Raw genomic sequence first — 55,263 nt, 5'->3', positions numbered from 1 at the left:
CACGTCCGCGGTGGAGCTGGTCTGCTCGGCGGAGCGGACGATCAGGGGCAGCGTGGTGCCGTCCGCGGAGAAGCGGCGCAACTGGCCGGCGACCGCCTCCGGGATGCCGGGCAGCGCGAGCAGGTAGTCGCGGGCCGTCTCGAACGGGATGCCCGACGAGTACGCCTTCGGCGCCGCGGCCCGGCCGACCAGCATCGCCGGGGCGCCCCGGGCCTCCCGCCACACCTGCGCGAGGCCGGGGCCGGCGGTGAGCCGGAACTTCGTGCCCTCCAGCCCGGCGGGCGGGGGAGGCAGTGGTTTGCCGGCGGCCTGCGCGGTCTGCCGGGCCTTGGCGGTGGAGAAGGTGAAGACGGCGACGGCCTGGTCACCGGCGTAGTAGGCAGGGTCGCCGGTCACCCCGTGCGGCAGTGCGGCGACCTCGGGCACGGCGAGGCCGGTGACCTGTTTCGCCGCGGCGGCGCCGGTGACCTGGCGTACCCGCGGGGCCTGCTCGATCACCACGGTGCCGTAGGCGGACAGGTCGGGCAGTTGCACCAGCTCGGCCGGGTCGACGGTGATCGGTGCGACCTTGTCGGCGCGGAACACCTGGAACCAGTCGGTGGCCGCCGCGGCGGTCGCCCCGGCCAGCAGGGTGACGGCGGCGAGCGCGGCTACCAGGGGGCGGCTGATCGTCGTACGGAAACCGGATCTGATGGGTTGTCCGGCGGGAGATGCCGGAACCGCGGCGGAAAGCCGGTGCCAGGCGGCCTCGACGTCGGCGTCGTCGACCTTGCCGATCTCGAAGGACAGCGACGCGGCGGCGGAGGCGGCGTCGCGCTCGGCGCCGGCCATCGCGGACCGGCAGGCCGGGCAGGCGGCGACGTGATCGCGGTCGGTGTCCGCGACGCCGTCCGGCTCGTCCAGGAGCCGGCGCAGCGTGCCGTCACTCGGGTGACGCATGGTTCAACTCCTTCCGGAGGGCGGATTCGGCGCGCCGGACCGTGGTGCCGACGCTGCCGGGCGAGAGATCGAGGGCGGCGGCGACCTCGGCGTAGCTGAGACCGCTGTGCCGCAGGACCAGGGCGACCGCCTGTTTCCGGGGAAGCCGGCGCAGAGCCTGCCGGACCCGGCGGCGTTCGTCGTTGGTGACCACCGCGTCGGCGACGTCGGGGCTCACCGTCTCCGGCCGGACGTCCTCCTCCCGCCGGGCGCGGCGGCGGCCGGACCGCAGATGGTTCAGGGCGGTGTGCGCGGCGGCGACACAGAGCCAGCCGATCGCCTCGCCGGCCGGCACTGCGGAACGGCCGAAGGTGAGGAAGACCTCCTGGGCCACGTCCTCCGCCTCGTGCCGGTCGCCGAGTACGCGGGCGGCGACTGCGACCACCCGGGGATAGGCGGTGCGGAACACCTCCTCCAGGTCGGCGCGCACCGCAGGATGTGTTCTCGCCACTGGCACCTTCCGTCCGACCGGCAGTGCGAGGGCCGGTGCTCTTCCGATCAGGTTCACATCACTGGAGCACCGCCGGGCCGCGCAATGTGACATCCCCATGCCACGACCGACCCGGCACCGCCTTCAGCTCAGGACGGATCTCCTGCTGGAGTTCCAACCTCCTTGACCGCCCTCTCAGGGGTTCGGGACCGGTTCCTGGTTTGCGGTGGGGCGGGGGAGGACTCCGTTCAGGATCAGGTCTACCGTTCCGGTCATTTCTTCGGTCAGGTCGAAGGGGGCGGGCTCCTCGCCGGCCCATGCGGTCAGGATGACGTAGTACGACGAGGCCAGGATCACGCCGACTCGGTCGGCGTTGACTGTTGAATCGATCTCGCCTCTGCGCTGGGCCTCGGCGAAGATGCCGGCGAACTCGACAGCGAGCGGTGACCGCTGCCAGGTGTCGGCCAGACCCGCCGAGCCGAGAATCACCGCGACGCTCTCGGGGCGGGATGCGTCACTGAGCGATCCCAACTCGGTGAAGAAGCGCACGAGGATCTCCCGCAACGACGACTCGGGGCCGCCTGCGTACGCGGCCTTGATCGCTTTCTCCCGGCGCCGCGTGGCCCACTCCCGCAAGAAGGACGCCTTGCGGGGGAAGTGGTTGAAGACCGTGGCCCGTGCGACATCGGCACGATCGGCGATGTCCTCCATCGTCGTTCCTTCATACGTCCTCTCGACGAACAACTGGATCGCGACGTCGTAGAGATCCGCACGACGTCGCTCCCGTTGACGGACACGACGGTCCGACGATGGCCGTTCGGGGTCGCCAGGGCTCGATGTGCGAGCTGTCACCGAATGCTCCCTTCCCTTACAGAGGTCGCCTGTGCTGTACTGCCCTTGTTGGACTCGAGTACAAAAAAATACTTCGGTCTGTTGTTGAACTTGAGGACACTCTACAACGGCAGGCCGTCGCACCCCGTCAGGAGAAGACCTTGAGCCAGTTCGCACCCCATGACGCGGCACCTGACACCACGTCGCCGCCCGCCACGTCCTACCTGACCGTCGGGGACGGCCGGATCGCCTACGAGGCAGCCGGCCAGGGGCCACTGGTCGTTCTGGCGCACGGGATGGGGCACAGCCGTCAGGCGTACCGATTCATCGCGCCGCGCCTGATCGCCGGCGGATACCGGGTCGTGTCAACGGACCTGCGCGGTTGTGGCGAGTCGACCGCGGCATGGCCGTCCTACACGCGCACCGACATCGCCGGTGATCTGCTCGCACTGATCCGTCACCTGGGTCATCCCGCCACCCTGGTCGGGCACTCCATCTCCGGGGGCGCCGCCACCATCGCGGCCTCCCAGGCGCCTGACCTGATCACCGGCATCGTCGAGATCGCGCCGTTCACCCGCGCGCAGGCCATGCGACTCGGTGACTTCCGGCTGAAGTCGTATCGCCGGGGCGCGTACCGGATGGCCGGCACGATGATGGGCAGCGTGCCGCAGTGGCTCGGTTACCTGGACCACGCCTACCCGGGGGCCAAACCCGCCGACTGGGCTGCCCGGCAGGCCGCTATCGCAGCCGATCTGCGTGAGCCCGGTCGGATGAAGGCACTCCAGGCAATGCTCAAGACCTCACCGGCCGACGCCGGGTCACACCTGGCCGGTGTGCGGTGCCCGGCCCTGATCATCGAGGGCTCGCTCGACCCGGACTGGGCCGACCCGCGCGCCGAAGGCGAGGCGATTGTCGCCGCGCTGCCGGCAGGCCTCGGCGAACTGGCCATGATCGATGGCGCCGGGCACTATCCCCACGACCAGTATCCCGACCGGACCGCGACGCTGATCCTCTCGTTCCTGCGAGCGAACGCCGATGTCTGAGTCGTCGAACGCCCCGGCCCTCACCGGCGCCCCGTCCCTCACCGCCTCGCACACCGATTCGCACGGCGACCCGGCCACCGGTGGGGCGGAGTTCTCCGGCGTGGTCACCGGCAGGCCCGCGATCTGGCTGCGTGTCGAAGCCCTCGCCATCGCGGCAACCGCACTCGTCGTCTTCGCGGCCACCGGAGAACCGTGGTGGCTGATCCCGGCGCTGTTCCTCGCCCCCGACCTGTCCTGGTTCGCCTATCTGGCAGGCCCGAAGGCAGGTGCCTGGGTCTACAACCTCACGCACAGCGCGCCGCTGCCGCTGGCTCTCCTGGTCGCGGGACACTTCTGGGATCACCACGCACTGATCGTCGCGGGTGTCATCGGACTGTTTCACCTCGGCGTCGATCGCGTCGTGAAATACGGCCTCAAGTACGACCACAGCTTCATCGTCACCCACCTCGGCGTGCACGGCCCTCACAAGCACCGATGACCACGCGGGCCTGCCCGGAGAGTTCCCGGTGTCGAGGCCCGCATCGGCGCGACCGGTGAGCGGAGCACGCTCAGCCCGGGATGATCCGGTCGCGCATCTCCTCGAGGGCGTCGGCCAGCTGGTGCACGCCGGGGGCCTCGACCGGATAGTGGCCCGCGTTCTGCAGCAGCACCAGTTCCTTCGGCGCGGCGATCCGGTCGAAGAAGCGGATGCTCAGCTCCGGCGGCGTCCACCGGTCGGCAGCCGGATGGGTGAGCAGGAACGGGCACGCGGTGAAGTCCTCAGGTTCGACGCTCGGCGTCGCCTGCAGGAAGCTGCGCAGGAAGCCGAGCGGAACCCGGCCGCCGCCACCGAGGCGGTCGGCCACCACGACCCGGACCAGCCCGGGATCGTTGGCGATGGCCCGCATGTCGGCCAGGAACCGGATCGGCACCCGCAGGTTGTCCGCGACCGGGGCGACCGTCCGCAGGGCGGGCCGGGCCACCGCGCCGAGCCAGCGGAACCGGGCGGCGTGCCGGCGTACGGCGGGGTCGCGGGTGTCGAGCAGGCAGGTGGCGCCGGCGGCTGTCACCACGCCGGAGCGGGCGGCCACCTCGTACGCGATCATCCCGCCCATGCTCGTCCCGAAGACGACCAGCGGACGCGGGTCGGCCGCGGCCTCGGCCCGGGCCAGGTCCACCGCGAAGGCCACCCAGTCGTCGTAGCGGACCCGGCCGGGCCGGCCCACGCGGGTACGGCCGTAGCCCGGCATGTCCGGGACCACCACCTCGACGCCGCGGGTGGCGATGGCGCCGGCCAGGGGCCACAGGGCCGCCGCGTGCGTGCCGGCTCCGTGGATCAGCAGCACCCGCAGCGGCGACTCGGGACGGCGTACGCGCTCGATGTGGGCCTCGACGTCCCGCCGGCGCCACCAGGTCGACTCGGGGCGCAGCGCCTGGTCCGGGCGCAGGTCGGCGGGCAGGAACGACGCGTACTGATCGCGCGGGTCGGTCATCTGCGGCCCCCTCGGGATCAGGTCACCCTAGGCGGCACCGCGCGGCCGGAGCAAGACGGTCGTCGATCAGTCTTGACGGCTGCCGGTATGGTCCGACGCTATGGGCGCGATCAAGCCGTGGCATTTGTTCTTCTGTCTCCTCGTGGTGCTGACGATCGTCGGAGTGGCGGTGGCCGTGGTCCGTGCGGGCCGGCGGAAGTAACGGCCCTCCAACGGAGTAACGGCAGGTCAACGCCCCAGTAGTTGCTGCCGGAGCACCGCGTTCAGCCAGGCCTCGGATCTGTCCAGCGGCCAGCCGAGGTCATCGGTACGGATGAAGTAGGCCGCGTTGCACAGGTGCAGCCAGAGAAGGTCGGCCGCCTGAGCCGCGTCCAGGCCGTGACCCAGCGCTCCCATGGCGGCCAGACGGTCCGCGGTCAGCCGCAGGCCGCCGCGCAGGCCGTCATGGGCGATCTCCATGCTCTCGCGGACGGCCGGTTCCTGCGGCGCGGCCGCGACCACCTGGCGCATCAGCGGCGACCATTGCTCGAACTTGGCTCGCGAGGCGGCGACGATGAGCCCGATCAGGCGCTCGGGATCGGTGGCGGCGTCGATGTCGGCGAGCAGCCGGGCGTTCTCCTGCGAATTCACGGCCGACACGATGAGCGTACGCAGCAGGCCGCTCTTGCCTCCGCCGACGGCGTAGACCGTGGCGGGAGCGACCCGCGCCGTGCCGGCGATCTGTTCCACCTTCGTCGCGAAGTAGCCCTGCTCGGTGAAGAGTGCCCGGGCGGCCTCGAGGATCGCCTGGCGCGTCAGCTCCGCGTACTCGGCTCGGCGGTTGGTCGGACGCGGGGCTGTGGTCATGCGGCCGATCTTAGAGGAACAGTCATCTGACTCACACCTTCTCATCAGAGTCCACTCTGATGATCATGCTACGGTCGGGTCTCACTCGATCCGAGGAGATCTCATGCACTACGTCTTCGTTCCCGGCGCCTGGCACGGTGGATGGTCGTGGCACCCCGTCGGCCACCGGGTGCGTGCCTCCGGTCACGGCGCCACCGCGCTGACGATGCCCGGCCTGAGCCTGGGAGACGATCCGGCCGGGCTGCGGCTGGCCGATGCCGTCGACCACATCGTGGCCGCCGTGGAAAGCCGCGATCTGCGCGACGTCGTTCTGGCCGGGCACAGCTGGGCCGGCATCCCGATCACCGGCGCCGCCCACCGGCTCGGCGACCGCCTCGCCGGCATCGCCTACTTCAGCGCCTTCATCCCGCGCCCGGGCGAGTCCATGGCTGCCGCGATGGGCCCGATGGAAGGCTTCATCCGGGACACGATCGCGGCCGCGCCGGACGGCACCATCGGCCTGGACTTCGACACCTTCACCCAGCGACTGATGCCCGGCGAACCGGAGTCGCTGCAGCGGCTCGTCTTCGACCAGCTGATGCCGCAGCCCGGCGGCTACCTGGTGGACGCGCTGGACCTGCCCGGGGTGGAAACGCTCGGTGTGCCGATCACCTACGTACTCGCTGAGGACGACATCTCGCTGGCCGCGCCCGGCCCGGAGCTGGCCGCCAGGGTCGGCGTGCAACCGGTGCTGGTCCCCGGTGGGCACGAGGCGCTGCTGACCCGGCCGGACGAGGTGGCCAAAGCCCTGATGGCACAGGTTCACGCCGGCGCCGGGCCGCTGACGTGATGCAGCCGCCCGAGCGCAACGGCCGGTCGACGTCGGTCCTCCAACCGACGGGCGACCAGGTGACCCACCCCTGATGCGGTCAATAGAGCATTGACCGTACTCGATGAATTTGTATAAGGTGTGACGTCTTATGTGATGCTGACGACCGCTCGGGGCAGATGGGAGAAGCGTGTGTTCGGCTCGGTCCGGTCCTTCGCCGGGAACCTTCTCGGCGCCCGAAAACCGTTGGGGCTGCTGACTTCGGCGGCCGTTGTCTGCGTCGGTTCGGTGGCCGTGGTCACCGCGCACGCGCCGGCCGCGCACGCCGTCGCGCCGGGAGCTTCGGTGACGCCGCATCGACCCGGCGCCGTCGTCGAGCCGGCCGCGGCCGATGGCGTCTCCGCCGGCAGTGCCGCGCTCACTTCCGTCGATCTTGCCGGAACGTGGAGCTTCACCCCGGCGGGCCGGGCGGCGACGTCGATCAGCGTGCCCGGTGGCGGCTGGTACAAGCAAGGATTCACGGACGTGAACGAGGCGGTGTACTCGCGCAGCATCACCGTGCCGGACTCGGGGCAGCCGCAGTCGACCTGGATCGAGTTCGGCGCCGTCAATCACCAGGCGACACTGTCGGTCGACGGCCGCGTGGTCGCCACCCAGACGACGGCGTTCACCCCGTCGAACTTCGACATCAGCGCGTACGCGGCCCCCGGCACCACCCACACGATCACGGTGAACGTGAAGGGCCGCGGCGCGTTGAAGGCCTCCAACGGCCGGTACCTGGTGCCCGACGCCGCCACGTGGTCCGAGGCGATACCGCAGGGGATCTTCGGGTCCGCGTTCCTGCGGGTGTACCCGGCCGTGTACTTCAGCGACACCTTCGTGCGTACGTCGGTGGAGAACAAGACGTTGAGCTACGACGTGTCGGTGCGTAACACGTCGGGCAGTTCCCGGTCGGTGACGGTGACCGGGTCGCTGTCGTCCACCAGCGGAACGGCTTTCAGCTACCCGGACCTGCCCAGCCGTACGGTCACCGTGGCGGCCCGCTCGACCGCGACAGTGACCGTCGGACCGGTCGCGTGGAACCTCGGCAGCACCTCGTACTGGTGGCCCAACGTGCCGTACCGGCCGGGGTACCGGGCGCAGCTGCACGGGCTCGCGGTGCATGCCGTCACCGATGACGGGCACACCAGCGATGCGACGTACCGGTTCGGGTTCCGGGAGGCCACCCAGAACGGTGACTACTACCACCTCAACGGCGTGCGCGTGAACTTCCGCGGCGACAACCTCCAGGGCGCCGACTACGACCGGATCAACAACGGCGGCAAGGGCGACGCGTACCACACCCTGCCCGGCTTCCTGCCCCCGTCGCCCGGCAACGGTGGCTGGCCGCAGGCGGTGGACAACTACCAGCGGCTGAACTACAACGTGGTGCGCATCCACCAGGAGCCCGCGAGCCCGTACATGCTGGATGTCGCCGACGAGATGGGCCTGATGATCATCGACGAGGTCGCGATTCGCGGCTCCCAGTCCTCGCAGGAGTGGACGGACTCCGTCGGGCGCACCAACATGGTCAACCACGCCCGGGCGCTGGTCCTGCGCGACCGCAACCACCCCGCGGTCATCCGCTGGAGTCAGAACAACGAGCCGAACCAGAGCGGCCAGGATTCCGAACAGTTCGAGAAGGACCTGTACGCGGCGATGAACGGCGCCGACGGCACCCGGCCGATCATTGTCGAGGTGGGCGTCGGCAACAACGTCAGCCTGTATCCCGGGATGACGTACGCCAACTTCGCGGTGATCCCGCACTACGTCGACGGCTTCGGCCGGTACGGGGAGGGTCTGGTCAGCGTGAATGGGCGGCCCGACGGTGAGGGCGAGTTCATCTGGCCGGCATGCAACAACAAGCAGGGCTTCGAGTGGTTCGCCACGGCAACCATGGCCAAGCGCGGCAAGGGCGCCACCGACCTGCGCCCGTACACGCTGCTGTCCGCCTGGGCCGGCGTCGTGCCCGGCGTGCGGTCCACCGACTTCACCCCGGAGGAGGGCGGCCACCCCATCTACGGAGCGGACAACCTGCCCGACCCGTGGAGCAACCCGCAGATCCAGCGCGTGCAGGCGGCGTTCAACCCGGTGGCCGCGGTCGACCTGCCGTACTGGTCCGCCTCCGGCGCCTCGGACTCCAACGGCACCTTCCCGCTGCCGCAGGCGGTCCCCACCTACGCCCGCAACGCCACGGTGACCCGCAACATCACCGTGTTCAACGACGACTTCACCGACACCTCGGTGGGCTTCACCTGGACCGCCCGGCTCGACAGCCCGACCGGCGCGGTCGTCGCGTCCGGCAGCACCACGCTGACCATCCCGCTCGGCTCACGGGTCACCCAGCCGGTGTCCTTCACCGCCCCCGCCACCGGCAGCCGCGTGTACCTGCAGCTGTCGACCGCGAAGTCCGGCAGCACCGTCTTCACCGACGCGGTCGAGTACCTCAATCTCGGTGGCAGCGGCGGAACCGGGCCCGCACCGGGCACCTACCGCATCGTCAACCGCAACAGCGGCAAGCCCCTCGCCATCGTCGGCAACTCCACCGCCGACGGTGCCAAGGCGGTCCAGCAGAGCGGCACCCCCACGTGGACGATCAGCACCACGCAGGACGCCTACACCGTGCGCTACACCGCCTCCGGGAAGGTGCTCGACGTCAACGGCGGCAGCAGCACGCAAGGCCTGCAACTGCAGCAGTGGTCGGCCAACGGCGGAACCAACCAGATGTGGTACCTGCGGCCCACCGGTGACGGCTACTACACCATCGTCAGCCGCACCAGCGGACTGGCAGCCGACGTCAGCGGCGCGGCGACCGGTGACGGGGCGCAGGTCGTGCAGTGGACCACCAACGGCGGGACCAACCAGCAGTGGCAGTTCGTACCCGCCTGAGCTTGTCGTTCAACCGGTTCGGCCGGGCTCGGTGCCGTTCGTCCAGGACTACCGGCACCGGGCCCGCTGAGCGCGGCCGTCGCGGGCCCCGACCGGCTGGTGGCGGCGCCGGACGGCGGCCGAGCGGAGCACGGTGGAAGTTGCGCCCGGCGGAGCGCCGATGGTAGCTGAGAGTTGCGATTCAATTACTCCAGTGATTGCGCATCGCGGTCGGCTTTGCGAAACTGCCTGTGGCGGGCGGTGAGAACGGTTGCCCGAGGCTGTCCGTACGGCTCGTGACAGCACCTGGTCGTCGATGATTCTCCCTCACCTGCCGTTTTCCCCGTCTGTCCACAGTGGACTCAATCGTCCGTGCTCCGCACGGTGGCTGCCGAGCCGGCACAGCCGTCTGCTTTCCAGAATCGGAGATTCGATGCGCGTCGCCCTGCTCACCACAACCCAGCACGGTCACCTGAACCCCTACGTCCCGGCGGTCAATGCGCTCCGGGCCGCCGGCAGCGAGGTCGAGCTGCTGCTGTTGTCCGCCGACGGCGGCGCGCTCGACGAGCGGCGGCGCCAGGCCCTGGGCGAGGTGCGGGTGCACGCGGTCGGGCAGGTCGAGATGGCGCCGTGGAGCGGCGACCCGGCGAAGATCGGCCCGATGCTCCGGTCGTCACCGGTGGCGGACCGGACGGCCGAGGTGATCCGGGCGACGGCGCCGGACTTCGTGCTCGTCGACTCGCTGCCGGTCACGGCGTCGGCCATGGCCGGCACGCAGGCGTCCGGCGTGCCGTACGGGATGATCTGGGCCAACCTCGGTGGGGTGTGCCCGAGCGAGCACCGGCGCGGCCGCTGGGCGTACGACGAGCAGGTCGGCGACTACCTGACCGAGCACGGTGTCCTGTGGTCGAAGCGGACGCATTCGGCGCGTTCGCCGATCCTCAACCTGATGCCGACGATCGCCGCCCTCGTCGGGGACGATGCGGTCACCGACGACGGGGTGGAGCTGGTCGGGCTGCCCGGCGCGCCGGGAACCCGCGGCGACGAGGTCGCCTTCCCCGCCCTGGACCGGCTCGACCCCGGCCGCCCGGTCGTGTACGTCTCCTTCGGCACGATCTTCCACCGGCGGCCGGACCTGCTGCGCACGGTCATCACCGGGGCGGCGGAGACCGGTGCGCAGGTGATCGCCTCGGTGGGCGACCTCGCCGGGGAACTCGCGCTGCCCGACACGGTGATCACCGCCCCGTACCTCCCGCAACGTGAGGTGCTGGAGCGCGCCGACGTGTTCGTCACCCACGGCGGCTACAACTCCGTGGCGGAGTCGATCCGGGCCGGCACACCGATGCTGGTGATCCCGCTGGCCGTGGATCAGCCCGTCCAGGCGTACTTCGTGGGCCGCGCGGGCTTCGGGACAGCGCTGGAGCCGGCCGACGTCACCGGCCAGGCGGTGACCGACGCCGTCGCCGACCTGCTCGATCCCGCCCGGGACTACCGGGCCCGGCTGCGCGCCGCGCAGCCGCAGTGCGGCGATTCCGCCGCGCGCACGGCCGAGCTGGTCATCGGCGCGATCGAGACACTACAGCGAAAGGTGGAGCAGTGACGATCGAACTGCAGCGGCCGGTGGGCGACCGGATCGTGATCGACGACCTCGAACGCCTCTCGTTCCGGGTCGATCGCCGCGCCTACACCGACGAGGACCTCGCCGCGCAGGAGATGACCAGGATCTTCGACCGCTGCTGGCTGTACGTCGGGCACGAGTCGGAGGTGCCCGGACCGGGCTCCTACGTGGCCCGGGACGTCGGCGGGCGCCCGGTGGTCATGGCGCGCGGGTCCGACGGGGTGGTCCGGGTGTTCGCGAACAGCTGCACCCACCGTGGGGCGCTGATCTGCTCGCAGCCGTCCGGGCAGGCCAGGTCGTTCCGGTGCCCGTACCACGACTGGACGTTCTCCAACCAGGGCGACCTGGTCGGGGTCCCGATCCCGGACGGGTACGGGCCGGGCTTCCGGAGGGCGGACTTCGGCCTGGCGCAGCACCGCAGCGAGAGCTACCGCGGTTTCGTGTTCGCCACCTTCGACCCGGAGCAGCCGCGCACCCTGCCGGAGTACCTGGCGGGTGCGACGGAATACCTCGACCTGATCGACGACCAGTCCGAGGTCGGGATGGAGGTGATCCAGGGCGCGCAACTGCACGGTGCCCGGGCGAACTGGAAGCTCATGATGGAGAACAGCGTCGACATCTACCACTTCCGGGCCCTGCACAAGCGGTACGTCGGCTACATGGAGTCGCTGGGGTCGGTGCCACCACGGCGACGGGGCGGCTTCGGCTGCGCCCTCGGGCTGGGGCACGGTGCCAACGAGCTGCCACCGGCGGCGGCCCGCCCGCTCGCGTACTGGACGCCGATGTTCGGCGCCGAGGTCCGGCCGCGGATCGAGGCGACCGCCGCACGGTTCGTCGACCGGTTCGGCCCCGAACGCGCCGAACGGATCACCGGCACCAACCGGGCGGTGCTCATCTTCCCCAACCTGATGATCATCGACGCGATCGCGATCACCATCCGCAAGATCGACCCGGTCGGCGCCGGTCAGATGGCCATCACCTCGGTCGCCCTCGCTCCCAGGGACGAGGACCCGGACATCCGGGAACTGCGCAAGAGCCACTACCTGACGTTCCTCGGCCCGGCCGGCTTCGCCACCCCCGACGACATCGAGATCATCGAGTCGTGCCAGCGGGGCTATCTCAACCGCACGGTGCGCTACTCGGATCTGTCCCGCGGTATGAACAAGGAGATCCCGGAGACGACCGACGAACTTCCCGCCCGCGAGTTCTGGCGGCAGTGGGACCGGCTGATGCACGACGACGACGCTCATCCCGATCTCGCTCGCCGGGCCGGGATGCCGGGGGAGGAACCGCGATGACCATCGAGCTGACGGTCGACGACGCGGCCCGCGTACGGCTGTGGCACCGGGTGAGCCAGTTCCTGTTCCGTGAGGCGCGGCTGCTCGACGAGTGGCGCCTGGTCGAGTGGTACGACGAGATGCTGACCGGCGACATCCGCTACTCGGTGCCGGCCACCGACGTGCGCGGCGAGCCGGCCGGTGCGCTCGGGCTCATCGACGACGATGCCGCCCGGCTGCGCCAGCGGGTCGAGCAACTCCTCAACGGCGAGGTGTGGTGCGAGAACCCCAGGTCGCGGACGAACCGGATGATCAGCAACGTGGAGATCCTGACCGATCGGGGCAGCCACCTCGACGTGGCGGCGAACATGGTCGTGTACCGGTTCGGGCACGGGCGCTCCGATGCGTACGTCGGGAAGTGCCGGTTCGAGCTGGTCGTCGAGGGCGAGTCCTTCCGGATCCGCCGCCGCGTCGTCGTGCTCGACCACGAGACGTTGTACGAGCACGGGAAGCTCAGCATCATCCTGTGACCCGACAGTGACGGCGGCCGGCGCCACCCGTTGCCACAGCCCTGCCGAGCCTGCCTCGATGTGCAGCGGGGCCGCACTGCCGGGCGTCTCCTTCCCGGCGTCGCGGACGCCGGCAACTGTTGCTCAAGAGGGAGTTGATCGATGAATCAGCCGTCCGCCCGGCACGAGCGGGGTGAGGCCATGTTCCAGCAGGTCTTCGGCCGCGAACCGCGTCCGGGCTCCTACCCGGAGTTCCTGGAGCTCACCGTCGACCACCTGTTCGGTGAGATCTGGACCCGCCCGCACCTGAGCGTCGAGGAACGCGAACTGATCGCGCTGAGCGCGGTCGCGCTGGCGCGGACCGATTGGGAACTGCGCGGGCACATCGGTGCCTCACTGCACCTCGGGATGTCCCGGGAGAAGATCATCGAAGTCATCATCCAGCTCGCCTACTACGGTGGCTGGCCGGTCGCCAACAACGGATTGCGGATCGCCCAGGAGGTCTTCGCCGAGCTGGACCGCGCCGCAGGGAAGGACGCCGGCCATGACCGGTGAACCTTCCCCCCTCGACCCGGCCGAGAAGGCCGACCTGTGGCGGCAGCGGTTCTTCGAGGCCCAGGCGGCCGCGGAGGAGTTCATCCTGGGGCAGCACGGCGAGGAGGGCCTGGCCGCGTGGATCCAGGCGAACTCCCGGATCACCGCGGCGCTGTTGCAGAAGCAGCGGCCCGACGGCGTGTCGGCCACCGATCACTTCATGACCAGATTGCAGAGCCAACTGCTGCTGTACGACTCGGCAGTGACCACCGAGCCCCAGCCCTCGGGCACGGTGCTGCGCAACGCCGACTGCGGGATCCTGCGGTACCGCAAGCGGGCCGCCCGCGTCGGCGTCGTCCTGACGTTCACGTCGCCGTGCCCGTACTGCCAGGAACTCAACACCGCCATCGCCACCCGCTACGTGGAACCGGACGTCACGGTGTCGTGCGTCCAGGCGGGCGACGGGTGCACCTGGCGCGCGGAAGCCCCTCACGCCCCCGGGGAGGAGGCGGCCGGTTCGCCGCACCGGGGGCGGGCCGGCGACTGAACCAACGGCAGGACCGTGCGGTCGGTGGCCGGCGACCGGCCGGCCTGCAAGGTCATGCCGAGTTGCCGGCCCACCGCCAGGCACATGTCGGGCGCCGCGGTGCGGATCAGGTCCTGATGATCGTTCTGGGTGACGCACGCCGACGCCACGTTCTTGTTCCGCAGCCGCAGGTACCACGGGAACAGCGCGGCCAGTGCGGGCTCGGTCAGCATCGTGCGCGAGTGCACGATGGTGCCCACCAGCAGGTTGCCGAACGGTCGTTGCCCTGCGTTCATGAAGCTCTTCAGGCGTTCCTGGAAGATCTTCAGCACCGCCGGTACGTTCCCCGCGTACACCGGCATGGCGAGCAGCATCGCCTGCGCGCCCTCGGCCAGCCGGACGACGTGCTGGAAGTCGTCCTCGATCGTGCACCGACCCACCTCGGGGTCCAGGCAGGTGTCCTCGCCCTCGCACATCGCGATGCGGTGGTCGATCAACCGGATCCGCTGGATCTGCGCGTCACCGACCTCACGGACGACGCCGTCGACCGCCGCGTCGAGCAGCGCGTCGGTGAGCGACGGAAGACGTTTCTGGGTGCAGGACAACGCCACGATCTTCATCCGGAGGCCTCCCCAGGTCCGCTGCGCACGACCCGGGGCCGGCCACCCGGCGAAGCCCCCCGTGGCCGCACACCGATGAGATTCAATCTAGTCGATCGGCTTCAGTGGCGCGCCGCCATCGAAGGTCGCTCTCGCGGGATTTGCGCCGAACACCTGACGCCCCCGGGAGCGGCGAGCAGCATGGCGCCGATGCCATCCGCAGCGCTGACCGGCACCGTCCGGCCGACCAGCGCCGCAGGCCGCACTCACGTCTCAGACGGTCACGACAATCTTGCCGAGGGGGTGACGGCGGGCGTAGTCGGTCGCCGCTTCGACACCGTCGGCGAGCGCATATCGGCGGGCGATCGGCGTGGACAGCCGGCCCGCGAGCGCGGCTTCGGCCACGGCCCGGGCGCCGGTGGACTCGTCGCCCATGTGCATCACGTATCCGAGCTCGACGTCGTCGCGTCCGAGCTGCGAAGGATCCGGCGGCGGGAAGACGATCGAGATCAGCCGGCCGCCCGGGCGCAGACTCCGAGCCGCCGACGGCAGGCCGTCGGCGGAGAGCGCCAGATTGAGGACGACGTCGACGTCCTCGGGATAGTCGTCATAACGGGCCGTCCGGCCGGCGCCGAGGCTGCTCAGCAGGTCGGCAGCCTCGGCGGTGCGGGCGGTCGCGACGATCTCGGCGCCGGCCGCCGCCAGCGCCGGGATCAGGGTCAGGCCGACAGCGCCGGTGGCGCCGATGACCAAGACCGTTTCGCCGGGACGGATCTTCGCGGTGTCCATGATGGCCAGCGTGGTGCCACCCGCGATCGGCAGTGCCACCGCCCGCTCCGGGTCCAGAGCGGCCGGGCGGTGGGCCACCGCGGGCGTGTCCGCCTCGAAGACCGCGAACTCGGCCAGCGCTCCGGTGCTCAGCGACGGACGCACGGGGTCGGCCGCGAGGCGCAGCTGACGGGGCAGGGCCAGGCCGAAGACCTCGTCTCCCACGCCGTACTGGCTGACGCCCGGCCCCGCCTCGACGACGGTGCCCGCGAACTCGTTGCCGAGGGTGTAGGGAAACTCCAGATCGACCAGATCGCGGTAGCCGCCGGTGACGACGCGTAGATCAGTGGGGTTGATCGTCGAGGCCGCGATCTTCACCAGTATCTGGCCGGGTCCGGGGCGCGGGACGTCAAGCTCGGCGATCGTGAGTTGCTCGGGTTCCCCGTACCCGGTCGCAACGAGCGCCCGCATGGTGTCGGTTGTCATGCATTCACGCTAGGGAAAGTGGGTGCGGCAGTCGATGCCAGATCAGCTCATATTCTTGTTCAACTGCCTCATCTAGGATGGCTGCGTGGATCTGGTCGCAGACGTGCTCGAGATATCCGGCGTGCGGGGCACCATCGGGGCACGGATCGAGGCGGGCGAGAACTGGTCGGTCCCGGTCGTCGGCTGCACCGCGGCAGTTCTGTACGTGGTCGCCGCGGGCGGCGCCTGGCTCACTCTCCGCGATCGGCCGACGTCGTCGCTGGAACTCGCGACGGGAGACGTGGTGCTGATGCCGGCCGGCCCGCCGCACGTACTCAGCAGCTCGCCCCGGACAGACACCCCGTTCACTGATCCGGCGGCGGCCGCGCGGGCGTACGAGGCCGGGGAAGTGATCCATCTCGGGTCGCCGCCCACCCGGACTCGCATCCTGACCATCAGCTACGAGTGCGACCACACCGTGCGCACCCAGGTCATCGACGCGTTGCCCGAAGTCGTGCACGTGAGGGCGGATCAGGGCGAGACCGGCTTCGACGACACCGTCCGGATGCTCGGGCGGGAACTGAGCCATCCCCGGCTGGCCGGAAGGGCAGTGTTGAACAGTCTGGTCGACATCCTGCTCGTCCAGGTCATGCGGGCCTGGTTGCCCACCCGGCCGGGTCATCAGGGCACCTGGCTCGGCGTGCTCGGCGATCCGCTCGTGCACAGCGCGGTGGAACGTCTGCACGCCGAGCCCGCCCGGCCGTGGACCACGGCGACGCTGGCGTCCACCCTTGCGGTTTCCCGGGCGACCCTGTCCCGTCGCTTTCCGGCGGCCGTCGGGCAGAGCCCCGGCGCCTACCTGACGCAGTGGCGCATGGACCTGGCCGCAGTCCGGCTGCGCAAGACCCAGGACCCGATCGAATCCATCGCCACAGCCGTCGGCTATCAGTCGGTTCCGGCCTTCAGCCGAGCATTCGCCCGCTCTCACGGCACGACACCCGGCCGATTCCGCACCACGGTGAAACGCCACGAGGGCCGCCAGGAGATCTGGCGGCCCTCGTCAAGTGGTTGAGTCAGCTGATCAGGAAGCCGATCAGGGCCCGGTTGACCATGGCCGAGTGGCCGGCGTTGATGCCGTGCTCTGTCGGCGACGAAGGAACCGTCGTGGCCCTCTCTTGCGATCGCGGGACTCACTGCCGCGTGGTTGGTGGGTATCACCGCAGGTGTGGCGTGGATCTTCGGGCTCGGTCTGCAGAGCTGGGCCGATGACCAGGACAACAACGGAGCGCACCAGGCCGGGTTCGAACATGACATGCACCTGGCGACGCACCTGCTGGAGGCGGCGGTCAGGAGGCCGGGGCACGGCGGCGGGCGGCGCGCTCGCGTTGGGCCTGCTCGATGAGGCCGTCGAGGCTGTCCCGGGTCGCTGCCAGTTCCCGCATCTGGCTGTCGATGCGGTCCCGTGCGCCGACCAGCCGCTGCAGTGTCGCGTCGAGGTCGAGGCCGGACGGCCCGCACGGCGGCAGGCCGAGGATCGCGCTGCTGCTCAGGCCGGCGGCGAACAGGCGCTGGATCCACTGGACCCGCTCGACGGCGTCCGGCCCGTACCGGCGGTGACCGCCGGCGCTGCGGAGCGGGGTCAGCAGCCCCTGCTCCTCGTAGTACCGCAGGGCGCGTGTGCTGACGCCGGTCGCCGCGGCCAGGTCCCCGATCTGCACCCGTCGTCCTCCGTGTGATCCTGATGGCCTCGAACTTCACGTCGAGGTGAAGATCAGCGTAGCCACCATCCGGCGCCGCCGGTGAGCCGACGGTAGGAAAACCTTTACCAGTCCGGCCCCGGAGCGGCGCGAGAGAATAGGTCTCATGATCACGAACGAAGCGGGGCTCGGAGCGACGTTGCGTGCCTGGCGTGACCGGCTGACCCCGGTCGCGGTGGGCCTGCCCAGGGGCGGCACCCGCCGGGCCAGCGGGCTGCGCCGTGAGGAGCTCGCCACCCTCGCCGGGATCTCGGTCGACTACGTCGTCCGCCTGGAACAGGGGCGCGTCACGACACCGTCGGCGCAGGTGGTCGCGGCGCTGGCCCGCGCGTTGCAGCTGACCGGCGCCGAGCGCGACCACCTGTATCGGCTGGCGCACCTGGAGCCACCGGCGGACGGCGAGATCTCGCACCACATCCCGCCCGGCATGAACCGGGTGCTGGCCCGGCTCGGTGACGCCGCCGTCGGGGTGTTCGCCGCCGACTGGCAGCTGATCTGGTGGAACCGTGCGTGGGCGGCGCTGCTCGGCGATCCGTCGTCGACACCGCCGGCGTTGCGCAACTTCGCGCGGGACACCTTCCCGGTCGACGACCGGGGCCCGCGGCTGGCGCAGTGGCCGGTCGTCTCGCAGGACGGTGACGCGGTGGAGGCCGCCGTCGTCTCGGACCTGCGCCGCGCCACCGGCCGCTTCCCCCGCGACCGGGGCCTGGCCCGTCTCATCAAGGATCTGACCCTGGGCAACGAGCGTTTCGCGGAGCTGTGGAAGGCGGGGGCGGTCGGCGCCCACCGGGAGGATCACAAGGTCGTCGCGCATCCGATGGTCGGTCCGATCGAGGTCGACTGCGATGTCATGCGCGACGGTGACGAGGACCTGAAGACCGTCATCCTGACCGCGGCGCCCGGCACCGACGACGACACGAAGATGCGGCTGGCGCTGGTGGCCGGTGTCCCCGAGCCCGCCTACGACTGACCGCCCGGGAATCCGCCGGCTCAGCGCGCGGCGTCGGCGGGTGCCTGCCGGGACAACGGGAGGCTGACGCGGAAGGTGCTGCCGACGCCGGGCCGGCTGGTCACCGTGACGTGACCGTCGTGCGCCTCGGCCAGCTTGCGGACGATCGCCAGCCCCAGTCCGCTGCCGCCGGTCGACCGGCTGCGCGAGGAGTCCGTACGCCAGAAGCGGTCGAAGATCTTCTCGAGGTCGCCGGGGGCGATGCCGACGCCGGTGTCGGCCACCTCGACGACCAGGCCTGACGCGGCCACGGCGGTGCGGACCTGGACCAGGCCGCCGGGGTCGGTGTGCCGGATCGCGTTGGCGACCAGGTTGCCGACGAGCTGGCGCAGGCGCACCGGGTCGGCCGACATCTGCAGGTCGGCGGTGAAGTCGGTGGACAGCGTGACGCCGTGCTCGTCGGCGACACCGCGGTGCGCGTCGACGACCTGGGTGAGGACGTCGTTGACGTAGACGAACTCGGGGTGCAGCCGCAGCGATCCGCTGTCCGCGGCCGCCAGGTCACGCAGGTCCTCGACGATGCGCTGCAGCAGCGCGGTCTCGTCGGCGAGCACGTCCAGCAGTTGCGAGTCGGTCGGCGCCATGCCGTCCTGGGCGGCCTCGATCCAGCTGCGGATGTTGGTCAGCGGCGTACGCAGCTCGTGGGCGAGGTCGTTGACCAGCGCCTGCCGCTGAGCTTCCAGGGTCTCCCGGCGGCGGGTCAGGTCGTTGAGGGCGATCGCCAGGTAGCCGATCTCGTCGCGGGTGCCGACCGGGACCTGTCTCTGCTGGTCGACCGGCTGGCGGGCGTGCTCGGTGAGCCGGCGCAGCGGACGGACCAGGCGCAGCCCGGCCAGCACGGTGACCGCCACGGCGACCGCCAGCACGAGACCGGTCCCGCCGGCGATGCGCAGCAGATTGGGGCGGGTGAGGCTGATCGGCGGCGGCGCCGGCCCCCTGTCGGCGTCGGTGATGAACAGCAGGGCCGGCGGGGCGACATAGGCGGCGAGCTGCACCTGCCGTGCCGATTGCAGGCACTCCTGGACGTCGTCGAGGCTGACGCCGCGGGGGAGGGGCCGGCCCATCGGCAGGATCTCGAACTGCGGGCTGATGCGGAAGTACGTGGCGGTCGGCACCTGCAGGCACGTGTCCATCAGCTTCGTCAGGGCGCGCAGCGCCTTCTCCTCGGTCGGGGTCGGCGCAAGAATGTCCTTGTTCCGGCAGGTGCCGTCGACGGCGCCCGGCAGGGTAATCACGGGACGGCCGCTGGGCAGGTGAACGATCCTGGCATTGATGTTGCCGCGCAGGCATCGCAGGTCGCGCTCGGCGTACCCGTCGAGTTCCCGGCGCTCGGCCGCGGTGAGCCGGTACGGTCCGACGACGCGGGCGTCGATGGCGGTGGTCCGGCTGCCGTCGACGCGTAACGGGTCGACGGTGGCGGACGGCTGTGCCGCGCGCAGGTCCGGCCCGCCCGGCGCCGAGTCGGCGATCACCTGGCGGTCCCGGGTCAGCAGGGTCACCCGGTGGCCGGTGCGTTGGCTCAGCTCGGCGACTGTCGTGGTGACGTCGTCCCAGGCGGTGTGCGTGGCGGCGTACCCGATGAGGGTGTCGTAGATCTGGGTGTCGCCGGTGATCGTGCGGTCCTGCTGCCGCTCGATGGCCCGAGTCGTCGAGCGGACCGTCAACCACGCGGTGGCCGTGATCGCCGCGACCGCGATCAGGATCGAGGTGGCGAGCAGACGCGTGATCAGGCTGCGGCGCAGCGGCACGTCAGTGCCCATCGGCGCCCGCCGGGCCGAGAGCGGGATCGGTGAGTTTGTAGCCGAGCCCGTACACCGACAGCAGCCGCCGCGGATGTCGCGGATCGGCTTCGATCTTGCGGCGCAGGTTCAACACGTGGGTGTCGACCGCCCGGTTGGTGGAGTCACGGTCCGAGCCCTGGGCCGTCTCCAGCAGCTGGGCGCGGGAGAAGACCCGGTCCGGCCGGCCGGCCATCACCGCCAGGATCGCGAACTCGGCCGGGGTGCAGCTGACCTGCTCACCGCCGGCGAGAACGGTGCGCCGGGACACGTCGACCCGCAGGTCACCGACGTGCAGCACGGTGTCGTCGGTCCGGACCCGGTCGACGCGGCGCAGCAGGGTGCGCACCCGGGCCACCAGCTCGCGCGGACTGTACGGCTTGGTCAGGTAGTCGTCGGCGCCCAGGTCCAGCCCGAGCAGCAGGTCGTCCTCGCCGGCCCGGGCGGTGAGCATCAGCACCAGCACCGACGACTCGCGGCGCAGGATCCGGCACACGTTCAGGCCGTCCAGACCGGGCATCATGACGTCGAGGACGACGAGATCCGGGCGCAGCCGCCGCGCCTCGGTGAGCGCGTCGCGCCCGTTGTGGACGACGAAGAGCCGGTGACCCTCGGCACGCAGATAGCGGCCGACGATGTCGGCCTGCCGGCGGTTGTCCTCCGCGACAAGAATGTGGGCGCACACGCGACGGACTATAGGTCGGCCGCGGTCACCGCCGACGATTCCCTTGACATTTGCCCGACAATCGCGGCCGGGGCCGACTGCCCCGGCCGCGGCCGTCACTGTCACTTCAGCGTCGAGTAGTAATCCGCGAATGCCTCGCGTTCACAGTCGTCCAGAAGATGGCTCTTGCTCCGGCTGGGCAACCCGTCCACCAGTGCCGGGGCGCCGTCCTGCACCACCGCCTTGATGCCGTGGTCGTTGAGGCACTTGACGTTCGCCCGGACATGGTCGTCGAAGGCGGGATCGAGACGCCGCGCCCGGTCGAACGGTGACTCGGGCTCCTTCGCCGCGCAGTTCTTCTCGATCCGCTCCACCACGCCCGGCCCCAGGTCGAAATCGTCGAGATTGCTGGGATAGCCGCCGTTCGGGCCCTTCATCCCGTCCTGCTTCGGGAAGCCGTTCTCCCACATGCAGTCGACGTAGATGTCGCGCAGCCGGACCTTCTCCTCCTCCGAGGCGTCCTCCCGGATCAGCGGCCTCTCCGCGGAGGTGGCCCGGGCCGTGGCGGTGGGAGTGCCGGCGGCAGGACTTTGCAGGCTGGCGACGCCGGGCGCACTGGACGACGCGTCGTCGTTGCCGGCGCCGCAGCCCCCGATCAGGCCGAGAACGAGCGCCGCGGTGATCAGCGGAGCCGCCCGAGGTGCCGCCCTGCGCGAGCGGTGCGAGTCGGTGATGAACATGGCGCTGATCCTCACCGGACAATGTCAGCAACCTGTCGAGACGCGGGACAGGCCCCGAACCTGTGCGGCATCAGAGCCCGCCGTACGGGTATAGGGCTGATCATGAGTGATGTCGATCCCGAGAAGTACAGCGAAAGCACCACCGAGAACGAGCCGGCCTCCGCCGCCGGGCAGCACCGCGCCCAGGAGCACCCCGTGCAGGAGGCGCACGGCGGCAGCATGGCGCCCGGGCAGGTGGACGACACCGGTCACCGCACGTCCGAACCGCTGCCCGGCGAACTCGGCTGACACGTCCGTACGGCAGAGTGGCGGTTTGGGGTGATCGGCGATGGTATGCCGGGCGTGCGCGCGGGTACGTCCCAGGAATGAACGACGCACAGGACCGATACCCGCAGAACGATCCCGACCGTGCCGAGGGCCTGATCAGTGACGCCCAGGGCGAGTTCGTCCGGGAGCATCCCGGCGGCGCGTTCGACCCGCGCGCGTTCCGTCCCGGCCGGCCCGCCGCGCCCGCGGAGCCGGCCGGCCAGGATCAACCTGCGGGCGAGCCGCCGATGACCGGAGACCGGATGGCGCCGCCCGGGGGAGAGGCCGCGAAAGCCGACCGGTCCGGGAATCGTTGAGGTCGCGGTTCCTGTTGCCGTTGCCCCGGTGCAGCAGCTCGCGGTCACGCAGCGACGCCGCCACGCGGTCATGACGGGACCGTCGCGTGAGGAGCACCGCCGCATCATGTCACCGGATGGCTCCTCGAAACACCGACGAGCGATTCTTCGGTACGGCTCCACACCGCCCGCAGCGTCGACAGCCTTCGAGCGCAGCTATCCCCATTCACGCTGGTGGCGGGGTAGAAGAGCAAGCACCGCGGCGCAGCTTCCGGCTGGCTTTCACGGTGGTTGTCGCGGCCGCCTCACCACGGTGAACGCCAGCCGGGAGCGCGCTGGTTCCGTCCGGGGGAGAGGCCGCGACGGCCACCGTGGAAACAGCCGTCCGGAGCCGGGCGTCGCGTGCTCAGCTGCCTCGTGCAGTAAGGCGGTGGTGTCCTGCGGATTGTTCGGGCCCCAGGCGGCGCGCACCCTCGTGCGTACGCCCGAAGTCCCTCCGTGTCTAAGCGCGGAGGCCCGTCAGCAGGCGGTTGATGTCGGTTCGGGCCGCGGTGAGGGCTTGCTCCGGTGCCGGGGACTCGGCAATCGTCGTGGCTGCCTCGCAGAGGGCGCCGATCACCAGCCGGGTACGCATGGTGTCGTCGCCCGCCGCCAGGTCGCCCGCCTCCCGGAGCCGCCTGAACGCGTCTCGTAGGAGGCCCGCGGCGTGCCGGTCCTCGATGTTGCGGATGGTGGCGCGGTCGAGGACTCGGGGGCCGTCGACGACCACGATGCGTTGCCGGTGCGGCTCCGCGACGGCGGTCAGGAATTGCGCCACCCCGGCTTCCAGGCGCTGCCAGGCGGTGGGGGCGGCGGCAGCGACGGCGGTGGCCGTCCGGGCGGCGATGCGCTCGTGCGCGTCGGTGTAGACGGCCAGGAACAGTCCCTGTTTACCGCCGAAGTGATGGTAGACCGCGCCCTTGGTCAGCCCGGCGGCTTCCGCCACGGCATCGACGGAGACACGGTCGTAGCCGACGGCGCCGAAGGCCGCGGTCGCGTGCGTGAGCAGCTCGGAGGTGGTGCCGGCGGATCGCTCGGCCTGACTGCGGCGGGACGGCATGAGGTTTCTCCGATTGACATCTGTCCGGACACTGCTGAAGATGCATACTACAAGTACGTACCTTGAGTATGTAACTGGAGGTCATCATGGAGCAGTTCGTCGACCGGTGGGCCGCGTTCTGGCAGGCCCCTGACCCGGCCCGGGTGGGGGAGCTCGCCGCGGGCGACATCGAGCTGAGGTATCCCGGGCTGCCCGAGCCGCTGCGCGGCATCGAAGCATGGCGAGAGCGGGTGGCGTCGATCGTGCGGCGTTTCCCGGACGTGCGGCTTGCCGTCACCGCGTACGCCGCGGCCGGTGATCTGTGGTTCGTGAGCTGGCGCGGCACCGCCACCGCTGACGGGCATCCGATCGCGTGGGAAGGCATCGACCGGATGCGCCTGCGTGACGGCCTGGTCGTCGACTCGATGGTCGCGTTCGACACCGCCGGCCTTCGAGCCGCAGCCTGACCGGCGGGGCGTGCGTCACCGGCTCTGCGGATCGTCCGCCTCGCGGTCCGTGGGCTGACCGGTCTCGCGGCGCCACAGCCAGGCGGTGAGCTGGGCGGTCGCCCGGTCGCGGTGACGGCGGTACGTGTTGAACGACAGGTGCAGCGTGACGGCGATCCGCGCCTGGGTGGTGGCCGGCTGCAGGAACGTCCTGGTCATCAGCTCGCGCAGGTCCGCCTCCAGAGCGCCGATGCCCGCCTCCAGCAACTCCCGCAGGGTCTCGGCGGGCGGGCGACCGTCCCGCGCGGGCCGGCGGATCATCCGCGAGCGCAGCAACGGGTTGTCCTGCAGCAGACGCGGGGTGTGCAGGTGGCGCAGGGCGGATCGCACCGCGTCGGTGAACTCGGCCTCGGAGAGCACCGGCGCGTCGTCGTGCTCGCCGGCCGGGCTCGTCACCGGCATGCCGATCTGGCGGGCGTGCAGGGCCCGCGCCCACTCCTGGGCATCGGCGCGGCGCCAGTCGCGGGCGAACACCGCGTACGAGAGGTCACCGATCTCGTATTCCGCGCCGGTGGCCGGGTGGAAGCCGAGGAACTCCATGGCCGGGCCCCACCACGGCCCGTCCTGCCAGGCGCCGGCCAGGGTCCAGGCGAGGTCGTCACGCATCAGCAGGATGTCGAGCATCTGGCGGGCGAGGAACAGCGTCATCGACGGCGACGGGCGCTGCCCGTGCTCGCGGTCGAGGAAGAACCGCCAGGCCCGCAGTCGTTCACCGGGCCGCAGCGGTCCCTGCTTGGCCGGGTACCGCCACATGGCGTCGACGCCCGGGTCGGCGCCCAGGTCGGCCTCCGTCACGTCCAGGCCGGCGGCGTACCCGCGCAGCTCACCGTCGCCCGTACGGAAGATGTGGAACGCCTCGGGGGAGCGGCGCATCCAGTGCGCCACCAGCCGCGCCTGCTCCGGGCCCTGCCAGGCGGCCGTCATGGCGACGACGGCCTCCGCGTCGCCGTCGCGCAGCCCGTCCGCGTACGCCTGCATGGTCGGCGGCAGCCCGTTCAGAGCGCGAACCGAGTAACGGGCGCCGTTAAGGACGATCATGCGCGCCACCACTTCGAGTTGCTCCCGCACGCCCGCGACGGCCCGGACACGGTCCTGGAAGGCGGTCAGCTTGCGGCGCGACATCTCCGCGTACCGCTGCGGGTCACGCCAGCGCAGGTCGGCGTCGAGGACGTCCCGGACCACGTCGTGCGGGTACAGCCCGTACGGGCTCTCCTCGATGAACGTCAGCCCGCGCAGCCAGGCGAACAGCTCGCCGGCGTCGTCGCCGACCATCGAGCGCAGATAGTCCTCGGTGGTGGCCGGCACCGGCACGCACGCCTCCAGCGCTGCCCGGTGCCGCGGGCTCGGCGTCTGGGCGAGCAGCCGCGACACCAGGGCTTCCAGCACGTCGGGCACGTCGCGCAGGCTGCGCGGGGTGGCACCCCGGCGCACGGCGTCCGCCAGCAGGGACAGGATGAGCGGATGCCCGCGGCTGATCGACAGCAGCGACTCGTGCACCGGCGGCGCGATGCCCTGGGCGGCCAGGTAGGCGTGTCCGTCGCTGCTCGTCAGGTTGTCCAGCTCCACGACGCGCAGCACCTCGCGCCAGGCCGGGTCGGCACGCCATCCCGGCCGGGGCGCCCGCCGACCGGCGATCACCACGAGACAGGTCGCCGGCAGCGAGGGCAGATACCGCTCACGGATCCAGTCGTCGAGAGGCTCCAGCAGCTCGTACGTGTCGATGAGCAGCACCGGGCGGTCCTCGCCCGCGGGCACCGGCAGTGCGTCCGGCCCGAGCGTCAGGTGCCGGGCGTCGACCCGTACCGGCAAGCGGTCTGTCTCTGCCGTGAGATGCGCGAACATGTCCAGGAGGGCGGTCTTGCCCACCCCGCCGGGCCCGTGCACGAAGAGCACACCGGGCCCGGTCAACGCCTCGCGGAACACGGCCAACTCGGCGTCGCGACCCACGAACGAACGGCGCCGCAGTACGTCAAGGGTCTCCGCGAGCCGCGTCATGCCCCGACCCTAGCGACCGGTCGCGACCGGGCCGCGTGGGCACCGGACGGGCACCGGGATGGGCAGCCGGCAGCACCCGGACCGGCCACGATGGGCGCATGTCAGACTTTCCGACCAACTGGGGTCGCTGGGGCGACGGCGACGAGCTCGGCGCCGTCAACCTCATCACCGACGAGGTACGTGCCCGGGGCGCCGCCGAGGCCCGCACCGGCATCACCGTGTCGATCGCCCGGGTCACCACCCCGTTCCCGCTGACCGGCGGTCCGATGGCGTCCACCTCGGCGGCCACGACCGCGGTGCAGACCGCGATGCTGTTCACCGGCTTCGGCGCCCCGGCGATGGCCGAGGTGATGATCGTGACCACCCACCACCCGGAGGTCACCCACCTCGACGCCATGGGGCACTGGATCGAAGGGGGCAGGGTCTACCCGGGCGTCGACGCGGCCGACAGCTCCGGCCCCACCGGGGTGCGGCACGGCGCCGCGGACGTCTACGCCGACGGCATCCTCACCCGCGGCGTCCTGCTCGACCTCGCCCCCGGCGGCCGGCTGGACCCGGGCCACCCGGTGACCGGCGCGGACCTGGACGCGGCCGCGGCCCGCGCCGGCATCGAGGTGCTGCCCGGCGACGCCCTGGTGGTCCGCGGCGGCTGGAGCCTGATCAACGCCGGCGGCCAGGCGCTGCCGGGGATGACGCTCGACGCGGTCCGCTGGATGCACGAGCACGGGATCTCCGTCTACGCAGGCGACATCGGTGACGCCCGCCCGCCACTGCCCGGCGAGGTGCCCGGCGCGCTGCACCGCTTCGCCCTGGGGCGGCTGGCCATCCCGCTGATCGACGCCGCCGACCCGGAAGAGCTGGCGAAGGTGTGCGCACGGCTGGGCCGGTGGACGTTCCAGTTCGTGATCGCCGCGCCCCGGATCGCCGGAACGACCGGACTGCCGGTGAACCCGCTCGCGGTCTTCTGACCGGGGTCCGCCTCCTCCACTGCCGGCGTGCCGAGTCCGAGATCCGACGTCGATGTGTCCGCACGCGGGATTGTCCACCCTCCTGGGCGTGCTGAGACTGGCGGGTGCAACCGCTGACTCGCCTTGGACGGAGTGGTCCCGTGGTCGAGCCCATCTCATCCGTAGTCGTGACCAAGCTCGTCGAAGCTGCCGCCAAGTTCGTGTCCGACTACGCCGTGGAACGCGCGAAGGTCGCCGCTGCCGTGACGCAGCGACGCGAGGAGCTGGCGTTCGAGCGCGAGAGGCGGCACGAGGACGCGGCCGGCGCCGAACGGCTGGAGCGGATGCGACTGGCGGCTGATGCCGAGGCGGGCCGCATGGCCGCGCTGAGGGACCGGCTGCGTGACGCCGAGCAGCGCCTCCACGAGACGTACCCGGTGCGGGACGGGCCGGGTACGCTGCGCACCACACTGCTCCAGACCGGGTCGGAGCACAGCCCGCTGGTCGTCCTGTTGGCGCTGCCGCAGAGCGACGCCGACAATCCGAGCTGGAACGGGCTGAGGCTGCGCGTACATGCCGAACTGATGCAATACCAGAACCAGGGGTTGATCCGGATCCGTATGCCGGAACGTCCCTTCCAATGGCCGCACGCCGCCCTGTACGAGTACGACCTCGCCGGCATCCCCACGCTCGTCCTGCAGATCGCCGTCGACCGCCGGTATCTCAGCGTCTACCTCGGCGGATGCGATCTGCGCGTGCCCGGGTTGCAGGAGAACATGCGCATCTACGGCATGCGGGCCTCGTCAAAGGAGGACTGGACCGAGGTCGAGGTCACGCAGATCAACGCCACCTCCACCACCGGCCAGCGGTTCCGGCTGCGGCGGCCGGAGGACGAGGAGGACCTGCGGGAGCTCGATCACGAACTGGCGAGCCGCGCCATCAGCCTGGTCGTCGCGACCGCCATCGACGCGTTCTACCTCATGCACCGGGAGGCGTACGCCGAGCAGATCGACAACGCCATCACCGGCGCGAGCCTGGTGGCCGACGACTGGCCCGCCGACCTGTCGATGGACCTGGACCTGGTCGTGGACCCGGCGTACCACCTCATGCACTCGGCCGGGCGGCACCTCCGGCGCGGAAATCCCGACGCAGCCGTACGCGACCTGCGCCGGGCCTGCGTGGTCCTGCTCGGCGCGCCGGTGCCGGACGAGACGGACACGGCGACCGTGCTGCGCCGCGCCGTCCTGAGCACGGCCCCCCGAGAGCACCACCGCACCAAGCTCTACGAGGTGGTCACGAAGCTGCCGGAGTCGTACGCCCCCCGTGCCGAGCTGTTCTATGCGATCACGACGCCGGCCCCCGCACCCGTTGCCCTCCCGCCCGAGCCGGCCCCGCCGGTGCGCCCGGTGCGGACCCCGCCGATGAACCGTCCGGCGGCGACGCCGGGCTATCCCCACTGGACCGAGCGGAACCGCCGCAGCCCTCTGGACGACGACTAACCGACTGCTCCGGATCGAGGCATCCATGCAGATCGTCATGTTGGGTCACACCAACGCCGGCAAGACCAGCTACATGTCCGCGATGTACCGCACGATGGCCCTCGAAGGCATCGGCGGGTTCCGCGTCCGGGCCAAGAACGAGCGGGCCCATCAGCAACTGCTCACCGCGGGGACCGGCCTGCTGCGGGGCACCTACCCGGCGCCGTCGGACCGGCGGCACGAGTACACCCTCACGCTGCGCCACGCGGCCAGCCCGCTGATCGACTTCACGTGGAAGGACCACCGCGGCGGGGCCCTGCGCGACCGCAGCACCGTCGACGACACCCGCGAGCTGCTCGAGGACCTGACCGGTGCGGATGCCATCGTGCTGTTCCTCGACTCGGTCGACCTGCAGAACAGCGAGGCCGCCCGCCGCAAGATCCGTAACCTGACCACCGTCGTGTTCCAGGCGCTGGAGAACCGAACGGGCACCACGCCCATCGTCATCGCTCTCACGAAGTGCGACCTCATCGACGAGTCCAGGATCGACCGGATGCTCGAGCCGTTCGGCTCCTTCATCCAGGCGATCAGGCAGCAGCAGTACGTCATCGGCACGCTCGTGCCCATGGCGTGCGGGCCGGAACCCCGCAACGTCGACGTCCCGGTGCTGTTCTGCCTCTACTTCGGGGTCCGCCACCATGCCGACGCCATGGTCGCGAACCTGAACGAGGCGGCGGCGAGCGCCCGCCGGTTCGCGGCCCGCGACACCGCGTACGACAGGTGGATCAACGGCAGGCTGCGGGGCGAGAAGACCAACCGTGAACTGGCCGCCGACGCGTACCTGAAGGCCGAACGGGAGTATCGCCGGCTCGAGCCGATGCTCCGGCCGATCCAGCAACTCGAGCACCTGCTCGGCCCGATCGAGATCTTCTGAGGAGCGATCATGGCGGACGCAATTCCGGCGATCCAGGTGACGATGCTCGGCGGCACGGGTAGCGGCAAGACGACGTACCTCGTCGGCATGTACGCCCACCTCTCCGCCGGCCTGGGCAACTTCTTCCTGCACGCCGACAACCGGGACGTCGACCTCGACCTCGCCTCGGCCTGGGACGCGATGATCGAGGACGGCCTGCTGCCGCAGCCGACCACGGAGGAGGGCGGCCTGCAGGTCTTCGACTTCACCTTCCGGTACGGCGTCGATCCGCTGCTGCGCCTCAACTGGGTCGACTACCGTGGCGGCGTGATCCGGGACCGGGACTCCTCCAAGCAGGATGTGTCGCAGTTGGTCGCCCGGCTCGGCGAGACCGACAGCGTGTACATCACCCTCGACGGCGCGCTGCTCGCCGACGTCCTCGAGAAGAAGCCGGCCGCCGAGACGAAACTGCAGAGCGCGATCGGCCGGTACGCGCGGACCCTGGGCGAGATTGCCGACCAGCGCGACACGCAGAACCTCATCCCGCCGTCGGTCGTCCTGCTGATCACCAAGGGCGACCTGCTGCGGTCGCTGCTCCCCGGGGACGTGGCGCAGCGTGAGCGCCAGGCCCGCGAGTGGGCGCAGAAACTGCTGCCGCAGGTGTTCCGCCACGACTGGGACGTCGCGGTCTGCATCGTGAGCATCGGCCGGATCGGGCGTCTCACGTCGTCCCGGGTGGATCCGGGCGAGCTCGCCCCGTTCCGGATCGACCGGCCGATGGTGTTCTCGCTCTACTCCTACTACCGGCGGGCAGCCATCGCGTTCGCTGCCATTGCCGGGAAGGCCGAACAGGAGACCGCGGATCACCAGCGCACGCGCGACGATTCCCGGCGTACGCTGCTGGGCCGGCTGCTCAACGGCAAACAGCAGCAGCAGCTGGATGCCCGGATGGGCGACCTGCGCCGCTATCATGACGTGATGGAGGGCCTGGCCGCCGAATGCCGCCTGCGCTGCGACATCCTGGCCGACGAGCTGCTCGACACCCCGATGTACATCGAGGGCGCATGGACGGCGGTTCGATGAACGTCATCGAGTGGTACCCGATCGTCTACGGCCGGACCCGGCGCGCTGACCGCTGGTGGCGGGTTCTGCCGGATGGTCCCGACCCGGAGTGGATCAGGTCGGCCGTGCGAGCGACCGTTCACGGCGGACGCGGGCTGCCGCACGGTCCGCGCTTCGCCCTCGCCCAGGACGGTCGTCACCGGCTCGTCGGCGTGGCCTGCCAGGCGGCCATGCTGAGCGCCACGATGAACTCGGACGGTCAGCGCGACCTCTACTGCTTCGTCGGCTGGGTGGGGGAGCAGCGCATCGTGCAGCCGCCACGCGGTCCCTCGATCGAGGCTCTGGAACGCGGGTACGTGCCGTGGGCGTCGCCCGTCTACGAACACTGGATGGGTCGCGACTGGGATCTGCACGACAGCCAGGTCGGCGAGCCCCGGCGTCCCGATGGCGTTCCGCCGCCGTGGCAACCGGCGGACGAGGACCCCATCCAGGAGACGGCGTGGCGGTTCGACCCGGCGGTCCGGTACGGGTGGCCGACGAGTCAGCGGTCCGTCCCGTGGGACCTCGCTCGGGCCGACCGGCGCCCGGTGACCGTCGTCGTGGGTTTCCCCTCGGCGCGCGACGTGCCGGTGGAGCCTCCGATGCTGGTCGCCGTCGCCGACATCACGTCGCCGACGCCGCTGGATGCCCGGCCGCCCGCGGCTGCGCCGCCCGCGGCGCAGCCCCCAGAGGCTGCGCCCCCGCGGTCCGGGCCGCACCGATCCGCGCCGTCGGAGCCGCGACGGATGCAGCGTTCCACCGACCCGGCCGAGCCGGGCTCCACGGAAGATCCGTGGGCGATGGTCAAGCGACGGATCCCGCCCGCGCCGCCGGCCGCCGCGCCCCCGGCGGCACAGCCGGGGCCTGCGGCACCGCACCCCACCGAGCTCCCGCGCCCGGAAGCGGGCGGACACCCGGCGCGGAAGGGCTCGTTCCGGGGCCGGCTGCGCACCATGTTCACCCAGCTGGCCGGCTCCGGCTACGAGGCGGACGAGGATCCGCACGCCACACGCTCCGACGGCCCGCCCGAACGGGAACGCGGGCCGCAACCGCTGGGCGGACCAGGGACCGGCGACGGGGAGCGGCGGCCGGCCACCACCGATGAGCCGTGGCGGGCGGAGTCCGAGGCGCCCCGCCCGACCGGCGCGGACCGTCCACCGGGGACGAACGAGGACGACATCGCGCAGCACTGAGCCAGCCCGCCCGCGCGTCGGACAGCCCGCGACGTTCGAGCCGGGTCTGCTGCGCATCGGTGAGCAACTGATGCCGCTGGAGAGCGGCCGAGTAGGTGAGGATCGGGCTGTGTTCGTTTCCTTCCGGGAGTCGGATCATCACGGCGTCGAAGGCAGGCTTCTCGCGGAAGGTTGGACGCCGTGCGGCGCGGGGGACTGGGCGATCGTGTTGCGGTCGCCGGACGGCACGAGAGCCGCGCGGATCAGTCCGTTCGACCCGACCGGCCCCTACACCGCGGCGCTGTACCGACAGGCCGGGCACACGCGACAGGTTCCCGAGCTGTTCTCGCACGATCGGCTGGCCGGCGGCGGCGACCTGCAGGTGATGGAATGGCTGCAGCCGGTCGCTGAGGACGAGGCTGTCGCTTTCCACCGGGCGATCGCAAACGGAACCCCCGAGGTCGCCGAACTGGTGGACGTCGTACGCCGGATCCACGAACAGGCTCGGCAGGACCTGCCATGGTGCGGACCTCTGGACCACAATCCGGCCAACGTCATGCGCGCCGCGGACGGGCGGCTCGTCGTCGTCGACCTTTTCTACGCCGATGGCCCGGCCCTGTATGCAACCGCTGCCACGGACCCCGATCTGGTCGTCGCCAAGATCCCGGAAGCCGAGCGGCGATTCATGACCGAGATTCCGCTGGCCGCCTCCGGCCCGTGGGAGCCGGAATTGCGGGCCGCGATGCGTGCCGGGCTCGCGACGGCTGACTCCCGCAAGCGCCACGGTACGACCTGATCGGCACCTTCGGCAGCGCCTTTCAGCGGCAGATGAGCGTGGCTGATCATCGCATCGGCAGAACGGGACGAACGGGCGGGTCGCTCCGGCAGGCAGGCGAATCGCAGGCACCGCGCGCGGATGTCGAGCCTGGCACTCGTTGCCTCGAAAACCTCGAGGTGGGCGGCCTCGTCAGGTCAGGTGGCCGACGAGGCCGCGGCAGGGGCTGGATGCGATCACGCTGAGGGCGTTCGGGTCGATGCTCCAATCGGCGGCGACCCGCATGACGTCGTCCTGGTCGGCCCACTTGCCGCCCGGTTCCGTCGCTGAGAAGCCAAGTTCGATCTCCACCGGTGTGGGCGTGCCCGTCTCCTCACACGATTCGCTGGTCTCGCTGCAGTAGACGTGGCGGAGGAGCCGCTCGTCGACGGCGAGCGCCCACTCGGCGTAGTCGGAGACCCGATGGTTTCCGAAGTACTGCACTTCGGTGCCGAGCAGGCCACTGAGCGACGCCACGGAGGAGCCGTCGAACCTGCACCCCGCGTTGACCACGAAGATCCACCCACCGGCCGGCGGGGAGACGAAAACCCGATCGCCGGCGGCGGCTTCCACGCCCTCGTCCCAGCCGGCCTCCCTGCCGCCGGTCACACCGATCGCGGCGGCGACCTGTTCGACGGTGCTGCCCCGTATTGCCAGCCAGGTCTTCTTGATGCCGAAGCTCGCCCCGGCGGAGGTGCCGGGAGGCAAGTGCTCGACCGGAAGATCCGCGATCATCCGTACGGCTTCGGATGTGGCACATGTCGGTCCTCGCCGCACTCGCGGACTTCGGCCCGCACGCTCAGCGGGACCTGAGTGACCGCTTGAGCATCGACCCCAGCGACATGGCCAAGGTGATCGACCAGCTCGCGGGGACGGGCCACGTCGGGCGGGCCCGCGACGACGCCGACCGCCGGCGCGTGCTGGTCACCATCACGCTGAGCGGGCGCGAACTGCTGGCGCAGTTGCTGAAGGAAACCGCGGCGGTCGACGACATCGTGCTCAGCGGTCTCACTCCATCGGAACGGGAGCAGCTCCACGGGTTGCTGCTCAAGGTATTCACCGCCGCGCGGCCTCAATCCTGAACCTGCTGGCCGGAGGCGTCGGCCGCCGGATGCGGTCATGGCGTGCGGCGCAGGCGATGTGCGGTGCGGAGATGCGGCCCTACCGGCACCGAGCCGCACGCTCGGCCGACGCCACCGGGCCGGGCAGCCCGCCGGGGCCGCCAGGGTTTCGTCCCCGGCGACCAGCGCATCCGGTCTGGAGATGCGGACTGGCCGGCGGCCTCCCGCGCTGGATCCGGTGGCAGTGTCCGACGTGTCGCCGTCCGCCGCGTCTTCGAAGCGCTGCGCCTGGCGCTGCCGCCGCCGGCCGCGGCAGCTGGGATCGAGACGTGGAGCACCTGGTGATGGAGGACGCAGCCGCTGATGATTGTGGTCGCGACCGCCGCGTGCTGATCTGTAGGCCGAATACTGACTCACGGGAGGCCGACGCATGCGGAAACTGGGTGAACCCGATCCGGGGGAACGTGGCACTTCCCCGCCCGCCGGCACCGTGCGGAGTAGAGGGTGCAGGACGACCTGATCGTGTCCGGGTTACATCCGCTGCTGGCGGCGCGCTGGAGTCCCACGACGTTCGACCCGGTGTTCGAGTTGGATGCGACCCGAGCCGCATCACTCGTGGAGGCGGCGCGGTGGGCTCCGTCTGCCGGGAATTCGCAGCCGTGGGCGTTCATCATGGGCCGCCGCGGTGACGACACGCACCAGCGGCTCGTGCGTCACCTCGCCGCCAGTTCCAGCCGTTGGGCTCCCTCGGCCAGCGTCCTCGTCGCGAACCTTGCCCACCGATTCGTCGCCGGCACCGACTGGGAGTATTCGGAGTTCTCGCACTACGACCTGGGCCAGGCGGTGGCCCATATGACGATTCAGGCCCAGGCACTCGGTCTGTTCGCCCGGCAGTTCCGCGCCTTCGACCGCGACGCCGTGGCGGCCGAGTTCGGTGTACCCGACCACTGGGAGGTCACCACCATGTCGGCGTTCGGGCGGGCGCCGGCCACCACCGACTCGGACGCCGATCAGGCGCCCGAGTCGGTCCGCGAGCGGCGGGCAGTCAGCGAGTTGTTGTGGACGAGCGCCCGGCCGCCTGCCTCATGATTCGTACCCATGACGATCCGCCGCCGGTCGGGCCCACTGAGTCCTCGGTCGCCGACTATGCGGTGTGCGGTTTGCGGGCGAGCAGGCACCAGCCGGCGGTGTCCTCGCGGGCCGGCGGCGGGTCGTCGCCGGGCTCGGGGCGCCATTCGGCGGTGGAGACGATGCCGGGCTCGACGAGTTGCAGGCCGTCGGCGAACGCGGCGATCTGTTCGCGGGTGCGGAACCCGAAGTCGACTCGGGTCGCACGGTCGGCCGCCGCGATCCCTTCCACGGCGTCGGCCGGCATGAAGTCGTTGGTGGCGTGCGAGAGCACCAGGTAGCTGCCGGCCGGTAGCGCGTCGAGCAACGTACGCACGGCGCGGTGGGCGATCGTGTCGTCGGTGACGAAGTGCAGCACCGAGACCAGCATCAACGCGACCGGCTGCGACAGGTCGAGGGTGGCGCGCAGCACCGGGTCGGCCAGGATGACGCCGGGGTCTCTCAGGTCGGCGTCGAGGTAGGCGGTCCTGCCCTGTGGTGTGCTGGTCAGCAGAGCCCGGGCATGCGAGAGCACCAAGGGGTCGTTGTCGACGTAGACGATCCGTGACTCGGGGGCGATGCGCTGGGCGACCTCGTGGGTGTTGTCGGCCGTGGGCAGGCCGGTGCCGACGTCGAGGAACTGCCGCATCCCGCGTTCGCTCAGGTAGGTGACGGCGCGGCGCAGGAACTTGCGGTTCTCGACCACGGCCGTACGGATGGCGGGGAACTGCTCGGCGACCAGGTCGCCGGACTCGCGGTCGGCGGCGAAGTTGTCCTTGCCACCGAGCCAGTAGTCGTACCGCCGGGCGGGGTGCGCCCGGGTGATGTCCAGCCGGGAGTCGTTCACCGCAACGGCCCCCTGCTCTGCCGATCGAGCGCGTCGTCGTCCACATCGGTCATGGTCGTCACCCTACGACCCGCCTGATGCCGCCGCCGGACCACCCGGGTGTCCGGCGTCGCCCGCACTCGTTGGTCAGTGTGCCGGCACAGCGAGCCGCACGTCCGTGAAGTCTCGTTCGCGTTTGCGAGGTGCCGCGCTGCCCGCGCCGTGGTTCGTTTCAACGTCACTGCGAGGAGTGCCCGTCGTTGCCCGCTTACGACAGGTGCTCCTCATGAAGCGGACAGTTGATGATCGTTGCGAACGAAGCGGTGTTGCGGGATCCGGTGCGGTTGTCGGCGGTGCAGCGAGCCCGCCGGGAGTTGCCGGTGGCGCCGCTGTCAGCTGACGGCATCGCCCGGCTGGCCGCCCGGCTGCTGGACGCGCCGATGGCCGCGGTCACTCTCGTCGACGCGGAGCAGGAGCATTTCGTCGGCGGTCACAACTTGCCGGCGTCGCTGGCCGGGGCCGGGCATGCGCCGCTGGCGTACTCGGTGTGCAAGTACATCGTCAGCCAGGATCATCCGGTGATCTCCGGCGACCTGCTGGGCGAGCAGTCCCGTGAGCTGCGCGAACATGTGCTGGCCGAGCAGTTCGGTGTTCGCGCGTTCGCGGGGGTGCCGGTGCGTGACGACGATGATCACCCGGTCGGGTCGCTGACCGTGCTCGACACCGCCGCCCGGGAGTGGACCGGGGAGCAGGTCGCGATCCTGGTGGAGATCGCCGAGCTGCTGCGACCGGCCGCCACCGGCATCTCGACGCGGGCGGTAGACACCCTGGACAGCGCCGCCCTGCTCGACAGTGTGCAGGAGGCGTTCCTGGCGGTCACCCCGGACGGCATCGTGGCCGGCTTCAATCGTGCCGCGCAGCAGACGCTCGGGTTCACCGCCGAGGACGTGTACGGCCGGCATCTCGACGAGAGCCTGGAGCTGGCTTACGACGATCAGCCGATCGGCGCGGCACTGCAACGGTTGTTCGCGGCGGCGCCGCGCCGGCCGGTGGTGCGTGAGCTCAGCGTGCGCCACAAGGACGGTCACCGGCTGGCGAGCCGGGCGTCGTTGTCGGTGATCCCCAGTGCCGGCGGACCGCTGGCGTGTGTCTTCCTCACCGATCTGTCCGGCGAGACGGCGGCGCAGGAGCTGGCCGACCGGCACGGCAGCTTCCTGTCCGCGTTGCTCGACAGCCTGTCGGTGGGGGTGATCGCCTGCGACGACACGGGCAGGACCGTCCTGCTCAACCGTGCTCTGCGCGAGGTCGTGGGCTGGAGCGACGAGGAGGTGCCGGCGGACTACCCGGCCTGGGTCGACGGCGCGCTGCGGCACGACGATCTCCGGCTGATGACCTGGCAGCAGACCCCGATGATGCGGGCCTTCCATACCAGGCAGACCGTCACGGACGACGTCGTCACCGTCTTCCCCGGCCACCGGACCCGCACCTTCGCCAGCACCGCGCAACCGATCATCGCCGGTGACGGCCGCCGGCTGGGCGCGGTGGCGGTCGCGCACGAGGTCACCGCGATGCGCCGGGCCGAGCGGTTCCGCGACTGCCATCGGCAGGTCGAGTACGCCTTGCGTACGGCGACTTCGGCGTACGACGCGGCACCAGACATCCTGCGGGCCGTGACGACCTCCCTGAATTGGCCGTGCGCCGAGCTGTTCCTGGTCGACGAGGCCACCGCCGACCTGCGCTCGGCGGGACACTACGACGCGACCGGCGCGGCGCAGGACGGGTTGTTCGGTCAGACGCCGTCGCGCGGGCAGGGGGTCATCGGCCGGGTCTGGCAGACGGGCCAGCCGATCTGGGTACCCGATCTGGCCGACGCCGGCCATGGCGAGAATCCCGATGACCGGGCGCACCTGCGGGTGTGCCTGGCCCACGGTATCCGCACCGTGCTCGCCGTGCCGGTGCGCGACGGCGGCACGCTGCTCGGGGTGCTCGCCTGCTACGCCGGCGCGCCGGAGTTCCACGAGGACCTGTTGACGGTGCTGCTGGACGGGGTCGCCGCGCAGATCGGCGTCTACGTGGCGCTGCGCCGCGCCGAGCAGCTCACCCGGCAACTCACCCGTGCCCAGGACGACTTCGTCGATCTCGTCGGCCACGAGCTCCGTACGCCGCTCACCTCGATCGCCGCCAACGCCGAACTGCTCGCCGAGGACGCCGCCCTGCTCGACCGGGAGCACCAGCAGATGATCCGGGTGATCGGGCGCAACGCCGCCGCACTGCAGCAAACGGTGGGTACGCTGCTCGACCTGGCCGGCCTCGACTCCGGCCACGTGGAGCTCACCAGCGAGCGGTGCGACCTCGCCGCCATCGTCAGCGGGTGCGTGGCGACCGCCCGTACCGACACGGGCCTGAGCATCGACGTCGATGTTCTGGACGCCTCACCGATCCACGGCGACGCCGAGCGGCTGCGTCAGGTCATCACCGATCTGCTCTCCAACGCGGCCAAGTACAGTCCCGCCGACGGCCGGATCCACGTCCGGCTGGACACCGGCGACGACGACACCGTCGAGCTGTGCATCGCCGACACCGGCATCGGCACCCCCGCCGGGGAGCGGGCCCGGGTCTTCGACCGGTTCTTCCGGGGCAGCAACGTCCGCCACCACGGGATCCCGGGCAGCGGCCTCGGTCTCAGCCTCGCCCATGCCATCGTGCGCCGGCACCACGGCAGTATCACCCTCGACCCGAACCAGCCGAACGGCACCATCGCCCGCGTACGGCTGCCTCGCTCTTCCCCGGCGTGATCGGCCGGCAAGGCCCTGGTCGAGGAATGGTCAGCCGCGAAACCGGCGTTCCGGGCATGAACCGTGCCGCCGTGCGCCAGGCGCTCATTGTCGGGCGATAGTTGCCGACCTTCCAGTAGGAGCGCTGTGCGGGTTCGTCCGGACGGGTGCTGAACGCTGGGGCAGTGGGGGCAGCCGTGGGTTTCGGGTCGTCGCTGGCGCGGACGGTGGCATTCGCCGTGGCGTACCTCGGCGCGACCTATGCCGGGCGACTGACGGTGATGGACGCGACGAACCTGAGCCTGGTGTGGCCGGCGGCCGGGGTGTCGGCGGTCTGGGCCGTGGTGCAGTTCCGTTCCCGCTGGCGGACGCTCGACGTGGTCGCACTGAGTGGGGTCACGATCGTGGTGAACCTGGTGACGGGCGCGCCGGCTGTCCTGGCGGGCTGGTTCGTCGCGGCGAACCTGCTCCAGGCCTGGATCTTCGCCCGGCTGTGCCACCGCTGGCTGCCGGACGCGTGGGGCGGCGTGCACGTGCAGCCGCTGAGCCGGTTGACCGAGTTGTGGCGGCTGGTGGCCGCGGCGTTCCTGGCCACCGCGGGCGGCGCACTGGTCGGGCCGACCGGGTTGTGGCTGACCAGCGGCACGTACTCGTGGGCGGCGACCGCGGTGTGGCTGACCCGTAACACGGTCAGCATCCTGCTCATCGGCGCGGCCACGGTCCTGGTGGGCAAGGCGCTGCAGACGTGGTGGTCGGCATCCCCGCGGGTCAGCTGGCACGCCCGGTGGGCGGGCCTGCCGGCACGCCGCCGGGCGGAGTACGTGAGCCTGACCGTGCTGTCGATCGCGGTCTACGGCGTGGTGTTCGGGCTCGACCACCGGTTGCCGCTGGCGTTTTTGGTGATCGCGCTGACCATGTGGGCCGGCCTGCGATTGAACACCACGTTCGTCGTCCTGCACGATCTGGTGTTCGGCTCGGTGACCGTGGTGTTCACCCTGCACGGCACGGGAGTGTTCGCCCAGATCGCGTCCCATCCGGCGCGGGCCATGGTGGCGCAGTTGTTCGTCGGCATGATCGCGGTCGCCGGGCTGGCCCTGGCACTGGGCCGCGACGATCGCGCCGCGTTGCTGGCCTCGCTGACCGCCGCCGAGCGGTCCGCGGCGCGGCAGGCCAGGATGATGGGCGCGATCATCGACGCGATGTCCGAAGGGCTGACCGTCGTCGACAGCCAGGGACGATTCCTGCTGCGCAATCCTGCCGTCCGCCGCCTCATGAGAGGTGTCGTCAGCGACTCCGACACGATGGCGAAACCCGAGTACTACGGGCTGTTCCACCCCGACGGCCGGCCGTTGCAGCCCGACGAGATGCCGTACCGGCGGGCGCTCGCCGGCACCGACGTCCGTGACATGGACATCCTGATCCGCAATCCCGGCCTGCCCGACGGCCGGGTCCTGAGCGTCAGCGCGGTCGCTCTGCCTGAGGAGGACGGTGGCCGCTATGCGGTGTCGGTGTTCCACGACGTGACCGCCGAACGCCGCCACCGTGACGAGCTCGCCGCCTTCGCCGGGGCGGTAGCGCACGACCTGCAGAATCCCCTCGCCACCGTCGAAGGGTGGAGCGAGGCTCTTGCGGAGATCATCGGCGAGGTCCCGGAGCACGCCGCGCGCGCCGAGCTGGCCGACGCCGTGGTGCGGATCAGGCGTGCCTCCGCCCGCATGCGCAACATGATCAACGACTTGCTGGAGTACACCACCGCCCGCGACGCCACCCTTTCGCCCACCATGGTCGACCTCGGTGACCTGGTCGACGACATCGCCATGGCCCGGATCGACCAGGCACAGAGCAACGGCGCGCCAATCCCGGCCTTCGTCGTCGGCGAGCTGCATCCGGCGTACGCCGATCCGGTCCTGATCCGTCAGTTGCTGGAGAACCTGCTCGGCAACGCCATCAAGTACACTGCGCGCGGCACCGCGGCGCGGATTGCCGTCGCCACCGAGGTCGTCGACGAGATGGTCACGGTGACGATCGACGACAACGGCATCGGCATTCCCGAAGGCCAGCACGAGGCGGTCTTCGACAACTTCCACCGTGCCCACCGAGGCGCCGGCCACAGCGGCACGGGTCTGGGCCTGGGCATCTGCAAACGCATCGTCGAACGGCACGGCGGCACGATCCGCGCCACCGGGAACCCCGCCGGGTCCGGCACCCGCCTCGTCCTCACCCTGCCCGCCACCCCGGACGCCCTCGCGGCCCGGCAGCACAGTGACCCGGTCACCGAGGCCGACCAGGCCGGACCGGCACCGGTCGGCGCGGCGCCGCCCGCGGACCTGAGCGCCGGTGAGACCGACGAGCCGTCGTTGCGGCCGGCAGCGACGTTCGAGCATGCCGCACGCCTGATTTTGGACTACCTCCACGACCGGATACCTTTGGCGTTCTGGGCGGTCACCCGCGTCGAGAACGGTCGCCAGACGTACCTGTACCTGGACGCCGACAACGGCTACGGCCTGCACCAGGGCGAAAGCCACCCCTGGCAGGACAGCTTCTGTATGCACATGGCCGCCGGGCAGGCCCCGAGCGTCGCCCGGGACGCCCAGCAGGTGCCCGTCTACGCCGCGGCCGGCGTCAACCAGCTCATCGACATCGGCACCTACGCCGGAGCGGCGATCACCGAACCCGACGGCACCCTCTTCGGCGCGATCTGCGGCCTCGACCCGCAGACCCACACCGGTGACCCGCGGATGACCGACGCCGAACCGCTGCTCGCCCTTCTCGGCCGGCTGCTGACCGTCGCGCTGGCCGCCGACCGGGCCCGCGACCGATCCGCCAACGCCATGCTCCACCAGCAGCTCAGCGCCGAGACCGACGCCCTGACCGGCCTGCCCAACCGGCGTGCCTGGCAACGCCTGATCGAACAAGCCGAAACCCGCTTCGCACGCCTGGCCGACCCGACCGTGATCGCCGTGCTCGACCTCGACGGGCTCAAGATGATCAACGACAGCCAGGGACACGGCGCCGGCGACACCTACCTGATCGTCGCCGCCGCCGCGATGCACCGCGCCCTGCGCGACACCGACGTCGTCGCCCGGCTCGGCGGCGACGAGTTCGGCTTCCTGCTGCACAAGTGCACCGAGGACGACGCGCCTGCGGTCGTCGCCCGGATCAGCGCCGAACTCGGCAAGGCCGGCGTCCGGGCCTCGATCGGCTGGCACGCCGTCACCGGTGCGGAGAGCTTCGCCGCCACCGTCGAGAAGGCCGACGCCGCCATGTACGCGACCAAGCTGAAGAACCGCGGGCCCCGGCAGGCGAGCGTGACCGCCCCCGGCGCCGCCTGACCGTCAGTCGCGGTTGCCGGCCTGAGGCTGTTTCTCGGTCGCGGCCCAGCTCGCGAGCAGGTTGAGGGCATCCTGGTCGGGGGAGTCGGGCGCGGCGCTGTAGGCGTTGAGTTGCAGACCCTGGTCGGTGGTCAGCGCCATCGACTCGTACGCGAGATTGAGATCGCCGACCAGCGGGTGGCGCAGCTGTTTGACCCCGGACCGGTGCAGCCGTACGTCGTGGGCAGCCCACCAGGTGCGGAACCGGTCGTTGCGGGTGGACAACTCGCCGATCAGATCGGTCAGGTCCTTGTCGTACGGGTCGCGTCCGGCTTCCGCGCGCAGCAGCGCGACGACGTCCTCGGCGAGTCGCTCCCACTCGCGGTAGAAGTCCTGCGAGGCCGGATCGAGAAAGACGAACCGGGCCAGGTTGGGCCGGCTGTCCCCGTCGCGGAAGACCGGCGCGAACACCGCACGGGCCAGGTGGTTGGCGCCGAGGATGTCGAGGCGGCCGTTACGCACGTACGCGGGCGCGCCGGTCATCGCGTCGAGCAGTTGCTGGACGGCCGGCCGCAGGGTCGCGGTGGTGCGGCGCCGGCCGGCCCGGGCGCGAGGGCCGGTGTTGGCCTGCCGTGCCAGGTCGTAGAGGTGGTCGCGCTCGGCGTCGTCGAGGCGCAGGGCACGGACCAGGGCGTCGAGGACGCTGTCGGAGACGCCGGAGAGGTTGCCGCGCTCCAGCCGGGTGTAGTAATCGACGCTGACCCCGGCGAGCATGGCGGCTTCCTCGCGCCGCAGCCCGGGCACCCGCCGGCTGGTGCCGTAGGCGGGCAGTCCGGCCTGTTCGGGCGTGATGCGGGCGCGGCGGGTGGTGAGGAAGTCGCGGGTCTCGGCGCGGTGATCCATGCCTTCGACGGTACGACCGGCGCCCGGCTGCTGGGAGGGCCTGGTGTTACCTCCCTCGGCGGGGACGAAACAGGCTGAAGGGGGTAACACCAGAACCTCCCTCCAGGGCCGGCCCGGTGCCTACCGTCGGTATCGGCGGGTGACCGGCGGCCCGTCACGACGTACAGCAAGGAAGGGCACCACGATGGAGATGCAGAAGAAGCGGCCGAGCACCAAGGGCCCGGCCGAGATGTTCACCGGTGACGTCTGGTTCGACGTCGTCGCCGCGGGCGAGCCGCCGTCGCGGTTGCGGGTCAACGTGGTGCGGTTCTCGCCGGGCGCGCACACCGCCTGGCACCGGCACGCCAACGGCCAGACCCTGCACGTCACCGAAGGCGTCGGCCTGGTGCAGTCCCGCGGCGGCGAGGTCGTCGAGATCCGGCCCGGCGACACCATCCACACCCCGCCGGGCGAATGGCACTGGCACGGCGCCGCCCCCGAGCACTTCATGACCCATCTGGCCATGTGGGAAGGCCTCGCCGACGACCAGCAGGGCCCGGAGACCGAGTGGGCCGAGCACGTCGTCGACGAATACCCCGCCCCGCAGCCGGCCGCCCACCGCCGCTGACCCACCCGAAGGGAAGCCCCATGAGCACCGTTCCACTGTTGAGGCTCAACAACGGCGTCGAGCTGCCCGCGCTCGGCTTCGGCGTCTTCCAGACCCCGCCGGACGAGACCGTCACCGCCGTCGAGACGGCACTGTCGACCGGCTACCGGCACATCGACACCGCCGCCGCGTACGGCAACGAACGGCAGGTCGGCCAGGCCGTCGCCAAGTCCGGCCACGAGGTGTTCCTCGAAACCAAGATCTGGATCAGCGATTTCGGGTACGACGAGACCCTGCACGCTTTCGACAAGAGCGCCGGCAAGCTCGGTGTCGACCGGATCGACCTGCTGATCCTGCACCAGGCCCTGCCGTCGGAGTTCGAACGGACCCTCGGCGCGTACCGTGCCCTGGAAAAGCTGCTGGCCGACGGCAAGGTCCGCGCCATCGGGGTCAGCAACTTCATGGTGGAGCACCTGACCGCGCTGCTCGACAGGACCACGATCGTGCCGGCGGTCAACCAGATCGAGGTCCACCCGTACTTCCAGCAGCGTGACGTGCAGGAGTTCGGGGCGCGCCACGGCATCCTCACCCAGGCGTGGGCGCCGATCGGCGGGATCACCTTCTACCGCGACAGCGGCCACAGCAGCACCCTCGAGGACCCGGTGATCGGCGACATCGCGAAGGCACACGACAGGAGCCCGGCTCAGGTGATGCTGCGCTGGCACCTGCAGCAGGGCCGCCAGGTCATCCCGAAGTCGACCAACCCGCGGCGCATCGCCGAGAACTTCGCCGTCTTCGACTTCGAGCTCACCGCCGACGAGTTGGCGGCGATCGACGGTCTCGAGACCGGCCGGCGCGGTGGCCCCGAGCCGGCCGACGTCACGCTGAAGAACTTCGGCCGGGCCATCCCCGAAGCCTGACCCCGGCCACGACCGGCCGGGGGGTCGCGGACCGCCACCCCGGAGAGGTCGTTCCCAGCGATTGGCAGTGGCTCGGAAGTCACGGTGAACGGTGAGCATGCCGGCGTGAATGCGCGGCCGGGAATCCTGGCCGCGCCGGCGCTCGCCCCGTATCTTCTGAACCGGCCTCTCAGGAACGCTGCGACGCCCATGCGTCGATGGCCCGGTTCACCTGGGTCAGGCGCTGCCCGTCGGCCGGGGCGTGCGGATCGGGTTCGAGGAACGTCAGTGCGGTGCCAGCGACGCTGAGCGCTGACAGGGACCAGCGCTGCGGTGGCCCGGCGCCGAACGGGCTCGCGACGATCTGCCGGCCGGCGACGTCGGGCGACGCGATCGCGGCGACGACCAGGCCGTGCATGGCGACGGTCAGGACCGAGGCGAGGGTTTCGAAGTCGGTGCCGAGCTCGGGGCGCAGCCGGTAGCCGAACAACCCGGTCAACGCCCGCCACGCGTCGGCAATCCGCGCGATCCGCGTGTTCTCCGACTCGGCGAGCGCGGCCTGGACCTGGTTGCGCAGGTCGTTGTCGGTCAGGCCGGAGACGGTCGCGCAGAGGGCGTGGTAGGTCCGCCAGGCCGGGGACGCGAGGACGGCCTCCAGGTCGAACACGGCGAGCCGCCGGATCAGCTCGATCATCACGCGATGCCGGCCCTCGGGCGTGGTCAGCCCGTCCTCGTGGTCGGCCAGGACGTGCTTGATGAGGCTGATCTCGTCGCGAACGATCGGCGGTCCGGCGGTGCGGGCCAGCTCTCGTACGAGATCGCCGTAGAACTGGTCCTTGTACTGCCAATGCCGGTAGGCCGTGCTGCGGGAGACGTCCGCCGCCCGGATGACCGCCTCGAAGCTGATGTGCTCCAGGCTCACGGTGAGGCCGTCACGATCGATCATCTCGATCGCGGTCCGCAGCATCCGGTCCCGGGTCTCGGCGTCGCTGAGCCGCCGGTGCCGCCGGGTGATGCTGGTCGGGCCTGGTTTCCCCTCCATCTCGATGAGCATAGTGCTGATCGCGCGAATACTGGACTTGGGACTTCATGTCTCAAGTTTCAAATGACACGCTGAACTCATGCTTTTGAAGGACGACCATCTCCGTGCCATGTACGTCGGCGGGCGAGGCAACGCCACGGCCCGCCGGTACGCCCGTTTCTGGGCGACCGTCTTCGGCGCCGGGCTCACATCCCGCCGCTGGATCACCCTCGAAGTGCCCGGCCGCCGCACCGGACGTGTCGAGCGCGGCTTCCTGCGGCAGATCCCGGGCGCCCGGCCGCACCTTCCGGTCGACCGGGATGCGCCCTCGGACGCGTTCGCTGCGTTCGCCGGCCGCTACCCGGCGTTCCGTGTCGACTTCGAGGAGACGACATCATGACCGCACCGACCGTCCTGCCCCGCCGGACCCGCACCCGGCGCCGCCTGTGGTGGACCCTCGGCATCGCCGTGGTGCTGCTGCTCGGCCTGCTCGGCACGGCCATGGCAGTCGTCGCCCTGCAACCGGCCGCGGCACCCCTCACCCTGCCGCCGGCCGGGAGCGTCGCGCCGGCCGGGCCGATGCCCGCGCAGTGGCGGATTGCCTCCGGATCGGCCGCCGGCTTCCGTGTCGAACAGACCTTCCTCGGCGCCACCAGCGAGGTCACCGGCCGCACCGAAGGCGTGACCGGCGCCATGACGATGACCGGCAACCGGATCGACTCCGTCGAGGCCACGATCGACCTGCTCGGCCTCACCACCGACGGCAAGCAACCCGCACCCCAGTTCGCGACCAGCCTGGAGACCGGACGCTTCCCCCACGCCACCGTACGGCTGGCCGAGCCGGTTTCCCTCGACGACGCCTTCGCCTCCGGGGCCACGACCGAGTTCAGCGCCATCGGCGAGCTGACTCTGCACGGCGTCACCCACCGGGCTCCGGCCGCTCTGACCGCCCGGCGCGACGCCACGGGCATCGCGGTCACCGGATCCCTCCCGGTCCACTTCGCCGACTGGAGCATCGCAGAGCCTGAGGGGTACGGGGCACTCGGCTCCCTCGCCGACCACGGCACCGCCGAGTTCCGGCTGATCCTGCACGCCGGCTGACCAGCGGCATCGGCCGTCCGGGGTGTACGCCCTCGGTGGCCATGACCTGCTGGACAGGGGCGATGGCGGCGATCCTGGTGGCAGGAAAGGTGGGGTCTACGACATTGCTGTCGTCCCCGGCGGCCGGGAAGCTGAGTTCGTGCCGAGCCGCGACGTGGTGATCATCGTCTTCGAGGGTGTGCAGAGCCTCGATGTGACGGGTCCGCTGGAAGTGTTCACCGGCGCCGGCCCAGGGGCCTACCGGGTCACGACGGCGAGTCCCGGCGGGACGCCGGTGCGTACGCCGGCATCGACCTGGCGCTGGCACTGGTCGAGGAGGACCTCGGCCGTGAGATCGCGTCGCAGATCGCCCGGCACCTGGTGATGTTCCGGTTCACCGCCCTGGACGCGGTCGGCCCGTACGAGGTGCTCGCCCACCTGCCGGAGCGCACGTCGTCTTCGTCGGCGAGCGGCCTGGACCGGTACGCACGGAGGTCGGGAGCCTGGCGCTGACCGGAGCGGGCGCCACGCGAGGTGCTCGCTGCCGTGCTCAGCCGTAAGGATCTCATCCTGACCCGAGGCTGACAGGCGCGACGATCGCCACGCTGGACGACACCATCCTGTTCATGTGCTGGGCCGGCCCGTCACGGCCCTGAACAGCCGGGCCGGCCACGCGCGTCTCCGGCGAGCGGGCTCGGGATCGTGGACCGGTGGGCCGGTCGGGGGCAGCGGTGCCGGTCGGCTCGTACCGACCAGTTGCACGGTGAGGCCGATGGCGACGGCGAGGTGCTTCATGCGACGACCGTAGGAAGATTCTGGCTCCTCGATATAGTCCAGTTGCATGACGGATCAGTGGGCCAGAACCGGTTTGGATCTCCACTTGGACATCGACCGCACCCACGGTCTGCGGGCCGGCATCGAACGGGCGCTGCGCGAAGCCGTACGCTCGGGGCAGCTCTCGCCCGGCAGCCGGTTGCCGTCCTCGCGGGTCCTGGCGCAGCAGCTGGGCGTCGCCCGCAACACCGTCAGCCAGGTCTACGAGCAACTGGCCGCCGAGGGTTACCTCACCGCCCGGCCGCGATCCGGGATGTCGGTGGCGCCGCGCCCCGGCCAGGGGCCACCCCCGGACCTTCCGCTCGCCTCACCGTTCCGTGCACCGGTCACCGGCTTCGACCTGCGGCCCGGATTGCCCGACCTGTCGCTGTTCCCACGCCGTGCCTGGCTGGCCGCGACCCGGCACGTGCTGCGGACCATGCCCCACGCGGCGCTCGCCTACGGCGACCCGCACGGGTCCGCCGAACTGCGCGAGGCCCTGGCCGGCTATCTCGGCCGTGCCCGCGGGGTGATCACCACGCCGGGCAATGTCCTGATCTGCGCCGGGTACACCCACGCGCTGCGGATGCTGTGCCAGGCGGTCGACCGGGGACGGTCCACGATCGCCTTCGAGGACCCGACCGTCCCGGACTATCCGGCGCTGGCCGGCAGGAGCGGCCTGCACGTCCGCCGCATCCCGGTGGACGGCGCCGGCCTGATGATCGGTCACCTGGGCGACGAGGTGGCCGCGGTGGTCACCCCGGCGCACCAGTTCCCGACCGGGGTCACCCTCAGCCCGCAGCGTCGCCGGGAGCTCGTCGGCTGGGCGCGGCGGGCCGGTGCGGTCGTCGTCGAGGACGACTACGACGGCGAGTTCCGCTACGACCGCCAGCCCATCGGCGCACTGCAGGGACTGGACCCCGACACCGTCGTCTACATCGGCACGGTCAGCAAGACCATCGCGCCCGCCCTGCGGATCGCCTGGCTCGTCGCACCCACCCGGCTGATCCCGGCCCTGCGGGAGGTGCTGCGCTTCCAGGAGACGTACGTCAATGTGATCGACCAGCTGATCCTGGCCCAGCTCATCCGCAGCGGTGAACTCGACCGGCACCTGAGGCGCTGCCGCACCCGGTACCGGCAGCGCCGCGACCGGCTCGGCCGTGCGGTCGCCGAGCAGCTGCCGCCCGCGCGGCTGTCCGGCGTGGCGGCCGGCCTGCACGCCGTCCTTCACCTGCCGGGAACGATCGCCGACGAGCCGGAGCTGCTCGACACGCTGACCGCGCACGGCGTCGCCGTCGATCGCCTGAGCGGTTTCCACCACCGCCCTGCGGACGCCGCACTCGGCGTCGTCGTCGGCTACACGACCCCGCCGCAGCACGCGTTCGAGGGTGCGGTGTCCGCGCTGGTCACGGCCGTCCGGGCGTACCTCCGACCGGAAGCCCGGGGGAGTGGATCCCGGGGCTGAAAGCCGGGCTACAGGTCGATCGAGGCCATGTTCGCGTCGTCGTGGCGTGCCCCGGCCGCTGGGCGCAGCGCGTCGAGGCGGGCCAGCTGCGCCGGGGTGAGTTCGACGGCGTCCGCGGCGGTGTTCTCCTCGACCCGGGCCACCCGCCGGGTGCCGGGGATGGGCGCGATGTCGTCGCCCCGGGTCAGGATCCAGGCGAGCGCGGTCTGGGCCGGGGTGGCACCGATCTCGGCGCCGATGGCGGTGACCTCGTCGACGATGGCGAGGTTGCGCCGGAAGTTCTCGCCGGTGAACCGCGGGTTGGATTTGCGCCAGTCGTCGTCGGCGAAGTCGTCGACGGTACGGATCTGCCCGGTCAGCAGGCCGTGCCCGAGCGGTGAGTACGGCACGAAGCCGATGCCGAGCTCGCGCAACAGCGGCAGGATCTCGGCTTCCACGTCGCGGGTCCACAGCGAGTACTCGGTCTGCAGGGCGGTGACCGGCTGCACGGCGTGGGCGCGGCGGATGGTCTCCGGTGACGCTTCGGAGAGGCCGAAGTGCAGCAGTTGTCGAGGGCGCCCTCGCTGGTGTATGTGCCGGCCATGGTCATGGCTCCGAGACCGATGCGGGACACTTCCAGAGCGCCGAGGTGTGCTGCCGGGCCCGGCCGCGCGGGCGAGGGCGGCCAGATGCTGCTGATCGGCTTCGTCGAGGTGCAGGGCGCGGGTGAGCCCTCGAGGACGCTGCCGGAGACGCCGGCGAGGTTGCCGCGTTCCAGCTGGGCGTAGTACTCGACGCTCACCCCGGCCAGGTGGGCGACCTCGCTGCGGCGCAGACCGGGAACCCGCCGGTTGCGGTTGTAACCGGTCGGGCCGGCCTGCTCGGGGGTGATCCGCGCGCGGCGGGAGCTGAGGAGAGCCTTCACCTCATCGCGGTTGTCCACCCGCCCAGGCCAGGTCGATTCCCCGGCCCGAGTGGTGGGCTGTCAAGACACCCTTCAACAGCATCCTCCCGTACGAGGGGAGGGCCGACCGCAGTCGCCGTTTGCGGAACCCGGGACGGGCGCCAGACTGTTCGCGTGGAGTATCGCAGCGCCGTGGAGCGGTTCCAGCGCTCCGCCTTCTGGAACCTGCGCACCCGGATCGCCAACGTCAGCATCGTGATCGGCGTTGTCGCGCTGATGGTGCTCGTCTCCGGAGACGCTGACGGACCGCGCCTGATTCCGACCGTGGTCTGTGCCGCCGGAGCTGTCTGCGGCCTCGGTGTCCACTTCAGCCGGCCCTCTCCTGCGCGTGCCCGATGGCTGCTGATCTCCGCAGTCACGCTGACGACCCTTGGCGTTGTCGCTCTGCTCATAGTGGTGGGGACGGCCGGATGACGATCCTGAAGCGCAGGGTTGTCGCGTCCGGATAACCACACGCAGAACCAGTGGGCAAAGTTAGCTCTTGACCGTGAACTCGCACCACGTCGACCAACCCGTTTCGCGAAGAGCGCGGACCCGCCACTGGTAGGTTTGCCCGGCTTCGACCTCGGTGATCAGGCTTGGCGACGGCGCAACGACGATGGTGCTCTGACCGGCATCAAGCATCCGATACTCGAATTTGAAACCGAATCTCGGTTGGTTGAGGTACACCGCGGCCAGCGACGGCGTCGTCGTGTCGACAGTGATTCGCTTGGCGTCGGGGCCGCAGGCCTGGTGGCCCTCGACCAGACGCGATCCCAGCCGCACCGGGTGATATGCGCGCGCAATCGCCTCTTCCCAGTCCTCCGGTGACAGTGTTGGCGGGCCTGAGGTGGCACCCTCGTCCCTGCAGTCACCCAGCTCCAAGTAGCCATCGCGCTCGAGGAGTTGCTCAGCCAGCTCGGCGCAGGTTGTCGCTGTTATGCCGGCCATCGAGCCATCGTCGCTGTCCTGGCCGCTGATCGGGGACTGCGAGCGGCCTTGCGCCGTGCTGCCCTGAGGCGCCCGTGAAATCACGACGGACGCGCTGGCCGCCCCCAGCACTGTCAACATGGCGGCTACTACCGAAGCGCCTCGTCGCAGCGCCAGGGTAGATCCTCTTGTCTGCACACCCGCTGGCTATCGGCGACTTCGAGTCGAACTGAACGGAAAGCACCGGTCTCGACGGTGAGGTAGGAGCACCGAGCTGCCGCTCAGGGCCCGGCGTCCGGGTCGATGAGGTGTCGGATTGCGGTGACGTAGCGGTTCGTCGCGTAGGCCTGGACCAGGCGCGTTACGGGTCCTCCGGCTCTGGCGAGCAGCGACGCCGGACGGCTGAACGCGCGAATGCGGACGTGGACATCGCCGGTGTCCGCCAGGTCGATCAGGAAGGCTTCCTCGCCTTGCTCGGGGTGGCCGGGGAGGGTGCCGTAGGCGAAGCCGTGGCGGTCTCGCTCCTTCCTCGGTGTAGACGACTCGGCACGGAATCGTCAGACGCAGCGGCCCGAAGCCGGCGCGAAGGACCACGATGGCGCCGGAAGCGGCCCTCTCGGCCGGGCTCACCGGGGCCAGACCTGCCAGAGCGTGCATCTGCCAGGTCAAGAGCCCTTCGGCGGCGCGCTCGAAAGCGTCTCGGCCCTTCCCCACCACGACGTCGCGGGACACATGGTCATATCCGAGCGGCAACGAGGCGTCACGAGTCGCGCCGACCTGTCGGTACGTCAGGTCGGCAGCAGCCAGCTCGGCGAAGGTGCCGGCTGAGACATCTCGCACCGGATCACAGTAACCACCCGAGTCAGCTGGCGGTGCGTCGCGCTCGTCGCCGACCCCGCGATTAGCTAGGTTGCCGTCATCTCGGCCGATTCTCACTGGGGGAGTGGCAGCCGTGCGGCAAGAGCACAAGACCTTTCGGGCGATCGAGGTCGGCGACGGCGGCGACGGGCGGTGGGCCGCCTACGCCCGGGGCCTGTGGCGGGAGATGGAGGGCCTGCTGACCGAGGAGGGCCGGACCCCGGAGGGCGCGGATCGTGTCCGGGCGCTGTTCCGGGCGCACCTGCCGGAACTGGTCCCGGTTCTGAACCGTCTGGCCGGCCAACTCGACCGGCCCGAGGCGGAAGTCTTCCTCACCCACGCGGCACTGCGGCCGTTCTCCCAGGCGTGCACCCAGATCGGCAGGAACGGCACTCTGCTGCGCAACTATGACCTACGGCCCGATCAGTGCGAGGGGACCATCGTCTCCTCCTGCTTCCTGCGCCCCGTGATCGGGATGCAGGACATGCTGTGGGGCTTGCTGGACGGGATGAACGACGCCGGTCTCGCGGTCTCGCTCACCTGGGGCGGACGTTCCGCCTACGGACGCGGCTTCGCCATTCTCGTTCTGGTGCGCTACCTGCTGGAGACGTGCGACACCGTCGATGAGGCGGTCGGCAGGCTGCGATTCCTACCGGTCGCCGTCCCGCAGAATCTCACCCTTGTCGATCCGGCCAAGGCGGTGACGGTGTTCGTGGGGCCGGACATGGCACCGAAGGTGGCGCCGGATGCCTGCGCCGCCAATCACCAGCACCTGCCGGTGACCGACGAGCAGGAACGGACCCTGCGGACGCAGGAGCGGCTGCGCGCCATCCGCGCCGCGGGTGCGGACGACGTGGCGGCGATGCTGAAACCGCCGCTGTACCGATCCGTCGACGAGCAGGGGTCGAGAACGCTCTACACAGCCCACTATCGGCCCGTCGAGGGCCGGGTGACGTACTACTGGCCGGATGAGTCCTGGCAACAGTCCTTCGGCGACTTCACCCCCGGATCCCGCACCGTGACCTTGGGCCGGAGCAGCTGAGAGGCTGTACCGTCGCCGGCCTTATGGCCAGTAACTCGGCCAGCGCGGCCGGGTGGGCGAGGTGCGGGAAGTGCCCGCCCGGGAGCACGTCGATCTCCACGTGCGGCACCGCCTCGGTCAGCCATCGCGCGGTGGCCTCGTCGACCAGGCCCGGCGCCGGGTGTCCGCGGACGGGTCCTCGAGCAGTTCCCGGGCCAGCCGCGTCAGGACCCGGGCGCGCAGTTCATCTCACCCGGGCCGTGCACGGTCCCGCCGCGACCCGTCACCTCGCCGGCATCGCACCGGTGCCGGCGCATGATCGGATCGGTCCGCAACGATCGGGCGCCGGGTGCGCCTGCTCGGCCAGAGTTGACCTCGGAAGGAGGCCTCATGATCACGGCACTCAACCGGCTGGTCGACCTCGTCGAGGAGAACCTGACCGGCGGCTTCGACGTCAGGGATGCGGCACGCACGCTCGGCACGACCGAGCACCACCTGCGGCGGATGTTCTCGTCGCTGGCCGGCATGCCGCTGTCGGAGTACGTACGCCGTCGCCGGATGACCGTGGCCGCCGCCGACGTCGTCCGCGGCGAGCAGGACCTGCTGCACATCGCCGTCCGGCACGGATACGGCTCGGCCGAGGCGTTCGGCCGGGCCTTCCGGGCGGTGCACGGTGCCGGCCCCGGTGAGGTGCGCCGCGATGGAGGCCCCCTCCGCACCCAACCACAACTCAGGTTCCGCCTGACCGTCGAAGGGAGCGAGCGCATGGACACGCGCATCGTCGACCACCCCGCGTTCCGGCTCGTGGGGCACGCCGCCCGCGTACCGCTGATCCACCAGGGAGCCAGCCCGCACATCCAGCGGCACATCACCGCTCTGCCGAAGGAGGAGCACTCGCGGCTGAAGGCGCTCGGCAACATCGAGCCGGCAGGGTTGCTCGCGGTCAGCGACGGCCTCGACCCTGACCGCGCCGAGGGCAGCGACCTCACCTACCTGCACGGCGTCGCCGTCTCCACGGACACGCCGGTCGCCGACGATCTCGACACCATCGAGGTCCCGGCCGGCAGGTGGGCGGTCTTCCGGACCGCGGGGCCGCATCCGCGGACTCTTCAGGCGGCGTGGGCCGCGACAGCCAGCGAGTGGTTCCCCTCCAACCCCTGGCGCCTGCGCCCGGGTCCGGAGATCGTGGCCGTGCTCGAGCGTGCGGAGGACTTCAGCACCGCGACGTGTGAGCTCTGGCTGCCTGTCGAACCGGCATGACAACCGGGCGCCACGACGAGGGGCGTCAATCCACCTAGGATGTGCGGGTGCCTTCGCTCACCCGTGCTGAACGGTTCCGACGCGGCAGCCGCCTGCTGTCCGCGAGTCCCGGCCCGGAGCGCCACGACGAGGTGGGTGAGGCCGCGGCGGTGTGCCCGGCCGCGGCGGTCCGCCTGGTCGAGCAGTGAACCGGATCGTCGTCGTCGGGGCGTCGGCCGCGGGCCTGGCCGCCGCCGAGACCCTGCGCCGTGAGGGGCACGCCGGTCCGATCACCCTGCTCGGCGAGGAGCTGGATCCGCCGTACGACCGGCCGCCGCTGTCCAAGCAGATCCTGGCCGGCGACTGGGAGGCCGAGCGGCTGACCCTGCGTACCCGGGAGCATCTCGAGGGTCTCGGCCTCGATCTGCGCCTCGGCGCTGTCGCGGCGGGCCTCGATCGTGAGGCCCGCACCGTGCGCCTCGCCGACGGCGGGCACCTCGGTTACGACGGACTGATCGTCGCGACCGGGGTGCGCCCGCGCCGGCTGCCCGGTGAAGGCGGCCACGTGCTGCGCACCCTGCACGACGCGGTCGAGCTGCGCAAGCGGCTCCGCCCGGGCCGCCGGCTCGCGGTGGTCGGCGCCGGTTTCCTCGGCGCCGAGGTGGCCGCCGTGGCGCGGGGCCTGGGCTGCGAGGTGGTCCTGCTGGAACCCGCTCCCGTTCCGCTGGCGCACGCCGTCGGCGAGCAGGTGGGCCGGGTGCTGTCCCAGGTGCACCGGGACCACGGCGTCGATCTGCGCACCGGGGTGGCGGTGGACGCGGTGACCGACGGCGGCGTGATCCTGTCCGGCGGCGAGCTGGTTGCCGCCGACGAGGTGCTGACGGCGATCGGGTCGCTGCCCAACACCGGCTGGCTGGACGGCAGCGGCCTCCCGATCGGCGACGGGCTGATCTGCGACGAGTACAGCGCCGCGGCCCCGGACATCTACGGCGCCGGGGACGTGGCCCGCTGGCACAACCCGCTGTTCGGCGTCAGCATGCGCATCGAGCACCGCACGAACGCCGCCGAGCAGGGCATGGCGGTCGCCCGGAACCTGCTGCATCCCGACGCGAGGAAACCGTTCGCTCCCGTGCCGTACTTCTGGTCCGACCAGTACGACCTGAAGATCCACGCGTACGGCTACCTGCGCGGCCACGACGAGGTCGAGATCGCCGAGGGGGACCTGTCGCAGCGGCGGTTCCTGGCCGCGTACCGGAAGGAAGGTCGTCTCGTCGGCGCCCTCGCCGTGGGGATGCCGCCCAAGGCCATCCGCTCCTGGCGGCAGGCCCTGATCGCCCAGGCGCAGAATTGACACCTTGACGTCGTGGTCCCCCTGCTCTCGGCGCCACCGTCTGAGCGGGCAACCTTAATCGTTACCGTCGCGAGTGGACGGCCCTGCGACGGTGCGCCGACGGAGACGTCCGGGAAGCCGAGGCCCGCTGCCGAGGCACTGGGAAGGGGACGTTCATGGGACAACCAGTGGTGCACTTCGAGATCATCGGAGCTGATCCGCAGAGGTTGCGCAGCTACTACGGCAGCCTGTTCGGGTGGTCGTTCGACACGGGTGGCCCGGTGGCGGAATCGGTCTCCCGGGAGGGCGAGTACGGCTATGTCGCTCCGGCGGTGAACGGCAACGCCACGGCGATTCCCGGTGGCGTGGGCGGCGGATACGGGCATCAGCCGCACGTTGTCTTCTACGTCGGCGTCCCTGACGTCGCTGCCGCACTACGCGAGGCCGAACGGTTGGGCGGAACCCGCACCATGGGGCCCGAGCAGGTCCCGGGAGGAGCGCTGGTGGTCGCCCATTTCACCGACCCGGAGGGCAATCTGATCGGCCTTGCGGGGCCGGCGTAAACGGCTTGCGACCTGCTCTGTTCGTGGTGATGCTTCGTTCCGGCGTAACGTCCACCGGGCGATGAGGAGCACGTCGTGGAGTCTTCCGAGCGGCTCGGTACCTGGGGCTCCGGCACTCACACCGCGGACGCGGTTCTGGTCGACGGGGTCGTGCGGAAGACGACCGGGCCTTGGACGCCTGCGGTTCTCGCCCTGCTGGAGCACCTCGAGCGGGAGGGTTTCGCCGGGGCGCCGCGCGTTGCCGGCGACGGGTACAGCTTCGTGCCGGGAGAGTCGCCGCATCCGCACGCCTGGTCGGACGAGGCCGTGGGCGCGGTAGGGACGCTGTTGCGGGACCTGCACGACGCCACCGCGACGTTCACGCCGCCCGCCGATGCCGTGTGGCAGGG

55 protein-coding genes and 3 pseudogenes (1 of these 58 only partly in view) are annotated in these 55,263 nt (G+C 70.9%); 36 read left to right on the top strand and 22 right to left on the bottom strand.

What is annotated here, in order from left to right:
* The 3 genes from Acy02nite_RS25380 to Acy02nite_RS25370 form a co-directional block, all read right to left on the bottom strand.
* Positions 1-939, bottom strand: the 5' portion of a protein-coding gene (locus Acy02nite_RS25380; protein WP_203744774.1) for a hypothetical protein. It extends 150 nt beyond the left edge of the window; the window shows 939 of its 1,089 coding nt (coding positions 1-939); its start codon is at positions 937-939; its stop codon lies beyond the left edge, outside the window.
* Positions 923-1,429, bottom strand: coding sequence for an RNA polymerase sigma factor (locus Acy02nite_RS25375; protein ID WP_239175200.1), 507 nt, complete (start codon positions 1,427-1,429; stop codon positions 923-925). The genes Acy02nite_RS25380 and Acy02nite_RS25375 overlap by 17 nt, the downstream gene beginning before the upstream one ends.
* 174 nt (positions 1,430-1,603) lie before the next feature.
* Complete coding sequence (locus Acy02nite_RS25370; protein ID WP_203744770.1) at positions 1,604-2,260, bottom strand: TetR/AcrR family transcriptional regulator; 657 nt, start codon at positions 2,258-2,260, stop codon at positions 1,604-1,606.
* A 140-nt stretch (positions 2,261-2,400) separates the two neighbouring features.
* On the opposite strand from Acy02nite_RS25370, the gene Acy02nite_RS25365 reads away from it, so the two are divergent.
* Both Acy02nite_RS25365 and Acy02nite_RS25360 read left to right on the top strand, forming a co-directional pair.
* Complete coding sequence (locus tag Acy02nite_RS25365; RefSeq protein WP_239175196.1) at positions 2,401-3,282, top strand: alpha/beta fold hydrolase; 882 nt, start codon at positions 2,401-2,403, stop codon at positions 3,280-3,282.
* On the top strand, positions 3,275-3,760 hold the full coding sequence (locus Acy02nite_RS25360; protein WP_203744766.1) for a DUF4260 domain-containing protein: 486 nt from the start codon (positions 3,275-3,277) through the stop codon (positions 3,758-3,760). Before Acy02nite_RS25365 ends, Acy02nite_RS25360 begins: the two co-directional genes overlap by 8 nt.
* A 70-nt stretch (positions 3,761-3,830) precedes the next feature.
* Here the strand turns inward: Acy02nite_RS25360 and Acy02nite_RS25355 are convergent, their stop codons facing one another.
* Entirely contained in the window at positions 3,831-4,754 is a 924-nt protein-coding gene (locus Acy02nite_RS25355; RefSeq protein WP_203744764.1) for an alpha/beta fold hydrolase, read from the bottom strand.
* A gap of 228 nt (positions 4,755-4,982) precedes the next feature.
* Positions 4,983-5,600: a TetR/AcrR family transcriptional regulator gene (locus tag Acy02nite_RS25350; protein WP_203744762.1), complete on the bottom strand. Its 618-nt coding sequence runs from the start codon at positions 5,598-5,600 to the stop codon at positions 4,983-4,985.
* A 103-nt stretch (positions 5,601-5,703) separates the two neighbouring features.
* On the opposite strand from Acy02nite_RS25350, the gene Acy02nite_RS25345 reads away from it, so the two are divergent.
* From Acy02nite_RS25345 to Acy02nite_RS25315, 7 genes are all read left to right on the top strand, one after another.
* Positions 5,704-6,429 (top strand): alpha/beta fold hydrolase, encoded by a 726-nt coding sequence (locus Acy02nite_RS25345; RefSeq protein WP_203744760.1) that lies wholly within the window; start codon positions 5,704-5,706, stop codon positions 6,427-6,429.
* 267 nt (positions 6,430-6,696) lie between these two features.
* Positions 6,697-9,336 (top strand): RICIN domain-containing protein, encoded by a 2,640-nt coding sequence (locus tag Acy02nite_RS25340; RefSeq protein WP_239175194.1) that lies wholly within the window; start codon positions 6,697-6,699, stop codon positions 9,334-9,336.
* A 412-nt stretch (positions 9,337-9,748) separates the two neighbouring features.
* The gene (locus Acy02nite_RS25335) at positions 9,749-10,915 is read left to right on the top strand and encodes a nucleotide disphospho-sugar-binding domain-containing protein (RefSeq protein ID WP_203744758.1); all 1,167 of its coding nucleotides are present in this window, start codon (positions 9,749-9,751) and stop codon (positions 10,913-10,915) included.
* Positions 10,912-12,231, top strand: coding sequence for an aromatic ring-hydroxylating oxygenase subunit alpha (locus tag Acy02nite_RS25330; RefSeq protein ID WP_239175192.1), 1,320 nt, complete (start codon positions 10,912-10,914; stop codon positions 12,229-12,231). Before Acy02nite_RS25335 ends, Acy02nite_RS25330 begins: the two co-directional genes overlap by 4 nt.
* The gene (locus Acy02nite_RS25325) at positions 12,228-12,740 is read left to right on the top strand and encodes an aromatic-ring-hydroxylating dioxygenase subunit beta (RefSeq protein ID WP_203744754.1); all 513 of its coding nucleotides are present in this window, start codon (positions 12,228-12,230) and stop codon (positions 12,738-12,740) included. Before Acy02nite_RS25330 ends, Acy02nite_RS25325 begins: the two co-directional genes overlap by 4 nt.
* 141 nt (positions 12,741-12,881) lie before the next feature.
* On the top strand, positions 12,882-13,274 hold the full coding sequence (locus Acy02nite_RS25320; protein ID WP_203744752.1) for a carboxymuconolactone decarboxylase family protein: 393 nt from the start codon (positions 12,882-12,884) through the stop codon (positions 13,272-13,274).
* Entirely contained in the window at positions 13,264-13,800 is a 537-nt protein-coding gene (locus tag Acy02nite_RS25315) for a hypothetical protein (RefSeq protein ID WP_203744750.1), read from the top strand. Before Acy02nite_RS25320 ends, Acy02nite_RS25315 begins: the two co-directional genes overlap by 11 nt.
* Here the strand turns inward: Acy02nite_RS25315 and Acy02nite_RS25310 are convergent.
* Positions 13,743-14,399: a flavodoxin family protein gene (locus Acy02nite_RS25310; protein ID WP_203744748.1), complete on the bottom strand. Its 657-nt coding sequence runs from the start codon at positions 14,397-14,399 to the stop codon at positions 13,743-13,745. The genes Acy02nite_RS25315 and Acy02nite_RS25310 overlap by 58 nt on opposite strands.
* 252 nt (positions 14,400-14,651) lie before the next feature.
* Positions 14,652-15,632 carry a quinone oxidoreductase family protein gene (locus Acy02nite_RS25305; RefSeq protein ID WP_239175190.1) on the bottom strand — a complete coding sequence of 327 codons (981 nt, stop codon included), beginning with the start codon at positions 15,630-15,632 and terminating at the stop codon, positions 14,652-14,654.
* Between the two features lie 85 nt (positions 15,633-15,717).
* Here Acy02nite_RS25305 and Acy02nite_RS25300 point away from each other — a divergent pair, with 85 nt between their 5' ends.
* Positions 15,718-16,683: an AraC family transcriptional regulator gene (locus Acy02nite_RS25300; protein WP_203744746.1), complete on the top strand. Its 966-nt coding sequence runs from the start codon at positions 15,718-15,720 to the stop codon at positions 16,681-16,683.
* 274 nt (positions 16,684-16,957) lie between these two features.
* Here the strand turns inward: Acy02nite_RS25300 and Acy02nite_RS25295 are convergent, their stop codons facing one another.
* A complete protein-coding gene (locus Acy02nite_RS25295; RefSeq protein ID WP_203744744.1) occupies positions 16,958-17,329 on the bottom strand; it encodes a MerR family transcriptional regulator in 372 nt (123 codons plus the stop codon).
* A gap of 145 nt (positions 17,330-17,474) precedes the next feature.
* On the opposite strand from Acy02nite_RS25295, the gene Acy02nite_RS25290 reads away from it, so the two are divergent.
* Positions 17,475-18,338 carry a helix-turn-helix transcriptional regulator gene (locus Acy02nite_RS25290; RefSeq protein WP_203744742.1) on the top strand — a complete coding sequence of 288 codons (864 nt, stop codon included), beginning with the start codon at positions 17,475-17,477 and terminating at the stop codon, positions 18,336-18,338.
* Positions 18,339-18,358: 20 nt separating this feature from the next.
* On the opposite strand, the gene Acy02nite_RS25285 is transcribed toward Acy02nite_RS25290, so the two are convergent.
* The 3 genes from Acy02nite_RS25285 to Acy02nite_RS25275 form a co-directional block, all read right to left on the bottom strand.
* A complete protein-coding gene (locus Acy02nite_RS25285) occupies positions 18,359-20,137 on the bottom strand; it encodes a sensor histidine kinase (protein ID WP_203744740.1) in 1,779 nt (592 codons plus the stop codon).
* Positions 20,127-20,840: a response regulator gene (locus Acy02nite_RS25280; RefSeq protein ID WP_203744738.1), complete on the bottom strand. Its 714-nt coding sequence runs from the start codon at positions 20,838-20,840 to the stop codon at positions 20,127-20,129. Before Acy02nite_RS25280 ends, Acy02nite_RS25285 begins: the two co-directional genes overlap by 11 nt.
* A gap of 101 nt (positions 20,841-20,941) precedes the next feature.
* Entirely contained in the window at positions 20,942-21,559 is a 618-nt protein-coding gene (locus Acy02nite_RS25275; protein WP_203744736.1) for a hypothetical protein, read from the bottom strand.
* Between the two features lie 102 nt (positions 21,560-21,661).
* Here Acy02nite_RS25275 and Acy02nite_RS25270 point away from each other — a divergent pair, with 102 nt between their 5' ends.
* Together Acy02nite_RS25270 and Acy02nite_RS25265 are read left to right on the top strand one after the other, a co-directional pair.
* Complete coding sequence (locus Acy02nite_RS25270) at positions 21,662-21,847, top strand: hypothetical protein (protein WP_203744734.1); 186 nt, start codon at positions 21,662-21,664, stop codon at positions 21,845-21,847.
* Between the two features lie 77 nt (positions 21,848-21,924).
* Positions 21,925-22,182, top strand: a complete 258-nt coding sequence (locus tag Acy02nite_RS25265) for a hypothetical protein (RefSeq protein WP_203744732.1) — start codon at positions 21,925-21,927, stop codon at positions 22,180-22,182.
* Positions 22,183-22,663: 481 nt separating this feature from the next.
* Here the strand turns inward: Acy02nite_RS25265 and Acy02nite_RS25260 are convergent, their stop codons facing one another.
* A complete protein-coding gene (locus Acy02nite_RS25260; RefSeq protein WP_203744730.1) occupies positions 22,664-23,260 on the bottom strand; it encodes a TetR/AcrR family transcriptional regulator in 597 nt (198 codons plus the stop codon).
* 86 nt (positions 23,261-23,346) lie between these two features.
* Between Acy02nite_RS25260 and Acy02nite_RS25255 the strand changes: the two genes are divergently transcribed.
* Positions 23,347-23,706, top strand: coding sequence for a nuclear transport factor 2 family protein (locus Acy02nite_RS25255; protein ID WP_203744728.1), 360 nt, complete (start codon positions 23,347-23,349; stop codon positions 23,704-23,706).
* A 15-nt stretch (positions 23,707-23,721) separates the two neighbouring features.
* On the opposite strand, the gene Acy02nite_RS25250 is transcribed toward Acy02nite_RS25255, so the two are convergent.
* On the bottom strand, positions 23,722-25,740 hold the full coding sequence (locus Acy02nite_RS25250) for an ATP-binding protein (protein ID WP_203744726.1): 2,019 nt from the start codon (positions 25,738-25,740) through the stop codon (positions 23,722-23,724).
* A gap of 98 nt (positions 25,741-25,838) precedes the next feature.
* Here Acy02nite_RS25250 and Acy02nite_RS25245 point away from each other — a divergent pair, with 98 nt between their 5' ends.
* The 6 genes from Acy02nite_RS25245 (at position 25,839) to Acy02nite_RS25220 (ending at position 32,147) form a co-directional block, all read left to right on the top strand.
* Complete coding sequence (locus tag Acy02nite_RS25245) at positions 25,839-26,708, top strand: cyclase family protein (RefSeq protein WP_203744724.1); 870 nt, start codon at positions 25,839-25,841, stop codon at positions 26,706-26,708.
* Between the two features lie 167 nt (positions 26,709-26,875).
* Positions 26,876-28,186 carry a hypothetical protein gene (locus tag Acy02nite_RS25240; protein ID WP_203744722.1) on the top strand — a complete coding sequence of 437 codons (1,311 nt, stop codon included), beginning with the start codon at positions 26,876-26,878 and terminating at the stop codon, positions 28,184-28,186.
* Positions 28,187-28,211: 25 nt separating this feature from the next.
* Positions 28,212-29,099 carry a TRAFAC clade GTPase domain-containing protein gene (locus Acy02nite_RS25235; RefSeq protein ID WP_203744720.1) on the top strand — a complete coding sequence of 296 codons (888 nt, stop codon included), beginning with the start codon at positions 28,212-28,214 and terminating at the stop codon, positions 29,097-29,099.
* A gap of 9 nt (positions 29,100-29,108) precedes the next feature.
* Positions 29,109-30,161: a TRAFAC clade GTPase domain-containing protein gene (locus tag Acy02nite_RS25230; RefSeq protein ID WP_203744718.1), complete on the top strand. Its 1,053-nt coding sequence runs from the start codon at positions 29,109-29,111 to the stop codon at positions 30,159-30,161.
* Positions 30,158-31,372 (top strand): hypothetical protein, encoded by a 1,215-nt coding sequence (locus Acy02nite_RS25225; protein ID WP_203744716.1) that lies wholly within the window; start codon positions 30,158-30,160, stop codon positions 31,370-31,372. The genes Acy02nite_RS25230 and Acy02nite_RS25225 overlap by 4 nt, the downstream gene beginning before the upstream one ends.
* Positions 31,373-31,442: 70 nt before the next feature.
* Positions 31,443-32,147, top strand: a complete 705-nt coding sequence (locus Acy02nite_RS25220) for a hypothetical protein (protein ID WP_203744714.1) — start codon at positions 31,443-31,445, stop codon at positions 32,145-32,147.
* A 171-nt stretch (positions 32,148-32,318) separates the two neighbouring features.
* On the opposite strand, the gene Acy02nite_RS25215 is transcribed toward Acy02nite_RS25220, so the two are convergent.
* The gene (locus Acy02nite_RS25215) at positions 32,319-32,900 is read right to left on the bottom strand and encodes a hypothetical protein (RefSeq protein WP_203744712.1); all 582 of its coding nucleotides are present in this window, start codon (positions 32,898-32,900) and stop codon (positions 32,319-32,321) included.
* 23 nt (positions 32,901-32,923) lie between these two features.
* Between Acy02nite_RS25215 and Acy02nite_RS25210 the strand changes: the two genes are divergently transcribed.
* Both Acy02nite_RS25210 and Acy02nite_RS25205 read left to right on the top strand, forming a co-directional pair.
* Positions 32,924-33,247 carry a MarR family winged helix-turn-helix transcriptional regulator gene (locus Acy02nite_RS25210; protein ID WP_203744710.1) on the top strand — a complete coding sequence of 108 codons (324 nt, stop codon included), beginning with the start codon at positions 32,924-32,926 and terminating at the stop codon, positions 33,245-33,247.
* 483 nt (positions 33,248-33,730) lie between these two features.
* Entirely contained in the window at positions 33,731-34,315 is a 585-nt protein-coding gene (locus Acy02nite_RS25205; protein ID WP_203744708.1) for a nitroreductase family protein, read from the top strand.
* A 55-nt stretch (positions 34,316-34,370) separates the two neighbouring features.
* Here the strand turns inward: Acy02nite_RS25205 and Acy02nite_RS25200 are convergent, their stop codons facing one another.
* Positions 34,371-35,180 (bottom strand): SAM-dependent methyltransferase, encoded by an 810-nt coding sequence (locus tag Acy02nite_RS25200; protein ID WP_239175188.1) that lies wholly within the window; start codon positions 35,178-35,180, stop codon positions 34,371-34,373.
* 281 nt (positions 35,181-35,461) lie between these two features.
* Here Acy02nite_RS25200 and Acy02nite_RS25195 point away from each other — a divergent pair, with 281 nt between their 5' ends.
* Together Acy02nite_RS25195 and Acy02nite_RS25190 are read left to right on the top strand one after the other, a co-directional pair.
* Positions 35,462-37,954 carry a GAF domain-containing protein gene (locus Acy02nite_RS25195; protein WP_239175187.1) on the top strand — a complete coding sequence of 831 codons (2,493 nt, stop codon included), beginning with the start codon at positions 35,462-35,464 and terminating at the stop codon, positions 37,952-37,954.
* A gap of 164 nt (positions 37,955-38,118) precedes the next feature.
* Positions 38,119-41,265 carry a diguanylate cyclase domain-containing protein gene (locus tag Acy02nite_RS25190; protein ID WP_203744706.1) on the top strand — a complete coding sequence of 1,049 codons (3,147 nt, stop codon included), beginning with the start codon at positions 38,119-38,121 and terminating at the stop codon, positions 41,263-41,265.
* Between the two features lie 3 nt (positions 41,266-41,268).
* Here Acy02nite_RS25190 and Acy02nite_RS25185 read toward each other — a convergent pair whose 3' ends face one another.
* Positions 41,269-42,147: a helix-turn-helix transcriptional regulator gene (locus Acy02nite_RS25185; protein WP_203744698.1), complete on the bottom strand. Its 879-nt coding sequence runs from the start codon at positions 42,145-42,147 to the stop codon at positions 41,269-41,271.
* 184 nt (positions 42,148-42,331) lie between these two features.
* Here Acy02nite_RS25185 and Acy02nite_RS25180 point away from each other — a divergent pair, with 184 nt between their 5' ends.
* The gene (locus tag Acy02nite_RS25180; protein ID WP_203744696.1) at positions 42,332-42,754 is read left to right on the top strand and encodes a (R)-mandelonitrile lyase; all 423 of its coding nucleotides are present in this window, start codon (positions 42,332-42,334) and stop codon (positions 42,752-42,754) included.
* A 20-nt stretch (positions 42,755-42,774) separates the two neighbouring features.
* Positions 42,775-43,653: an aldo/keto reductase gene (locus tag Acy02nite_RS25175; RefSeq protein ID WP_203744694.1), complete on the top strand. Its 879-nt coding sequence runs from the start codon at positions 42,775-42,777 to the stop codon at positions 43,651-43,653.
* A gap of 169 nt (positions 43,654-43,822) precedes the next feature.
* Here Acy02nite_RS25175 and Acy02nite_RS25170 read toward each other — a convergent pair whose 3' ends face one another.
* Positions 43,823-44,674, bottom strand: a complete 852-nt coding sequence (locus Acy02nite_RS25170; RefSeq protein ID WP_203744692.1) for a TetR/AcrR family transcriptional regulator — start codon at positions 44,672-44,674, stop codon at positions 43,823-43,825.
* Positions 44,675-44,753: 79 nt separating this feature from the next.
* Between Acy02nite_RS25170 and Acy02nite_RS25165 the strand changes: the two genes are divergently transcribed.
* Positions 44,754-45,053 carry a hypothetical protein gene (locus Acy02nite_RS25165; protein ID WP_239175185.1) on the top strand — a complete coding sequence of 100 codons (300 nt, stop codon included), beginning with the start codon at positions 44,754-44,756 and terminating at the stop codon, positions 45,051-45,053.
* Positions 45,050-45,754, top strand: a complete 705-nt coding sequence (locus Acy02nite_RS25160) for a YceI family protein (protein WP_203744690.1) — start codon at positions 45,050-45,052, stop codon at positions 45,752-45,754. Before Acy02nite_RS25165 ends, Acy02nite_RS25160 begins: the two co-directional genes overlap by 4 nt.
* 237 nt (positions 45,755-45,991) lie before the next feature.
* Here Acy02nite_RS25160 and Acy02nite_RS47775 read toward each other — a convergent pair whose 3' ends face one another.
* Positions 45,992-46,171, bottom strand: a complete 180-nt coding sequence (locus Acy02nite_RS47775) for a hypothetical protein (protein ID WP_203744688.1) — start codon at positions 46,169-46,171, stop codon at positions 45,992-45,994.
* A 442-nt stretch (positions 46,172-46,613) separates the two neighbouring features.
* Here Acy02nite_RS47775 and pdxR point away from each other — a divergent pair, with 442 nt between their 5' ends.
* Positions 46,614-48,011, top strand: a complete 1,398-nt coding sequence (gene pdxR, locus Acy02nite_RS25150) for a MocR-like pyridoxine biosynthesis transcription factor PdxR (RefSeq protein ID WP_203744686.1) — start codon at positions 46,614-46,616, stop codon at positions 48,009-48,011.
* A gap of 8 nt (positions 48,012-48,019) precedes the next feature.
* On the opposite strand, the gene Acy02nite_RS47770 is transcribed toward pdxR, so the two are convergent.
* Positions 48,020-48,553: an aldo/keto reductase gene (locus Acy02nite_RS47770; RefSeq protein ID WP_438820867.1), complete on the bottom strand. Its 534-nt coding sequence runs from the start codon at positions 48,551-48,553 to the stop codon at positions 48,020-48,022.
* Positions 48,554-49,086: 533 nt separating this feature from the next.
* Between Acy02nite_RS47770 and Acy02nite_RS25140 the strand changes: the two genes are divergently transcribed.
* On the top strand, positions 49,087-49,368 hold the full coding sequence (locus Acy02nite_RS25140; RefSeq protein WP_203744684.1) for a hypothetical protein: 282 nt from the start codon (positions 49,087-49,089) through the stop codon (positions 49,366-49,368).
* Between the two features lie 60 nt (positions 49,369-49,428).
* Here Acy02nite_RS25140 and Acy02nite_RS25135 read toward each other — a convergent pair whose 3' ends face one another.
* The 3 genes and pseudogenes from Acy02nite_RS25135 to Acy02nite_RS47765 form a co-directional block, all read right to left on the bottom strand.
* A complete protein-coding gene (locus Acy02nite_RS25135) occupies positions 49,429-50,004 on the bottom strand; it encodes a fibronectin type III domain-containing protein (protein ID WP_203744682.1) in 576 nt (191 codons plus the stop codon).
* Between the two features lie 140 nt (positions 50,005-50,144).
* A pseudogene (locus Acy02nite_RS47630) lies at positions 50,145-50,330 on the bottom strand (DUF1990 family protein); the annotation flags it as partial.
* A 121-nt stretch (positions 50,331-50,451) separates the two neighbouring features.
* A pseudogene (locus tag Acy02nite_RS47765) lies at positions 50,452-50,595 on the bottom strand (DUF1990 family protein); the annotation flags it as partial.
* Between the two features lie 220 nt (positions 50,596-50,815).
* On the opposite strand from Acy02nite_RS47765, the gene Acy02nite_RS25125 reads away from it, so the two are divergent.
* From Acy02nite_RS25125 to Acy02nite_RS25100, 6 genes and pseudogenes are all read left to right on the top strand, one after another.
* Positions 50,816-51,763 carry a C45 family autoproteolytic acyltransferase/hydrolase gene (locus tag Acy02nite_RS25125; RefSeq protein WP_203744680.1) on the top strand — a complete coding sequence of 316 codons (948 nt, stop codon included), beginning with the start codon at positions 50,816-50,818 and terminating at the stop codon, positions 51,761-51,763.
* A gap of 369 nt (positions 51,764-52,132) precedes the next feature.
* On the top strand, positions 52,133-53,002 hold the full coding sequence (locus Acy02nite_RS25120) for an AraC family transcriptional regulator (RefSeq protein WP_203744678.1): 870 nt from the start codon (positions 52,133-52,135) through the stop codon (positions 53,000-53,002).
* Positions 53,003-53,049: 47 nt separating this feature from the next.
* Positions 53,050-53,190 (top strand): hypothetical protein, encoded by a 141-nt coding sequence (locus Acy02nite_RS25115; protein ID WP_203744676.1) that lies wholly within the window; start codon positions 53,050-53,052, stop codon positions 53,188-53,190.
* Positions 53,187-54,332, top strand: a complete 1,146-nt coding sequence (locus Acy02nite_RS25110; protein ID WP_203744674.1) for an NAD(P)/FAD-dependent oxidoreductase — start codon at positions 53,187-53,189, stop codon at positions 54,330-54,332. The genes Acy02nite_RS25115 and Acy02nite_RS25110 overlap by 4 nt, the downstream gene beginning before the upstream one ends.
* A gap of 155 nt (positions 54,333-54,487) precedes the next feature.
* Positions 54,488-54,874, top strand: a complete 387-nt coding sequence (locus Acy02nite_RS25105) for a VOC family protein (protein WP_203744672.1) — start codon at positions 54,488-54,490, stop codon at positions 54,872-54,874.
* Between the two features lie 75 nt (positions 54,875-54,949).
* Positions 54,950-55,263, top strand: a pseudogene (locus tag Acy02nite_RS25100) (hypothetical protein); the annotation flags it as partial.

This window comes from Actinoplanes cyaneus (assembly GCF_016862095.1).
GTDB classification, from domain to species: domain Bacteria; phylum Actinomycetota; class Actinomycetes; order Mycobacteriales; family Micromonosporaceae; genus Actinoplanes; species Actinoplanes cyaneus.
The sequence above is the reverse complement of the archived record's forward strand: the minus strand, read 5'-3'. Positions and strand labels throughout refer to the sequence as shown.

Excerpts from the sequence above, each read along its gene's own strand:
- Acy02nite_RS25360 (WP_203744766.1), top strand. The coding sequence starts at position 3,275 with ATGTCTGAGTCGTCGAACGCCCCGGCCCTCACCGGCGCCCCGTCCCTC.
- Acy02nite_RS25355 (WP_203744764.1), bottom strand. The coding sequence starts at position 4,754 with ATGACCGACCCGCGCGATCAGTACGCGTCGTTCCTGCCCGCCGACCTG.
- Acy02nite_RS25350 (WP_203744762.1), bottom strand. The coding sequence starts at position 5,600 with ATGACCACAGCCCCGCGTCCGACCAACCGCCGAGCCGAGTACGCGGAG.
- Acy02nite_RS25345 (WP_203744760.1), top strand. The coding sequence starts at position 5,704 with ATGCACTACGTCTTCGTTCCCGGCGCCTGGCACGGTGGATGGTCGTGG.
- Acy02nite_RS25335 (WP_203744758.1), top strand. The coding sequence starts at position 9,749 with ATGCGCGTCGCCCTGCTCACCACAACCCAGCACGGTCACCTGAACCCC.
- Acy02nite_RS25325 (WP_203744754.1), top strand. The coding sequence starts at position 12,228 with ATGACCATCGAGCTGACGGTCGACGACGCGGCCCGCGTACGGCTGTGG.
- Acy02nite_RS25320 (WP_203744752.1), top strand. The coding sequence starts at position 12,882 with ATGAATCAGCCGTCCGCCCGGCACGAGCGGGGTGAGGCCATGTTCCAG.
- Acy02nite_RS25315 (WP_203744750.1), top strand. The coding sequence starts at position 13,264 with ATGACCGGTGAACCTTCCCCCCTCGACCCGGCCGAGAAGGCCGACCTG.
- Acy02nite_RS25310 (WP_203744748.1), bottom strand. The coding sequence starts at position 14,399 with ATGAAGATCGTGGCGTTGTCCTGCACCCAGAAACGTCTTCCGTCGCTC.
- Acy02nite_RS25305 (WP_239175190.1), bottom strand. The coding sequence starts at position 15,632 with ATGACAACCGACACCATGCGGGCGCTCGTTGCGACCGGGTACGGGGAA.
- Acy02nite_RS25290 (WP_203744742.1), top strand. The coding sequence starts at position 17,475 with ATGATCACGAACGAAGCGGGGCTCGGAGCGACGTTGCGTGCCTGGCGT.
- Acy02nite_RS25285 (WP_203744740.1), bottom strand. The coding sequence starts at position 20,137 with ATGGGCACTGACGTGCCGCTGCGCCGCAGCCTGATCACGCGTCTGCTC.
- Acy02nite_RS25275 (WP_203744736.1), bottom strand. The coding sequence starts at position 21,559 with ATGTTCATCACCGACTCGCACCGCTCGCGCAGGGCGGCACCTCGGGCG.
- Acy02nite_RS25270 (WP_203744734.1), top strand. The coding sequence starts at position 21,662 with ATGAGTGATGTCGATCCCGAGAAGTACAGCGAAAGCACCACCGAGAAC.
- Acy02nite_RS25265 (WP_203744732.1), top strand. The coding sequence starts at position 21,925 with ATGAACGACGCACAGGACCGATACCCGCAGAACGATCCCGACCGTGCC.
- Acy02nite_RS25260 (WP_203744730.1), bottom strand. The coding sequence starts at position 23,260 with ATGCCGTCCCGCCGCAGTCAGGCCGAGCGATCCGCCGGCACCACCTCC.
- Acy02nite_RS25255 (WP_203744728.1), top strand. The coding sequence starts at position 23,347 with ATGGAGCAGTTCGTCGACCGGTGGGCCGCGTTCTGGCAGGCCCCTGAC.
- Acy02nite_RS25250 (WP_203744726.1), bottom strand. The coding sequence starts at position 25,740 with ATGACGCGGCTCGCGGAGACCCTTGACGTACTGCGGCGCCGTTCGTTC.
- Acy02nite_RS25245 (WP_203744724.1), top strand. The coding sequence starts at position 25,839 with ATGTCAGACTTTCCGACCAACTGGGGTCGCTGGGGCGACGGCGACGAG.
- Acy02nite_RS25235 (WP_203744720.1), top strand. The coding sequence starts at position 28,212 with ATGCAGATCGTCATGTTGGGTCACACCAACGCCGGCAAGACCAGCTAC.
- Acy02nite_RS25230 (WP_203744718.1), top strand. The coding sequence starts at position 29,109 with ATGGCGGACGCAATTCCGGCGATCCAGGTGACGATGCTCGGCGGCACG.
- Acy02nite_RS25225 (WP_203744716.1), top strand. The coding sequence starts at position 30,158 with ATGAACGTCATCGAGTGGTACCCGATCGTCTACGGCCGGACCCGGCGC.
- Acy02nite_RS25220 (WP_203744714.1), top strand. The coding sequence starts at position 31,443 with ATGCCGCTGGAGAGCGGCCGAGTAGGTGAGGATCGGGCTGTGTTCGTT.
- Acy02nite_RS25215 (WP_203744712.1), bottom strand. The coding sequence starts at position 32,900 with ATGATCGCGGATCTTCCGGTCGAGCACTTGCCTCCCGGCACCTCCGCC.
- Acy02nite_RS25210 (WP_203744710.1), top strand. The coding sequence starts at position 32,924 with ATGTCGGTCCTCGCCGCACTCGCGGACTTCGGCCCGCACGCTCAGCGG.
- Acy02nite_RS25195 (WP_239175187.1), top strand. The coding sequence starts at position 35,462 with ATGATCGTTGCGAACGAAGCGGTGTTGCGGGATCCGGTGCGGTTGTCG.
- Acy02nite_RS25185 (WP_203744698.1), bottom strand. The coding sequence starts at position 42,147 with ATGGATCACCGCGCCGAGACCCGCGACTTCCTCACCACCCGCCGCGCC.
- Acy02nite_RS25180 (WP_203744696.1), top strand. The coding sequence starts at position 42,332 with ATGGAGATGCAGAAGAAGCGGCCGAGCACCAAGGGCCCGGCCGAGATG.
- Acy02nite_RS25175 (WP_203744694.1), top strand. The coding sequence starts at position 42,775 with ATGAGCACCGTTCCACTGTTGAGGCTCAACAACGGCGTCGAGCTGCCC.
- Acy02nite_RS25170 (WP_203744692.1), bottom strand. The coding sequence starts at position 44,674 with ATGGAGGGGAAACCAGGCCCGACCAGCATCACCCGGCGGCACCGGCGG.
- Acy02nite_RS25165 (WP_239175185.1), top strand. The coding sequence starts at position 44,754 with ATGCTTTTGAAGGACGACCATCTCCGTGCCATGTACGTCGGCGGGCGA.
- Acy02nite_RS25160 (WP_203744690.1), top strand. The coding sequence starts at position 45,050 with ATGACCGCACCGACCGTCCTGCCCCGCCGGACCCGCACCCGGCGCCGC.
- Acy02nite_RS25135 (WP_203744682.1), bottom strand. The coding sequence starts at position 50,004 with ATGTTGACAGTGCTGGGGGCGGCCAGCGCGTCCGTCGTGATTTCACGG.
- Acy02nite_RS25120 (WP_203744678.1), top strand. The coding sequence starts at position 52,133 with ATGATCACGGCACTCAACCGGCTGGTCGACCTCGTCGAGGAGAACCTG.
- Acy02nite_RS25105 (WP_203744672.1), top strand. The coding sequence starts at position 54,488 with ATGGGACAACCAGTGGTGCACTTCGAGATCATCGGAGCTGATCCGCAG.